The organism is Streptomyces sp. NPDC002144, assembly GCF_053593695.1.
In genome coordinates this window covers 1-52,541 of the sequence record NZ_JBSFDB010000054.1, presented here as the reverse complement: position 1 = coordinate 52,541, position 52,541 = coordinate 1, and the positions used below count along the sequence as shown (strand labels likewise).

General features: G+C 72.0%; 37 protein-coding genes, 2 pseudogenes and 1 riboswitch. Of the genes and pseudogenes, 16 read left to right on the top strand and 23 right to left on the bottom strand.

Annotated elements, in window-relative coordinates; translation table 11 throughout:
* Positions 1-1,413: DUF5691 domain-containing protein (locus ACWCQ1_RS43705; RefSeq protein WP_451029060.1), on the top strand; the 1,413-nt coding region annotated here is incomplete at its 5' end.
* A gap of 113 nt (positions 1,414-1,526) precedes the next feature.
* Here the strand turns inward: ACWCQ1_RS43705 and ACWCQ1_RS43700 are convergent.
* The gene (locus ACWCQ1_RS43700; protein ID WP_037886971.1) at positions 1,527-1,943 is read right to left on the bottom strand and encodes a cobalamin B12-binding domain-containing protein; all 417 of its coding nucleotides are present in this window, start codon (positions 1,941-1,943) and stop codon (positions 1,527-1,529) included.
* Between the two features lie 395 nt (positions 1,944-2,338).
* Here ACWCQ1_RS43700 and ACWCQ1_RS43695 point away from each other — a divergent pair, with 395 nt between their 5' ends.
* Together ACWCQ1_RS43695 and ACWCQ1_RS43690 are read left to right on the top strand one after the other, a co-directional pair.
* Positions 2,339-3,202 carry an esterase/lipase family protein gene (locus ACWCQ1_RS43695; protein WP_133043195.1) on the top strand — a complete coding sequence of 288 codons (864 nt, stop codon included), beginning with the start codon at positions 2,339-2,341 and terminating at the stop codon, positions 3,200-3,202.
* A 230-nt stretch (positions 3,203-3,432) separates the two neighbouring features.
* A complete protein-coding gene (locus ACWCQ1_RS43690; protein ID WP_451029059.1) occupies positions 3,433-4,890 on the top strand; it encodes a M23 family metallopeptidase in 1,458 nt (485 codons plus the stop codon).
* Between the two features lie 51 nt (positions 4,891-4,941).
* Here the strand turns inward: ACWCQ1_RS43690 and pcrA are convergent, their stop codons facing one another.
* A complete protein-coding gene (pcrA, locus tag ACWCQ1_RS43685) occupies positions 4,942-7,428 on the bottom strand; it encodes a DNA helicase PcrA (RefSeq protein WP_451029058.1) in 2,487 nt (828 codons plus the stop codon).
* Between the two features lie 241 nt (positions 7,429-7,669).
* Positions 7,670-7,841, top strand: a riboswitch (cyclic di-AMP (ydaO/yuaA leader).
* 8 nt (positions 7,842-7,849) lie between these two features.
* On the opposite strand from pcrA, the gene ACWCQ1_RS43680 reads away from it, so the two are divergent.
* Positions 7,850-9,004 carry an NlpC/P60 family protein gene (locus ACWCQ1_RS43680; RefSeq protein ID WP_451029057.1) on the top strand — a complete coding sequence of 385 codons (1,155 nt, stop codon included), beginning with the start codon at positions 7,850-7,852 and terminating at the stop codon, positions 9,002-9,004.
* A gap of 559 nt (positions 9,005-9,563) precedes the next feature.
* The gene (locus tag ACWCQ1_RS43675; RefSeq protein ID WP_451029056.1) at positions 9,564-10,559 is read left to right on the top strand and encodes a tellurite resistance/C4-dicarboxylate transporter family protein; all 996 of its coding nucleotides are present in this window, start codon (positions 9,564-9,566) and stop codon (positions 10,557-10,559) included.
* On the opposite strand, the gene ACWCQ1_RS43670 is transcribed toward ACWCQ1_RS43675, so the two are convergent.
* Positions 10,537-10,890: a hypothetical protein gene (locus ACWCQ1_RS43670; RefSeq protein WP_451029055.1), complete on the bottom strand. Its 354-nt coding sequence runs from the start codon at positions 10,888-10,890 to the stop codon at positions 10,537-10,539. The genes ACWCQ1_RS43675 and ACWCQ1_RS43670 overlap by 23 nt on opposite strands.
* A gap of 414 nt (positions 10,891-11,304) precedes the next feature.
* On the opposite strand from ACWCQ1_RS43670, the gene ACWCQ1_RS43665 reads away from it, so the two are divergent.
* Positions 11,305-12,369, top strand: coding sequence for a C40 family peptidase (locus ACWCQ1_RS43665; RefSeq protein ID WP_358593250.1), 1,065 nt, complete (start codon positions 11,305-11,307; stop codon positions 12,367-12,369).
* A gap of 18 nt (positions 12,370-12,387) precedes the next feature.
* Here the strand turns inward: ACWCQ1_RS43665 and ACWCQ1_RS43660 are convergent, their stop codons facing one another.
* Both ACWCQ1_RS43660 and ACWCQ1_RS43655 read right to left on the bottom strand, forming a co-directional pair.
* Positions 12,388-13,107: a response regulator transcription factor gene (locus ACWCQ1_RS43660; protein ID WP_356762399.1), complete on the bottom strand. Its 720-nt coding sequence runs from the start codon at positions 13,105-13,107 to the stop codon at positions 12,388-12,390.
* Entirely contained in the window at positions 13,104-14,396 is a 1,293-nt protein-coding gene (locus ACWCQ1_RS43655) for an ATP-binding protein (protein WP_356762398.1), read from the bottom strand. The genes ACWCQ1_RS43660 and ACWCQ1_RS43655 overlap by 4 nt, the downstream gene beginning before the upstream one ends.
* Positions 14,397-14,608: 212 nt before the next feature.
* On the opposite strand from ACWCQ1_RS43655, the gene ACWCQ1_RS43650 reads away from it, so the two are divergent.
* Both ACWCQ1_RS43650 and ACWCQ1_RS43645 read left to right on the top strand, forming a co-directional pair.
* Positions 14,609-16,276, top strand: coding sequence for a PspC domain-containing protein (locus tag ACWCQ1_RS43650; protein WP_451029054.1), 1,668 nt, complete (start codon positions 14,609-14,611; stop codon positions 16,274-16,276).
* Positions 16,263-16,508 (top strand): hypothetical protein, encoded by a 246-nt coding sequence (locus tag ACWCQ1_RS43645; RefSeq protein WP_133043204.1) that lies wholly within the window; start codon positions 16,263-16,265, stop codon positions 16,506-16,508. Before ACWCQ1_RS43650 ends, ACWCQ1_RS43645 begins: the two co-directional genes overlap by 14 nt.
* A gap of 60 nt (positions 16,509-16,568) precedes the next feature.
* Here the strand turns inward: ACWCQ1_RS43645 and ACWCQ1_RS43640 are convergent, their stop codons facing one another.
* Together ACWCQ1_RS43640 and ACWCQ1_RS43635 are read right to left on the bottom strand one after the other, a co-directional pair.
* Complete coding sequence (locus ACWCQ1_RS43640) at positions 16,569-17,096, bottom strand: DoxX family protein (RefSeq protein ID WP_133043205.1); 528 nt, start codon at positions 17,094-17,096, stop codon at positions 16,569-16,571.
* A gap of 160 nt (positions 17,097-17,256) precedes the next feature.
* The gene (locus tag ACWCQ1_RS43635) at positions 17,257-18,546 is read right to left on the bottom strand and encodes a hypothetical protein (protein ID WP_358593248.1); all 1,290 of its coding nucleotides are present in this window, start codon (positions 18,544-18,546) and stop codon (positions 17,257-17,259) included.
* Between the two features lie 187 nt (positions 18,547-18,733).
* On the opposite strand from ACWCQ1_RS43635, the gene ACWCQ1_RS43630 reads away from it, so the two are divergent.
* On the top strand, positions 18,734-19,615 hold the full coding sequence (locus ACWCQ1_RS43630) for a DUF4429 domain-containing protein (protein ID WP_133043207.1): 882 nt from the start codon (positions 18,734-18,736) through the stop codon (positions 19,613-19,615).
* Between the two features lie 18 nt (positions 19,616-19,633).
* Here ACWCQ1_RS43630 and ACWCQ1_RS43625 read toward each other — a convergent pair whose 3' ends face one another.
* A complete protein-coding gene (locus tag ACWCQ1_RS43625; RefSeq protein ID WP_133043208.1) occupies positions 19,634-20,428 on the bottom strand; it encodes a class II aldolase/adducin family protein in 795 nt (264 codons plus the stop codon).
* A gap of 140 nt (positions 20,429-20,568) precedes the next feature.
* On the opposite strand from ACWCQ1_RS43625, the gene ACWCQ1_RS43620 reads away from it, so the two are divergent.
* Positions 20,569-21,042 (top strand): pyridoxamine 5'-phosphate oxidase family protein, encoded by a 474-nt coding sequence (locus ACWCQ1_RS43620; protein ID WP_358593247.1) that lies wholly within the window; start codon positions 20,569-20,571, stop codon positions 21,040-21,042.
* A 17-nt stretch (positions 21,043-21,059) separates the two neighbouring features.
* Here the strand turns inward: ACWCQ1_RS43620 and guaA are convergent, their stop codons facing one another.
* A complete protein-coding gene (gene guaA / locus ACWCQ1_RS43615; RefSeq protein WP_358593246.1) occupies positions 21,060-22,634 on the bottom strand; it encodes a glutamine-hydrolyzing GMP synthase in 1,575 nt (524 codons plus the stop codon).
* 337 nt (positions 22,635-22,971) lie between these two features.
* Between guaA and ACWCQ1_RS43610 the strand changes: the two genes are divergently transcribed.
* Positions 22,972-23,226: a chorismate mutase gene (locus ACWCQ1_RS43610; protein WP_133043211.1), complete on the top strand. Its 255-nt coding sequence runs from the start codon at positions 22,972-22,974 to the stop codon at positions 23,224-23,226.
* Between the two features lie 597 nt (positions 23,227-23,823).
* Here ACWCQ1_RS43610 and ACWCQ1_RS43605 read toward each other — a convergent pair.
* On the bottom strand, positions 23,824-24,975 hold the full coding sequence (locus tag ACWCQ1_RS43605; protein ID WP_451029053.1) for a hypothetical protein: 1,152 nt from the start codon (positions 24,973-24,975) through the stop codon (positions 23,824-23,826).
* A gap of 206 nt (positions 24,976-25,181) precedes the next feature.
* Between ACWCQ1_RS43605 and ACWCQ1_RS43600 the strand changes: the two genes are divergently transcribed.
* Positions 25,182-26,201, top strand: a complete 1,020-nt coding sequence (locus tag ACWCQ1_RS43600) for a hypothetical protein (protein WP_358593244.1) — start codon at positions 25,182-25,184, stop codon at positions 26,199-26,201.
* A 120-nt stretch (positions 26,202-26,321) separates the two neighbouring features.
* Here ACWCQ1_RS43600 and ACWCQ1_RS43595 read toward each other — a convergent pair whose 3' ends face one another.
* From ACWCQ1_RS43595 to ACWCQ1_RS43580, 4 genes are all read right to left on the bottom strand, one after another.
* Positions 26,322-28,097, bottom strand: a complete 1,776-nt coding sequence (locus ACWCQ1_RS43595; RefSeq protein WP_451029052.1) for a GMC oxidoreductase — start codon at positions 28,095-28,097, stop codon at positions 26,322-26,324.
* 30 nt (positions 28,098-28,127) lie between these two features.
* Positions 28,128-29,741: a succinic semialdehyde dehydrogenase gene (locus tag ACWCQ1_RS43590; RefSeq protein WP_133043215.1), complete on the bottom strand. Its 1,614-nt coding sequence runs from the start codon at positions 29,739-29,741 to the stop codon at positions 28,128-28,130.
* 137 nt (positions 29,742-29,878) lie between these two features.
* Positions 29,879-31,582: a protein kinase domain-containing protein gene (locus ACWCQ1_RS43585; RefSeq protein ID WP_451029051.1), complete on the bottom strand. Its 1,704-nt coding sequence runs from the start codon at positions 31,580-31,582 to the stop codon at positions 29,879-29,881.
* Positions 31,583-31,630: 48 nt separating this feature from the next.
* Positions 31,631-32,536 carry an MBL fold metallo-hydrolase gene (locus ACWCQ1_RS43580; RefSeq protein WP_451029050.1) on the bottom strand — a complete coding sequence of 302 codons (906 nt, stop codon included), beginning with the start codon at positions 32,534-32,536 and terminating at the stop codon, positions 31,631-31,633.
* Between the two features lie 102 nt (positions 32,537-32,638).
* Here ACWCQ1_RS43580 and ACWCQ1_RS43575 point away from each other — a divergent pair.
* Positions 32,639-33,523: pseudogene (locus ACWCQ1_RS43575) on the top strand (AraC family transcriptional regulator); the annotation flags it as partial.
* Positions 33,524-33,543: 20 nt separating this feature from the next.
* Here ACWCQ1_RS43575 and ACWCQ1_RS43570 read toward each other — a convergent pair.
* From ACWCQ1_RS43570 to ACWCQ1_RS43555, 4 genes are all read right to left on the bottom strand, one after another.
* Entirely contained in the window at positions 33,544-35,181 is a 1,638-nt protein-coding gene (locus tag ACWCQ1_RS43570) for a serine/threonine-protein kinase (protein ID WP_358593239.1), read from the bottom strand.
* A gap of 67 nt (positions 35,182-35,248) precedes the next feature.
* The gene (locus ACWCQ1_RS43565; RefSeq protein ID WP_451029049.1) at positions 35,249-36,955 is read right to left on the bottom strand and encodes a serine/threonine-protein kinase; all 1,707 of its coding nucleotides are present in this window, start codon (positions 36,953-36,955) and stop codon (positions 35,249-35,251) included.
* A gap of 174 nt (positions 36,956-37,129) precedes the next feature.
* Positions 37,130-39,991, bottom strand: coding sequence for a protein kinase (locus ACWCQ1_RS43560; protein ID WP_451029048.1), 2,862 nt, complete (start codon positions 39,989-39,991; stop codon positions 37,130-37,132).
* Positions 39,992-40,154: 163 nt separating this feature from the next.
* On the bottom strand, positions 40,155-42,524 hold the full coding sequence (locus tag ACWCQ1_RS43555) for a serine/threonine-protein kinase (RefSeq protein ID WP_451029047.1): 2,370 nt from the start codon (positions 42,522-42,524) through the stop codon (positions 40,155-40,157).
* Positions 42,525-42,770: 246 nt separating this feature from the next.
* Here ACWCQ1_RS43555 and ACWCQ1_RS43550 point away from each other — a divergent pair, with 246 nt between their 5' ends.
* On the top strand, positions 42,771-43,814 hold the full coding sequence (locus tag ACWCQ1_RS43550) for a serine hydrolase domain-containing protein (protein ID WP_451029046.1): 1,044 nt from the start codon (positions 42,771-42,773) through the stop codon (positions 43,812-43,814).
* A 218-nt stretch (positions 43,815-44,032) separates the two neighbouring features.
* On the opposite strand, the gene ACWCQ1_RS43545 is transcribed toward ACWCQ1_RS43550, so the two are convergent.
* Entirely contained in the window at positions 44,033-45,739 is a 1,707-nt protein-coding gene (locus ACWCQ1_RS43545) for a glycerol-3-phosphate dehydrogenase/oxidase (protein WP_133043223.1), read from the bottom strand.
* Positions 45,740-46,010: 271 nt separating this feature from the next.
* Between ACWCQ1_RS43545 and ACWCQ1_RS43540 the strand changes: the two genes are divergently transcribed.
* Positions 46,011-47,219: a nucleotide sugar dehydrogenase gene (locus tag ACWCQ1_RS43540; protein ID WP_451029045.1), complete on the top strand. Its 1,209-nt coding sequence runs from the start codon at positions 46,011-46,013 to the stop codon at positions 47,217-47,219.
* 124 nt (positions 47,220-47,343) lie between these two features.
* Entirely contained in the window at positions 47,344-47,940 is a 597-nt protein-coding gene (locus ACWCQ1_RS43535; RefSeq protein WP_358593233.1) for a hypothetical protein, read from the top strand.
* 685 nt (positions 47,941-48,625) lie between these two features.
* Here ACWCQ1_RS43535 and ACWCQ1_RS43530 read toward each other — a convergent pair.
* The 4 genes and pseudogenes from ACWCQ1_RS43530 to ACWCQ1_RS43515 form a co-directional block, all read right to left on the bottom strand.
* On the bottom strand, positions 48,626-49,750 hold the full coding sequence (locus ACWCQ1_RS43530) for a GuaB3 family IMP dehydrogenase-related protein (protein WP_133043226.1): 1,125 nt from the start codon (positions 49,748-49,750) through the stop codon (positions 48,626-48,628).
* A 108-nt stretch (positions 49,751-49,858) separates the two neighbouring features.
* The gene (guaB, locus tag ACWCQ1_RS43525; protein ID WP_133043227.1) at positions 49,859-51,361 is read right to left on the bottom strand and encodes an IMP dehydrogenase; all 1,503 of its coding nucleotides are present in this window, start codon (positions 51,359-51,361) and stop codon (positions 49,859-49,861) included.
* A 172-nt stretch (positions 51,362-51,533) separates the two neighbouring features.
* Positions 51,534-52,121, bottom strand: coding sequence for a sigma-70 family RNA polymerase sigma factor (locus tag ACWCQ1_RS43520; protein WP_093724548.1), 588 nt, complete (start codon positions 52,119-52,121; stop codon positions 51,534-51,536).
* A 323-nt stretch (positions 52,122-52,444) separates the two neighbouring features.
* Positions 52,445-52,541: pseudogene (locus ACWCQ1_RS43515) on the bottom strand (response regulator transcription factor); the annotation flags it as partial.

Below are 52,541 nucleotides of genomic sequence, written 5' to 3'. Positions count from 1 at the left end.
CCCGCCCCCGAGGACCCTCGCCCCCCGCTGCCGCCCGCGGCGGCCCGCAGGCTCGCGCTGCTCCTGGCCGACCGCCCCGGGACCAGTACCGGTGGCCGCAGGGGCACCGCCCCGGACCTCATGGAGTTGCTCCCGCAGTGGCTGGCGGCGGCGAACGCGCGCGGTTTCGCCCCGCCCCCGCAGGTGCTGCCCGCCCTCCTGGACGCGGCCCGCGGCCGTACGGACCTGCGTCCGGCGGCGCTGACGTTCGCGGGGCCACGCGCGACCTGGCTGGCCCGGCTCAACCCGGACTGGCGCTTCGCCCTGCGCGCGACCCCGGGCGGCGGTGCGGCGCTGCCCCGGCCGGAGGACGAGGAGCAGACGCGCAGGCTGTGGCAGGAGGGCCTGTTCGCCGAGCGGGTCGCCTTCCTCGGTGCGCTGCGCTCGCGCGAGCCCGCCGCCGCCCGCGAGCTGCTGGCGACGACCTGGTCGACGGAGCGGGCCGAGGACCGGCTGATGTTCCTCGACTCGCTGCGCACCCGGCTGGGCCCCGAGGACGAGCCGTTCCTGGAGCAGGCGCTGGCGGACCGCAGCCGAAACGTGCGCGCGACGGCGGCCGAGCTGCTGTCGGCGCTGCCGGACTCGGCGCTCGGCGCGCGGATGGCGGTGCGAGCCTGCGCGTGCGTGGCCGTGGACCGCACCCGTGAGACACCCACGATCACCGTCGAGGCCCCGCACGAGTGCGACGCGAGCATGGAGCGTGACGGTGTCGTGCCGAAGGCACCGGCGGGACGGGGTGAACGGTCGTGGTGGTTCGGCCAGTTGGTGGAGGCGGCACCGCTGCGGACGTGGTCCGCACGGCTCGGCGGCCGGACGCCCCGCGAGATCGTGGCCCTGCCGGTCGCGGACGACTGGCAGAGCGAACTGCACGGGGCGTGGTGCCGGGCTGCCGTACGGCAGCGGGACGCGGAGTGGGCGCGGGCGCTGCTGGGCGTCCCCTCGGCCCCGGAGGCCGGCGGACCGGGGGCGGTGTCCCTGGCCGAGCGCGCCAAGCTGCTCGGCACGCTGGACGCCGCCGAACGGGCCGGCTGGGTTGCCGGGTTCATCGCGGCGCACGGGCTGTCGGAGGCGTTCCAGCTGCTCGGGGTGTGCGCGGTGCCCTGGGCGGAGCCGCTCGGCCGGGCGGTGGTCGACGCCCTCAACATCGCGCGGGACGCGGGGAGTTACCCATGGAGCTTCAGCGGAGTGATGGGCCTGGCCGAACGCTGCCTGGACCCGTCGGAGGCGAGCAGGCTCGACGGCCTGCTGGCGATACCGGACGAGCACGAGGACGCGTCGCCGGGAGCGGGCGGTTACTGGGCGGAGGCGTTCCAGCGCCTGGTCACGACGTTGCGCCTGCGTGCGGCGATGGCTCAGGAGCTGGGGGCGGCCTAGGGATTCCCGCGACCCTTCGGGCGGCCGAGGGCGCGGTTCTGCGGGCCGGCGAGGGGTCTGGGGGCAGGGCCCCCAGGTCCGCGCGCCCCCACGCACCGGTACCGCACCGGGGCTCAGGCTCCGGCCGGCTGCCTGACGTTGGCCCGGACCCAGTCCACGATCGACTGTGTCGTCGCCCCGGGCGTGAAGATCTCCGCGACACCCTTCTCCTTCAGCGGGGGGATGTCCGCCTCGGGAATGATCCCGCCGCCGAAGACCAGGATGTCCTCCGCGTCCCGCTCCTTGAGCAGGTCGATCACGGCGGCGAAGAGCGTGTTGTGCGCGCCGGAGAGGATGGACAGCCCGATCGCGTCGGCGTCCTCCTGGATCGCGGTGTCGACAATCTGTTCGGGCGTCTGGTGGAGCCCGGTGTAGATGACCTCCATACCGGCGTCGCGCAGCGCCCGCGCGATCACCTTGGCCCCTCGATCGTGGCCGTCGAGCCCCGGCTTGGCCACCACCACGCGGATCGGACCGGCTGCCACACCCATCACTGCCTCCATGAAGCGACTGCATCCATTCCTACCGACGAGTACAGGGGTACCCGAATCGGCCCGGAAAGTGAACGAACGTTATCGACAGCATCCCGCAACCGGCAGTTTCGCGGTGCGGACCGAGGGGGAAATCACACGGTGGGACACGTTCATCGCGCACCGTTCCGGCGGGAACAGGCGCAACGGGAGCCGCAACGAGGTCGCCGCACCACCGCGCCGCAGGCCGCGCGTCGCGGGGGTACGGCGTTTCGGCATCGACTGGAAGGGCACGCAGGGCTCGGCACCGACCCCACGCATCCCTCAGTCGCGCCGTCGACCGTCTTCGTCGAGGCTATCCACGAGGGCACACGGGGGACACAGGCGTCCTCCTGTGTGCCGACAGGAGGTCGGCCATGACGGTCACCAAGGCGGTGCAGCCCTTTCTCCCGTTCTGCCAGCGACTGCTCCCGAGCAGGCTGGCGGGGCTCTCCCTGGCCCTGCTGAAGGCCACCGCCCTGGAACTCGCGATCCTCGCGGGCCACCTCCTGCTCTATCCCTCCGGCATCACCCCGGAACGCCGGGGACCGGCCCCCCTCCCCTCGCCCGACGGCACGGCCCAGCTGCCGACCGAGGCGAAACCCCCGGTCGTCCTGCTGCACGGCTTCATCGACAACCGCTCGGTGTTCCTGCTGCTGCGCCGCAGCCTCATCCAGCACGGCCGGCAGCAGATCGAGTCGCTGAACTACTCGCCGCTGACCTGCGACATACGCACCGCGGCGGAGCTGCTGGGCCGCCACATAGAGGAGATCTGCGAGCGCACCGGCAGCACCCAGGTCGACGTCGTGGGGCACAGCCTCGGCGGGCTGATCGCGCGGTACTACGTGCAGCGGCTCGGCGGGGACCTGCGTGTGCGCACCCTCGTCACGCTCGGCACCCCGCACTCCGGCACCCGGGTGGCGCCGCTGGCCAACGCGCACCCGATCGTGCGCCAGATGCGCCCCGGCTCGGAGCTGCTGGAGGAGCTCACCCGGCCCGCGCCCGGGTGCCGTACGCACTTCGTGAGCTTCTGGAGCGACCTCGACCATCTGATGGACCCGCTGGAGAGCGCCTGCATCGACCATCCCGACCTGCTCGCGGAGAACGTACGGGTGAGCGGGATCGGCCATCTGGCACTGCCCGTGCACCCCGCCGTCGCGACGGGGATACGCCAGGCCCTCGACGCCACGGGGTCCGGCGCCGCGGCCGCTGCCTCCACCGGTGGTCTGACGGTGGCGTGAGACCCCCGAACAGCCGAGCCACAGCCGTCGGAAAACCGCTTCACACCGACCGGACATCGAACACTCTTCGAACACAAGGCCAAACCCGCGCCCGCACTCCCCCGAAACACGGCCGAATGCCCGTTTCCTGCGCGCCCGAAACCAGTTGAAGATTGTCGCGCCCGTATACCGCCGGGTACAGTCGCCGCACTGCTCTGGCAGCCCCTGTTGTCGAGGCGAAAGAGAAGTTGGTGAACGACCGTCACCCGTCGGGGACCATGACCACCCCGGCTCCGGCTTCCGACGCCGCCGCGGCGCACTACGCGTCGTACGGCACCGAGGAGGCCCAGTACGGCGACTTCACCACGTACGGCGCCTACGACGCCAACGGTTTTCAGACCGGCGCGCACACCACCACGACCTTCGCCGCCGACCCCCTGTTCGGCAGCCTCCCCGACGACGGCACCGGCTCCTACGACAGCACCCAGTGGGCGACGGGCCACCACCAGACGCCGCACTACGACGCCTACGCGGCCCAGCACCACGCCGCCTATGACACCGGCGTGTACGAGACGGCCGCCTGGACCGGCGAGCAGCAGCACCTGTCGATGATCCCGGCGCAGGCCACCGGCCACGACGTCTCCGGGCAGTGGGACGCGAGCGCCTGGCTCCAGCCCGACCAGTCCGGCGGCGCGGCCGACCAGACCCAGCACTGGGAATGGGGCACGCAGACCTTCGACACGGGCGCGTACGACGCCACGCAGTGGAACGCCGACGCCCCGGCCGATCAAGGCGAACCGTTCGAGCAGCAGGCGACCGCCCTCTTCGAACAGGTCGAGCACGGCTCCTACGAGGAACCCGCCGAGGACGAGGGGGAGTCGACCGCCACGGGTGAGCTGCCCGCGGTGACCCCCCTGCTCGACGACCAGGAAGAGGTCACTCCCGCCCCGGCCTCACGCGCCGCCGCCCGCAACGCGGCGCGCTCCCGCCGCCGTACGCCCGCCAGGCGCTCCGCGCTGCTGACCATCGCCGTGCCCTCGGCGTGTGTGATGGGGGTCGCGGGGATCGCCGCCGCCTCGGTCGGCACCTTCTCCGGCGACGACACCTCGACCAGCGCCTCCGACGCGCCCACCGTGAAATCGGCCGTCGCCAACAACAAGCTGGACTCCCAGCTCGAGAGCCTGTCCGCCGGAGCCGACGACTTCGCCGACCGGGCCAGCCGGACGCAGGAGCGCATCGACCTCAAGGCGCAGCAGGAGGCCGAGAAGAAGAAGGCGGCCGCGGAGGCGGCCCGCAAGGAGCGGCTGCGCCCCAAGTACGTCCTGCCGGTCACCCAGCGGGGGCTCAGCGCCTACTTCGGCCAGGCCGGCGTCAACTGGATGTCCGTGCACACCGGCATCGACTTCCCCGTCTCCTACGGCACCACGGTGATGGCCGCGACCGACGGCACCGTGCGCACGCAGTGGAACAGCGCCTACGGCAACATGATGATCGTGACCGCGAAGGACGGCACGGAGACGTGGTACTGCCACCTCTCCAGCTACCGCGTCGCCTCCGGTACGACGGTGAAGGCCGGCGAGCCGATCGCGTACTCCGGGAACTCGGGCAACTCGACCGGCCCGCACCTGCACTTCGAGGTGCGCCCGGGCGGCGGAGCGCCGATAAACCCCCTGCCGTGGCTGCGCAGCCACGGACTGGACCCGACGTAAGCCGCCCAACTCTCCGACGAGCCCCCGCCCTTGGGACGGGGGCTCAGTGCGTCACAGCTTCTCGACCGGCGCGTAGCGCAGCAGCAGCCGCTTCGGCTTGGCGTCGCCGAAGTCGATCGTCGCCTCCGCGTTGCCGCCCGTGCCCTTCACGGCCACGACCGTGCCGAGCCCGAACTGGTCGTGGGTGACCCGGTCCCCGACCGCCAGCGACACCACCGGCTTCTCGGAGGTCCGGCTGGTGGCGAACCCGGGTACCCCCGACGCCGACGAGCGCGAGCGGGAGGACGACAGGGAGGCCGCGACGCCGGACGCAGGTCCCGAGGAGACGGGGGACGTGGCGCCCGTCCGCTTCCAGTCGACGTGCTGCGCCGGGATCTCCTCCAGGAAGCGGGAGGGGGGGTTGTACGACGGCTGCCCCCAGGCGCTGCGCAGCGCGGAGCGGGTCAGATACAGCCGTTCACGCGCGCGCGTGATGCCGACGTAGGCGAGCCGCCGCTCCTCCTCCAGCTCCTTGGTCTGGCCGAGGGCGCGCATGTGCGGGAAGACGCCGTCCTCCATGCCGGTGAGGAAGACCACCGGGAACTCCAGGCCCTTGGCGGTGTGCAGGGTCATCAGGGTGATGACTCCGGAGCCGTCCTCCTCCTCGTCCGGGATCTGGTCGGAGTCGGCGACCAGCGCGACCCGCTCCAGGAAGTCGGCGAGCCCCGGGGACTCCTCGCCCTCACCGGACTCCTGCTCGAACTCCAGGGCCACGGCCGCGAGTTCCTGGAGGTTCTCGATACGGGTCTCGTCCTGCGGGTCGGTGGAGGCCTGCAACTCGGCGAGGTAGCCGGTGCGTTCGAGCACCGCCTCCAGGACGGTCGCCGGGCCCGCGCCGGACTCGACGATCGTACGGAGGTCCTCCATCAGCGTGTTGAACTTCTTGACCGCGTTGGCGGAGCGCGCGGCCATGCCGTACGCCTCGTCGACGCGGCGTAGCGCCTGCGGGAAGCTGATCTTCTCGCGCTGCGAGAGGGCGTCGATCATCGCCTCGGCGCGCTCGCCGATGCCGCGCTTGGGGACGTTCAGGATGCGGCGCAACGGCACCGAGTCCTCGGGGTTGGCCAGCACGCGCAGATAGGCCAGGACGTCCCGGACCTCCTTGCGCTCGTAGAAGCGGACACCGCCGACGACCTTGTAGGGCAGGCCGACGCGGATGAAGACCTCTTCGAAGACACGGGACTGTGCGTTCGTCCGGTAGAAGACGGCGACGTCCCCGGCCTTCGCGTCACCCGCGTCGGTGAGACGGTCTATCTCGTCGGCGACGAACTGGGCCTCGTCGTGCTCGGTGTCGGCGACATAGCCCGTGATGCGCGCGCCCGCGCCGGCGTTGGTCCACAGGTTCTTGGGGCGGCGGGACTCGTTGCGCTCGATGACCGCGTTGGCCGCGGACAGGATCGTCTGGGTGGAGCGGTAGTTCTGCTCCAAGAGGATCGTCGTCGCGTCCGGGTAGTCCTCCTCGAACTGGAGGATGTTGCGGATCGTCGCCCCGCGGAAGGCGTAGATCGACTGGTCCGCGTCACCCACCACGCACAGCTCGGCGGGCGGGACGTCGTACTCGTTCGGCGGGACGTCGACGGGGTGCTCGCTCGTCCCCACCAGCTCGCGCACGAGCGCGTACTGGGCGTGGTTGGTGTCCTGGTACTCGTCGACCAGGACGTGCCGGAAACGGCGGCGGTAGTGCTCGGCGACGTCCGGGAAGGCGCGGAGCAGGTTGACCGTCGTCATGATCAGGTCGTCGAAGTCGAGGGCGTTCGCCTCGCGCAGCCGTGACTGGTAGAGGGCGTAGGCCTGGGCGAGGGTCTTCTCGAAGCCGTCGGTGGCCTGGGCGGCGAAGTCCTCCTCGTCGATCAGCTCGTTCTTCAGGTTGGAGATCTTGGCGCTGAAGGACTTCGGCGGGTAGCGCTTGGGGTCGAGGTCCAGGTCGCGGCAGACCAGGGCCATCAGGCGCTTGGAGTCGGCGGCGTCGTAGATCGAGAAGGAGGAGGTGAAGCCGAGCTTCTTGCTCTCCCTGCGCAGGATGCGCACGCACGCGCTGTGGAAGGTCATCACCCACATCGCGTTCGCGCGCGGGCCGACGAGCTGCTCGACGCGCTCCTTCATCTCACCGGCGGCCTTGTTGGTGAAGGTGATCGCCAGGACCTGGCCCGGGTGCACGTTCCGCTCGGCCAGGAGGTGGGCGATGCGGTGGGTGAGGACACGGGTCTTGCCGGAGCCGGCGCCGGCCACGATGAGCAGGGGGGCGCCATGGTGCACGACGGCCGCGCGCTGGTTCTCGTTCAGCCCGTCCAGCAGCGCCGCCGGGTCGATCGCCGGGCGGGGGGCGCCGTCGCGGTAGTAGGCGTCCCGGTCCGGCGGCACGTCGAACTTCCCGCCGAACAGGTCGTCCGGAACGGGCTCCGGTACGTGATCGTCCTCGGGCGGCGGCGGGGGTTCCTCCGCGTGCCCGCGAGGGGCCTGGAGGTCCGCCAGGAAGCTGTCGTCAAAGAGGCTGCTCATCGCTCTCCGAGTCTAGGGCGCCCCACTGACAGCCCGCGGCCGCCCTGAGAACATCGCCGGATCCCGATGCCCCGTACACGCTGCGTGGCGCGCCATCACCGCACGTGGCCGGGTGGGTGGGGCCGGTCGAAGGTCACGGAAATGTATCGGACAAATCGAACATCAACCTTCACACGGACCACACCAGTTGGCTACCGTTCGGGCAGGCCGTACGACCCCCACCGGCGAACCTCGCCGGGCCGTGCGGCCTCCGCCGAGTCCGGGGCGCCGCCGCGCAGCCGGAGCCGGGGACCCACGAGGACCTTGGGGTGAATCGGCCGGCCCCCCTTCCGGGGCCCGGGCCGTAGGGCAACCCTTCCGAACCACCCGCCCGAACCCGACAGCTAACCCGGTAGGCGGACGATGGAAGGAGTCGCCGGTCTTGGCGTCGCACCGCAAGACACGTCCCGCCGTTACGCGCGTAGCAGGCATACGCACCCCCGCTCTCGCCACGGCCGCCCTCACCTCCGTGGCCCTGCTCTCCCAGTCGGCCAACGCCGCCCCCTCGGCCGACGGCGGCCCCAGCCTCGAGGAAGTCGAGAAGAAGGTCGACGACCTGTACCGCCAGGCGGAGTCGGCCACCGAGAAGTACAACGCGGCCAAGGAGAAGACCACCAAGCAGCGCAGACGGGTCGACTCCCTGCTCAACGACGTCGCCAAGCGCGCCCAGAAGCTCAACGAGGAGCGCGAGAGGCTCGGTTCCTTCGCCGCCGCCCAGTACCGGACGGGTGCCGCCGCGCCCGACACGGCGACCTTCCTGCTCGCCGACTCCCCGCAGGACTACTTCGACCAGACGCAGCTGATGGGCCGGCTGACCGCCCGCCAGAAGAGCGAGGTCGACGACTACTTCACCGAGCAGTCCGCGACGATGAAGAAGCGTGAGGAGGCCTCCCGGAGCCTCGAGACGCTCAGCACGTCGCAGAACGATCTACAGACCGCCAAGGCCACGGTGCAGAAGAAGCTCTCCGACGCGCGCGAGCTGCTGTCGAAGCTGACGGCCGAGGAGAAGGCGCGGCTCGCGGCGATCGAGAAGAAGCAGCGGGAGGAGGCCGCGCGCAAGGCCGCGGAGCTGGCCCAGCAGCAGGCGGCGGCGCGGAAGGCCCAGGAGGGGACGACGTCCCAGGACGGCACCTCCTCCTCGGACACCGGCTCCACGGACACCACGGACTCCTCGTACGCCGCCAAGGCCGCGAAGGCGCTCGCGTTCGCCCGCGCGCAGATCGGCAAGCCGTATGTCTGGGGCGCCACCGGTCCCGGCTCCTACGACTGCTCCGGCCTCACCCAGGCCGCGTGGAAGGCCGCGGGCGTGGACCTCCCGCGCACCACCTACGACCAGGTGAACGCGGGCACCACCGTCTCCCTCGCCGACGCCCGGCCCGGCGACCTGATCTTCTTCTACGACGACATCAGCCACGTCGGCGTCTACATCGGCAACGGCATGATGATCCACGCCCCCAAGCCGGGCGCGTACGTCCGCGAGGAGTCCATCTACTACGCCGGCGAATCAATCATCCACAGCGTGGTACGCCCCGCGTGAGGCGATGACCGCGACGCACGAACGTCCTCGCGCGCCCCGGTCGGAACCGCCGGGCACACGCGGCCCTTGGCACGCCACCCGACGGTGGGATGCGCGGCGCGCGACGGTCCCCGAGCGCCCGTCGACCGAGCGCGCGGCAGGCGTGTGAGGCCGCTGCTCGCGCCGCACGGCGGTGGGATGAGCGGCGCGCGACGCTCTCTGAGCGCCCGTCGACCGAGCGCGCGGCAGGCGTGTGAGGCCGCTTCGAGCGCCACCCGGCGTTGGCATGCGGGCGCGTGACGGTCCCTGCGCGCCCGTCGACCGAGCGCCCGGCAGGCGTGCGAGGCCGCTTCGAGCGCCGCCCGGCCGTGGGGTGCGGGAGCGCGCAAACGGATGCGGGCGGTCGCCTGCCGTTGCGGTAGGCGTGGGGCGTTGTTTGTGTGCCGGTGTGCACAACCGCGCCTCGGCGCGTAGGCGTCGGTCTGCGCCCCTCTTCCGCTCCGCGCGCCCGCGCGTATTTCCTTCTGCCCGCGCGCGTGCCCTTCTCGGACTCCTGGCTGGCCTCCCTACCATCGGCCGCATGCCCGGCAGCAGCAGCCCCGTGCCCGACCGCTCCGCTCTCCTCGTCTGGTGGGCGCAGCGGCCGCCCGCGGCCGGGGCCGCCGTCATGGCGACCGGGATCCTGTCGGTCGGGCTTCAGCTGACGGGACACGAGACGGTGTCGCGGATCGCCCTCGTGCTGACCTGCGTTGGCTGGCTGGGCCTGGCGGCGGACTTCGCCGCGCGGCTGCTGTGGGACCGGGAGAGATGGCTGGCGGAGGCCGGGACGCCCGGGTCGCTCGCCGCCGTCGCAGCGACCACCGTGCTCGGCACCCGCTTCTCGGTCCTGGGATGGCACACCCTCGCGGAGGCGCTGCTCGCGCTGGCGGCCGTGCTGTGGCCGGTGCTGCTCGTGGACGTCGTACGGCACTGGCGGCGGCGCATGCCCGGCGCGGTGTTCCTGTGCTGCGTGGCCACCCAGGGGCTCGCCGTGCTCGGCGCCGTGCTCGCCGCCGCGGAGTCGACGGCGTGGCTCGCGCACACCGCGCTCGTGCTGTTCTGGCTCGGCCTCGTCCTCTACGGTCTCGCCTTCGCCCGGTTCGACCTGCGGCAGGTCGTGGAGGGCGCCGGCGACCAGTGGGTCGCGGGTGGCGCGCTCTCCATCTCGGCGCTGGCCGGCGCGAGGCTCGTGGCCGCGGACAGCCCGCCCCCGTATCTGTGGAGCGGCGACGACCGCGGTGTCCTGCGCACCGTCACCTTCGCGCTGCTCGCGCTGGACGCGGCCTGGTACGCCGTACTGCTCGTCGCTGAGGTGACGCGGCCGCGGCCCGCCTACGACGTGCGCCGCTGGGCGACCGTGTTCCCGATGGGGATGACGGCGACGGCCGTCCTGTCGGTCGCCACCGCCCTGCACGTGCCGTGGCTCAAGGGGCCGGGGCAGGTGCTGCTGTGGATCGCGGTGGCGGCGTGGCTGGCGGTCGCCGCTCAGGCCCTCGCGGCCGCCCGCGCAGGCCTCAGGTCCACAGCACCGCGATGAAGACGTTCACCGTGGTGAGCGCGCCGACCAGCCCGAACAGGCTCTTGCCCACCTTCTCCTCGTCCCGCTTCACATAGACCAGCCCGAGGATCACGACCAGCAGCGCCAGCTTGACGCCGATCTTGATGTTGTTGACGTGATGGTCGTCGGCCTGGTTGAGCCCGACCAGGATCGCGCCGGTGACCAGCATCGTCAGCGCGCCGTGCAGCATCCCCGGGACGAAGCGGGCCTCACCGCGGCCCATCGCCTTCAGCTGGGTGAGGAAGCCGCCGAGGAGCGCGGCGATGCCGACGATGTGCAGGCCGACGAAGAGGTGGATGAGTACGTCCATGAGGCCGGAGCTTAAACAGGGGCACATGGGGCCTCCGACACCGCCCCGCCTCCCCCGACCCGATCCTGCATATATGCGGCCCATAGCACCATGCCGCCCGTACGTGTCCCGAAACCGTCACTTCGGTCAGCGTCCTGCGCGAAGTCGACGGTCCTGGATCGCCGTCACGGTCGTATACGGTCACCCGTCGGTCCGCTCGCGGCAGTTCCGCACAAGGCGTTACCCCGCCGACACCGTCAGGTTTAGCGTCCTCCCCCAGGTGACCGGCTCCCCACCGCCGCCCGGGCCAGGGGCGGCAGTCGGCCACCACCGCCGAGAAGGTCCGGCGGCGGGCCGTTCCCCCTGTGCGGGCCGTCGCCGGACGCGTAAGCCGCCTCGGTACGGGGCGGTCGTACGAAAGGACGTGCAGTCCACGTGGCAGCGCACCGCAAGCCCAGTCGGCGTTCGCTCGGCGGCAACACGGCCCGCACCGCCTTCACCATCGCCCTCGCGGGCGCGGCCACCGCCACGGCCTTCGACGGGACCGGACACGCCGAGCCGAAGCTGACACCGGCGCAGGTCAAGGCGAAGGTGGACAAGCTGTACCAGGAGGCGGAGACCGCCACCGAGAAGTACGACGGGGCGAAGGAGAAGGCGGACGCTGCCGAGAAGCGGCTGTCGACGCTGCGGGACCAGGCGGCGCGCAAGACGGACAAGCTCAACTCGGCCCGGGACGCGCTGGGTTCGATGGCCGCGGCGCAGTACCGGGCCGGCGGCATCGACCCGGCGGTGCAGCTCGCGCTGTCCGACGATCCCGACCGGTACCTCGACGGGGCCGAGTTCGTCGACCGGGCGGGAACCCGGCAGGCGGCGGCCGTCGCGGACGTCCGCAGACAGCTGCTGGACATCGAGCGGTTGCGCGGAGCCGCGCGCGTGGAACTGACCACGCTGAAGTCGCGCCAGGCGGAGCTGCGGCGCCAGAAGAAGACGATCACCGGGAAGCTGGCCGCGGCCCGGCGACTGCTGGACACGCTGCCGGCCGAGGAACGCGCCCGGATCGGGGCGGACGGGGGCACGCGCGCGTCACGGTCCGGTTCGGACGCGCGGGTCGGTCTGGAGGCTCCCGGTCCCGCGACCGCCCAGGCGCCCGACTCCCGGGCCGCGGCGGCCGTCTCGTACGCCTACTCCAAGCTCGGCAGCCCCTATGTGTGGGGCGCGACCGGCCCGGGCGCCTTCGACTGCTCGGGTCTCGTCCAGGCCGCCTACCGCTCCGCGGGCCTCTCCCTCCCCCGCACCACCTACGCCCAGATCGACGCGGGCCGCCGCGTCTCGCGCTCCGAACTCCTCCCGGGCGACCTGGTGTTCTTCTACTCCGGCATCAGCCATGTCGGCCTCTACATCGGCAACGGCCGGATGATCCACGCCCCGAACCCCTCGGAGCCGGTGAAGATCGCCCCGGTCGACGAGATGCCGTTCGCGGGCGCCACGCGCGTGGTGTGAGCGCGCGTGGTGTGAGGCTCACACCAGCCGGCGTGCCGTCGCCCATCGGGTCAGCTCGTGCCGGTTGGACAGCTGCAACTTCCTGAGGACCGCCGAGACATGGGACTCGACCGTCTTCACCGAGATGAACAGCTGCTTGGCGATCTCCTTGTAGGCGTACCCGCGGGCGATCAGGCGCAGCACCTCGCGCTCGCGCTGGGTGAGGCGGTCCAGGTCCTCGTCGACCGGCGGGGCGTCGGTGGAGGCGAAGGCGTCCAGGACGAAGCCGGCCAGACGCGGCGAGAAGACGGCATCGCCCTCCTGGACGCGGAAGATGGAGTTCACGAGATCGGTGCCGGTGATCGTCTTGGTGACGTAGCCGCGGGCACCGCCGCGGATCACCCCGATCACGTCCTCCGCCGCGTCCGACACGGACAGCGCGAGGAAACGTACCGGCTGCTCGGCGTCGGCCATCAACGCGGCGCAGCGGCGCAGCACTTCCACCCCGCCGCCGCCCGGCAGATGGACGTCGAGGAGGACCACCTCGGGCCGGGTCGCGGTGATGACGGTGACCGCCTGGTCGACGTCCGCGGCCTCGCCGACGACCTCGACGCCGGTCTCGTCGGTCCGGCCGATCTCGGCCTGCACACCGGTACGGAACATACGGTGGTCGTCGACGAGGACCACGCGCACGTGCCGCTCGCCGGCGCTCCCGCCGGTCGCCTCCACGGGCTCGTTCGCCTCGGTCGGGTCGCTCATGACGTCTTCTCCGCCCTCTCCATCTCCAGCTCGACCTCCGTGCCGCCGTCCGGCACCGCGCGCAGCCGCGCCGTGCCGCCGTGGCGCTCCATGCGGCCGATGATCGATTCTCTGACGCCCATGCGGTCGGCGGGTATCGAGTCGAGGTCGAAGCCGGGACCGCGGTCCCTGACCGACACGAAGACCGTCTTTCCCTCCACCTCGGCGTAGACCTGTACCGCGCCGCCCTCGCCACCGTACTTGGCGGCGTTGACCATCGCCTCGCGCGCGGCCTGCATCTGTGCGCCGATTCTCTCGTCGAGCGGGCAGTCGCCGACGACGACGACCTCTATGGGGACACCGTGCTTGTCCTCGACCTCGGCCGCGTTGCGCCGCACGGCGTCGGCGAGGTTGGCGGGTTCGTCGGCCTCGTCCTTGCCGGTGCCCTCCGGTTTGTAGAGCCAGGTGCGCAGGTCGCGCTCCTGGGCGCGGGCGAGGCGGCGCACCTCGCCGGCGTTCTCCGCGTTGCGCTGGATCAGGGTGAGGGTGTGCAGCACGGAGTCGTGGACGTGGGCGGCGACCTCGGCGCGCTCCTGGGCGCGGATGCGCATCAGGCGCTCCTCGGAGAGGTCCTGGGTCATACGGACGAGGTACGGCCCCGCGAGGAGCGTTATCCCGACCAGCACCGCGAGCGCGGCCTGGAGGACCGAGCCGAGATGGGCGGCGGAGCCCTGCAGCACGAAGACGCCGGAGACGCCCGCCGTGACGAGGAGGACACCGCCCGCCGCGCGGAGCAGGGTGAGGGTACGGCGGCGGCTGCCGACCTCGACCCAGCGGGCCCGGCGGGCGTTGTCCGCCTGGCGCCAGACGAGGGCGACGCCCGCGCCGACGAGGACGGCGGGCCACAGGTAGGCCTTGGCGCCGCCGCTCAGATTGACGTTGCCCACGAACACCAGGGCCACCACGACCATGAGGAGCAGGGCGACGATCTGACCCCGGTCCGGCTTGCGGGCGACGAGTCTGCGACGGCCGTCGGGCGAGGTCTCGGTGCCGACGAGCGACGGGGGCCGCTGCCCGCCGACACCGCCGACGCCGAGCGGTACGAAGAACCAGAACGCGGCGTACAGCAGCGCGCCGAGGCCGTCCGCCATGAACAGGCCGACGAAGACGAGCCGCACCCAGACCACGGGCAGCCCGAGATGCCCGGCGAGACCCCGCGCCACACCACCGAGCCAGCGTCCGTCACTGCTGCGGTAGAGCTTGCGCGGCGGCCGCGGTTCGACGAGGGGCGCTGCAGCGGCTTCCGGCATGGCATCGATACTCACACGGTCGGCGGAGCCGGGCATCAGGGTCGACCCCCGAGACTCCCCTGATCTTCGCCGACTCCCCCTGATCGATCTTCGCCGTCCTCACCGTCCCGGCCCGTCGAACGCTTCCCGGGCGCCGGCTCAGGGGCGATATCAGGGTCCGGCCAGGGTCGTCCCGACTCCCGTCGGGGGCGCCCGGCCGTCACCATGGACACATGACAGATCACCAGCACGCCGCGACGGGTCCGGGACCCGGCACCGGCCCGCGCCCCGCCCCGGGCGCCGGGCCGCGGGATGCCGCACCCGCCGCGCCCCCCGGCACCCCGCCCGACGCGGGCCCGCACGCACCCGCGGGCGCGCCCGGGCAGGCGGGCGCGGGAGCGGGTGCGCGGAAACAGGGGAGCGCGGGAGCGGCTGCTGGAGCACGGGAGACCGGGGACGCGGAGAGCACGGACGCCTGGACCGACACACGCGAGGCGGGGGTCGTGGGCGGGGAGGCTGGAGCTGTTGGCGGCGACGCGGGAGCCGTAGGTCGTGACGCGGGAGCCGTAGGCAGCGACCCCGGAGCCGTAGGCGGCAGCCCCGGTGCCGTCGGTGGCGACCAAGCCCCCGCCCCCGACAAGTTCCGCCGGGACCGGCAGTTCAAGATGCTTGCCGGGGTGTGCGCCGGGCTCGGGCGGCAGTGCGACATGGACCCGGTGATCTTCCGGATCACCCTCGCCGTGCTCTCCGCGACCGGCGGCATCGGTCTGATCTTCTACGGCTTCGTCTGGCTCCTCGTCCCGTTCGAGGACGACGAGGAGAACGAGGTCCGCAAGCTGCTGACCGGCCGCGTCGACGGACAGGCGCTGGCCGCCGTGCTGTTCGCGCTGGTCGGCTGCGGAGTGTTCCTGACCATGCTGAGGAACGGCGGGGTGCTGGCCTTCGCCGTGGTCCTCTCCCTGCTCCTCGCCGGCGCCGGGTACTGGTCGCGCCGGCGCGGCGCACCCGACCCCGACCCGCTGGCCGCCCAGGCCGTCGCGGACGCCCCGCCGGAGGCGAAGGCACCACCGGCTCCCGCCGCCTACCCCTCCTGGTGGCGCGACCCGATCGTCAAGGACGGGACGCACGTCGGCGGCACCGGCTACCTCTGGGGCCCCCGCGACTCCCGCGACCAGGACATCGCCGCGGCGGTCGACATCAGCCTCGGCACCCCCTGGACCGCCCACCCGAGCCCGCGGACCCCGCGCCCGGCGGCACCCAGGCCGCGCGGCCCCCGCTGGATCGGCGGCTGGATCTTCCTGCTCGCCCTCGTGGCCGGCGGCATCGGCACCGGCACGACCTGGCACGACCACGCCCTGGGCACCAGCCTGCAGACCGGCCTCGCCTGCGCGCTGCTCGTCTTCGGCCTGGGCATCGCGTTCAGCGCGTTCCTGGGACGCACCGGAGCCGGCTCGGTCTTCCTGGCCGTCGTGACGACGGCGCTGCTCGCCGCGTCGGCCGCCCTGCCCAAGGACATCAGTACGCACTGGACACGCACGACCTGGCAGCCGGCCGCGGTGGCCGACGTCGGGACGTCGTACCACCTCGGGAGCGGTGTCGGGACTCTGGATCTGAGCCGGCTGCGGGTGCCCGAGGGGCAGACGGTGACGACGGCGGCCGAGGTGGGGGCGGGCCAGTTGAAGGTCGTCGTGCCGAAGGACGCGACCGTGAGGCTGAGCATCGACGTGGGGGTGGGCGACATCCAGTTGCCGGGCGACGAGAAGAGGGACGTGGACGTGGAGCCGGGCAAGCACAAGGACGTCACCCTGGCACCGGCCCGGGGTGCCGGGAAGGGCGGCACGATCGACCTCGATCTCCGGGTCGACGTCGGACAGGCGGAGGTGGCCCGTGCTGCGTCATGAGTTCCAGCCGGGAAGGCTGGTCGCCGGTGTCTTCCTCACACTCGCGGGGACGATGTACGCCGGTGACGCGGGCGGGTTGTGGGAGACGCCGTGGTTCGCGGTGATACCCGTCGTCACCGTCGGACTGTTCCTCGCCGGTGTGGTGGGGATGGTCAGCCGCGGGATACGCCGGCGACGGGCGGTGACGGCTCGGCGGGACGGTGCCGACAGGGAGCCGGCCGCGCATGCCTGACGGAGCGTCAACCCCGTACGGGTCGGCGCTCCGCCACCGGTGGCCCCCGCCGACCAGGAGCTACCGGTAACCTCCCGCCCGTGTTCGCCGCGCTCGGAGTGCGGCATCCAGGGAGAACACGGGGGCCCCCGCCAGGACGAGGGGGAGCCAGGCCATCAGGTAGGCGAGGTCGTTGCCGTAGTAGTACGGGTCGGACGCCCAGCTCACCGTCAGCCACAGGCTGAGCGAGATCAGTGCTCCGCCGAGGGCGGCGAGGCGGGCGAACAGGCCGATCAGGGTGCCGATGCCGACGGCCAACTCGCCGAAGGCGATGGCGTAGCCGAAACCGGTCGGGTTCTTCAGCGCCAGGTCGACCAGGGCCGGAATGGCGGACGAGTCGCGAACGGACCGCATGGTGTCACCGATGGAACCCGCGCCGGAGGACTTCATGAAGGCGCTGTCGGTGATCTTGTCCAGGCCGGCGTAGATGAAGGTGACGCCGAGGAAGATCCGGAGTGGAAGGAGGGCGTAGCGGGTGGCGTTGTCGCGCCAGTTCCGGTCGCCGTCGAGATAGGGGGTGTGCGTGTCCGTGCGTATGCCGTGAGTCATCACTGTCGCCTCTCGCCCGTGTGCCGGGGCCCCTTGAAAGACGATACGTACGTCGGGGGCCGGGCGCTCAATGCGTTCGTGCCGATTTCTGACGGAGTGCGCGGGATCGAACAACGCGTCCGCCTCGAGAAGTGCCGTTCCCCTCACGGCGTCACACGAATCACTCGGTCACGTCGACCGCGTACCGGTTCGTCTCCACCCCCGCGGCCGTGACGACCTGCACCTCGACCCGGCCCGGTTCCACGTCCGCCGGTACCGGGACGGTGAGGACCGCGTCGGTCGGGTTGCTGAAGCCGCCGCTCACCGGGACGAGGGGGACGTGGACGTTGACCGGGCCGATGCGGACGACCATGCGGGAGAGGCGGTCGGCGCCCTGGGCGCCCGGGGGCACGAAACCGGCGCCGCGGATCTCGATGTCGTCGCCGGTGCGGATCGGGGCGTCCAGGTCACCCGCCTCCCGGGCGCGGACCACGGAGAGGATCACCGGGCGGCCGCCCTCGGCGTACTTGCCGGCCACGTAGGTCGCCGCCGAGACCAGCACCACCACGGCCAGTCCCCAGGGCAGGTCGGGCAGCTGGTCGGGGCGCCGGGCGAGCCGTACCGCGGCGAACAGTACGGCGACCGTGCTGATGACGACGTACTGGATGTCGGCGAAGCTGCCGCGGCCCGCGTCGTCGGTGAGCAGGTCGGCGGCCCTCGGCCGGTGCGCCCGTACCTTCTGCAGGCGTTGGGCGAGGACGCGCAGTCCGACCACGCGGCGCACCAGGACCGCGATCCCGCAGACCACCGCCAGCACGGTCACCACACCGGCGGCGCGGGCGAGTTCGAGGCCGGAGATCAGCGCGTCCCGTTCCGCGTGGTCGGAGGCGGCGGCCAGGCGGCCCACCAGCACCAGGACCGCGAAGGCGACGAGGAGGACCCAGGCCGCGGCCACCGTGCGGGAGGTGGAGAGACGGTTGTCCTCGCCGATGACCGGGGCCAGCGCGCCGCCCCGGGCGCGGTGGAACCAGGAGGCGGCCGTGAGCACACCGGCGGTCAGCAGCGCCGCCAGCAGTCCGGCCGTGCGCGCCGCCGTCCAGCCCGCGCCGATCGCCGTCAGAGCCTGTACCAGCAGCAACACCAGCACCAGGGCCCACAGGGTGATGGTCGTACGGAGCCACAGCCGGGTCAGCCAGGCCTCGCCCTCGGCGCGGCCGCGTTCGGCGACCAGTTCCGCGGACTGGCTGAGCTCCTCCGACACCCACTGGCGAGATGCCTGCGCGGAGTGGGCGACCGCGGCGGGCACCCCCTGTCCGGCCGCGAACCCGTCGCGCATCAGGAAGAACTCGGCGACCGCCCGCCGATGTCCCTCGCGCGCCCCGTGCGGGCAGTCCCCGCAGGTGCAGCCACCCGCGTGCGCCCCTCCCGGCGCGCCCGTGTCCGCCCCGCCTCTCGCCTCCTGCACCGCCACGCCCGACGCCCGCCTTCCGCACGATCCCATCGACCGGCGGCCCCCGTCCGGGGGTCGGCCGCCGTCCTGCAACTCCCCTGCGTTGCCAGCGAATTGTGCCCTACGCCACCCCCTCCCCGTCGGCCAGGTCTGGTCAGCGCGGGTGAAGCGGGGGCCGCCGTGTTGACCCTGCTGCGAGAATTTCCCTATGGCCGAGATCATCCAGCGCGACGGGACCTGGGCCTTCGACGGCACCACGGTCAGGATCACGCCGGGCCTGCACCGCTCCGTGCCGCTGTTCCGGCAGACGTACGGGGAGGTCGCCGTACCCCTCGAGGCGATCGCGGGTGTGGTCTTCGAGCCCGAGCGCAAGCGCGGGCGGCTGCGGATGCGGCTGCGCGAGGGGGCGGATCCGTTGCTGCAGGCGACCGGTGGGCGGCTGCCGGACGCGGCGGATCCGTACCGGCTGCTGGTGGACGTGGACCGTTCCGGGGTCGCGGAGTACGTGGCGGAGGAGATCCGGCAGGCGCTGATGCTGGAGCAGATCCCCAAGGAGCCGACCAAGGCGTATCTGCTGCCGGGTCCGCCGGTGCCGGTCTCGGTCCGGTCCTCCGACGGCACGGTCTCCTTCGACGGCACCCAGGTGCGCCTCGACTGGGCGGACACCTCGGACCGGGTCAAGCGGGCGACGGGACCGCGGATCATGGCGGTCGGCGATGTGGTGCAGGTGGAGTGGCTGCCCAACTCGGGTTACGAGGACGGCTTTCTGCGGTTCGTGACCCGGGAGACGGTGTTCTCCAAACTGCCGCCGGAGAAGGACCCGTACGCCCTGGACCTGTGGGGCAGCGCGCGGCGCGATCTGCTGACCGCGCTGGTCGCGACCGCGGTCACCGCGCGACTGCCGCATCCCTCGACCCGCAACGGCGGCGAGCTCGCCGGCCGCCGCCCCGTCGGCGCCGTCTCGCCGCCGGCCGACCACCACGACGTACTGCTGCGCAGACTGCGGGAGTTGGGCGAGCTGCACCGGGACGGGGTGCTCACGGACGAGGAGTTCGCGATGACCAAGGCGGCGGTGCTGCGCGGATTCTGAGCGCCCTGCGGCTGCCCCCTACGACAGCAGATCCGGTTCGCTGCGGCTGATGTCCTGCCACTGGGGCTGGTAGTTGATCCAGGCGACCAGGTCGCCGCCGAGTTGTTCGCGGGTCGCGACCGCGAGCCGGTGGTCGATGAGGAGGGGGCGGCCGGCCGCCTTGGCCGTCAGCTGGACCTGCGCGGAGCGCTCCATGGACAGGAACCACCAGGCCGCCGCGTCCACCGAGTCGCCGACCGTGAGCAGTCCGTGGTTGCGCAGCACGAGCGCCTTGCGGGTGCCGAGCGCGGAGGCGATACGGCGGCCCTCCTCGGCGTCGACGGCGACGCCGGTGTAGGCGTCGTAGAGGGCGTGGTCCTCGTAGAAGGCGCAGCTCTCCTGGGTGATCGGGTCCAGGAGCTCGCCGAGCGCGGACAGGGCGCGGCCGTGCACCGAGTGGCAGTGGGCGACGGCGACGACGTCCGGCCGGGCCGCGTGCACCTGGGCGTGCACGGTGAAGGCGGCCTGGTTGACGTGGTAGCGGCCCTCGATGACCTGCCCGTCGGAGTTGGCGAGGACCAGGTCGCTCACCGTGACGTGCTTGAACGGCATACCGAACGGATTGACCCAGAAGCAGTCGCTGTACTCCGGGTCGCGCGCGGTGATGTGGCCGGAGACGCCGTCCTCGAACCCGTACCGGCCGAAGAGCCGCAGCGCTCCCGCGAGCCGCTCCTTCCGGTGCCTGCGCTCGTCGTCGACCGAGTCGTGCATCGGCGGCATGGCGAAGCGCAGCCGATCGCTGGGCAGCGGAGTCGGTGGGGTCGGCCCGGGCATGTGGTCCTCCGGCACTGGGTTGCTTGACGAGGCGGAAGTTACCCTCGGTCAGCGCAGGAGAACAGAGCTGTTTTGTAAAGATGACGCACGCAGCCGATACACGACAGAAGATGTCCGGTATCGGCGGCACCCTGGGTCGTATGGCATGGAACTGGGCGGCTTTCAGCGCCGCCGAACCCGAGTTCGCGAAGACCGCCGAGGAGCGCTTCGGGGCCTTCACCCATCATGTCCTGGCCACACTCCGGCAGGACGGATCCCCGCGTACGACCGGTCTCGAGGTCCGCTTCCTCCAGGGTGAGCTGTGGCTCGGCATGATGCCGGACTCGCTCAAGGCCCTCGATCTGCGCCGCGACGCGCGGTTCGCGCTCCAGGCGAACCCCGGCGAGGGGCAGACCATGGGCGGGGGCGATGTGCGGATCGCCGGGCGGGCGGTCGAGGTCGAGGATCCCGTGGCGAAGGCCGCATACGGCGAAGAGGTGGAACCGCCGGAGCCGTTCCACCTCTTCCGCACCGAGCTGACGGAGGTCGTGCGGACCTACGTCGAGGACGACAAGTACCTGGTCGTCCAGGTCTGGAAGCCCGGTGAACCCCTGCGCACGGTCAAGCGCACCTGATCGTCCGCGTGCGGGGCCTACTCCCACTCGATGGTGCCCGGCGGCTTCGAGGTGACGTCCAGGACGACCCTGTTGACGTCGCGCACCTCGTTGGTGATCCGCGTCGAGATCTTCGCGAGGACGTCGTACGGCAGACGGGACCAGTCGGCCGTCATGGCGTCCTCGGAGGAGACCGGGCGCAGCACGATCGGGTGGCCGTAGGTGCGGCCGTCGCCCTGGACGCCGACCGAGCGGACGTCCGCGAGCAGCACCACCGGGCACTGCCAGATGTCCCGGTCGAGGCCGGCCGCGGTCAGTTCCTCGCGGGCGATGGCGTCGGCGTCCCGGAGCAGGTCGAGCCGCTCCTTGGTCACCTCGCCGACGATGCGGATGCCGAGGCCGGGGCCCGGGAAGGGCTGGCGCTGGACGATCTCATCCGGCAGGCCCAGCTCCTGGCCGACCATCCGGACCTCGTCCTTGAACAGCTTGCGCAGCGGCTCGATGAGCTGGAACTCGAGGTCCTCGGGCAGGCCGCCGACATTGTGGTGGGACTTGATGTTGGCGGTGCCGGTGCCGCCGCCGGACTCGACGACGTCCGGGTAGAGGGTGCCCTGGACCAGGAACTCCACCGCGGGGCCCTCGTCCGCGATGATCTCCGCCTGGGCCTGCTCGAAGACCCGGATGAACTCGCGGCCGATGATCTTCCGCTTCTCCTCGGGGTCGGAGACACCCTTGAGCGCGGTCAGGAAGCGCTCCTCCGCGTCGACGACGACCAGCTTGACGCCGGTCGCGGCCACGAAGTCCTTCTCGACCTGCTCGGTCTCGCCCTTGCGCATCAGGCCGTGGTCGACGTAGACGCAGGTCAGCTGGTCGCCGATGGCGCGCGCCACGAGGGCGGCAGCCACGGCGGAGTCCACGCCGCCGGACAGACCGCAGATGGCGCGCTTGTCGCCGACCTGCTCGCGGATGGCCGCGACCTGCTCCTCGATGACGTTCCCGGTGGTCCAGTCGGGGCTCAGGCCCGCGCCCCGGTACAGGAAGTGCTCCAGGACCTGCTGGCCGTGCGTGGAGTGCATGACCTCGGGGTGGTACTGGACGCCGTAGAGCTTCTTCTCGTCGTTCTCGAAGGCGGCGACCGGGACGACGTCCGTTGAGGCCGTGACGGCGAAGCCCTCGGGGGCGGCGGAGCAGGCGTCGCCGTGGGACATCCACACGTGCTGCTCGGCGGGGGTGCCCTCGAAGAGGGTGGAGGACGCCTTGGACACGTGCAGGTCGGTGCGGCCGTACTCGCGGGCGCCGGTGTTGTCGACCGTGCCGCCGAGGGCCTGGGCCATCAGCTGGAAGCCGTAGCACATGCCGAAGACGGGGACGCCGGCCTCGAAGAGCTCGCGGTCCAGGCGGGGGGCGCCCTCCTCGTACACGGACGAGGGGCCGCCGGAGAGGATGATCGCCGCCGGGTTCCTGGCGAGCATCTCCGCGACCGGCATGGTGCTCGGCACGATCTCGCTGTAGACCCGGGCCTCGCGGACGCGACGGGCGATGAGCTGGGCGTACTGCGCGCCGAAGTCGACGACCAGGACGGTGTCGGTGGCGGCTGGGGTCGCTGATGACACGGGGTGCCTTCCGGCGGTTGGGCGAGGGCTGTGGTACCGAGTCTAACTGGGTTGGCGTGGGTGACCTCGCCGCCTCTGGGGGCTGCCGCCCCCAGGCCCCCGCTTCGGCCCTGAACGGGGCTCGTCCTCAAACGCCGGACGGGCTGATGTATCGTCTCCGGCATGCTTCAGCACTCGACGTTTACCTATGGCACCCGGCCCACCGGCTGCCATGGTCGTGCTGCTTGAGCCACTGACAAGCGACTTCCCCAGGCGCCCCGGGCCGACAAGGTCCGGGGCGCCTGGGGTTTTCCGGATCCTGTCGCCTCGGGGCACCCCCTTCACCGAGGAGCCCGACATGACCACCACACCGGAAGCGACCATCGCGGAGGCCCGGGAGCGCATCGACGCGCTCGACGACCGGATCATCGGTCTCATCCAGGAACGGATGGCCGTCTCCGCCGTCGTGCAGCAGACCCGTATCGCCTCCGGCGGCCGGCGGGTGCACCTGTCCCGCGAGATGGAGATCCTCGACCGCTACCGCGAGGCGCTGGGCAAGCCGGGGACGCCGCTCGCGATGACGCTGCTCGAACTGTGCCGCGGTCGCTCTTGAGTTCGGGCCCTTCTCACCCGTACGGCGCGTGACCGCCCCGTGAACCGCCTCGTTGGTGGGGTGTCCGCGCCAGCCAGGGGCGGGCCCGAAAGAACCACGCGTGGCTTGCTGGAGCGATGAGACGCACGGGTCGTGCCGTGCGTCGTGGGACCTCGTTCCAGGGTCGTGACCGGACGGCAGGGGACAGCAGCCCGGTCACCCAAGTAAACGGTCGGCTCCGGGGACGCCCGGGGCCGACCGGCGGAAACTGCAAAAATGCACAACCCTGGGTCAAACGGTTGCGGAGGGCGCGTCCATCCAGCACGATGCCTAGAAAGCCCCCAAGTCCCACCGCGGACAACCGCATTGAAGTGTCCTTGCGGAGTGCCAGAGGTCCAGACCATTCGTGCGCCGCTTGTGTGCCCGGTCGGCGCCCCGGGGCACTCGGGACCACCAGGGCCCACTCAGGACCAGCGGCGCAACCCCCCGGCGCCGCTCCCCGGGCACCGGCGCTGCCCTGACGTCGGTGCTGACGGAGAAGGGCCCCGCGGCCTCAAGTCCCGCGGGGCCCTTCGCATGCCGGGTACGCCATGTGCCCGCCCTGCCGCGCGTCCGCCACTAGGTGCGGCTCACCGTTCCGCAGGAGTCCGCCTGGCCGATCGGGCGGCTGCGGTCGTACGGGTCGACGGACGGGCCGGTCGGGGTGGTGCCGTCGGTGGGCGTCCGGGACGGGAACCGCGGGTGCAGGTAACCGTCGTAGACGTCGCAGGAGGTGTTGCCGCCGTCCTCGTCGTAGCGCAGCAGGTTCAGCCGGCCGGGGGTGACCTGGTAGTGCGCGGGGTCGGGGAGTTCCGCGTCGATGACGCGGCGCACGATGGTGCGGGCGACCTCGTCGGAACCGTCGGCGGGGATCACCGGGTAGACGAACGTGTAGTCGGCGTGCACCGCGACCCCGGCGAAGTCGCCCTTCTTGAAGGTGATCCGGCCGCGGACCTTGATGACGTTCCCGGCGGGCTTCACCTCCTTCGGGTCGAACCGGCTGAACAGGGACAGCGGGTCGTGGTTCTTGCCGGGCGTGCGCAGGGCCGTGTCGAGGTCGTCCAGCAGCTTCGGCTGCTTGGGGTCGAGCACCGAGAGGGCCGCCTCGGGACGGCCGCCGGCCACCACCCTGGGGTTGAGGTTGGCGTCGACCAGCAGCTTCCTGGTCTGCTGGAGGGCCAGTTCGACCCGGTCCTTGGGGATCGAGCCCAGCGCGGTGGCCTTCGGCAGCACGATGCCGGCCTCGCCGTCGGCCCACTGCTGTGCCGGGGATCCCGCGAACGGACGGGCCAGGGTGGGCACTCGGGGGTCCGCGGCGGAGGGCGGCGCGGTGGGCCGCGCCGTCTCCTCGGGCAGCGCCGAGGCGGCCGCGTCCGACGTGCCGGAGCCGAAGGGGTCGCCGGGCAGCAGCGACGGCTTCATCGCGACGACGGCCACGGCGGCGGCGAGCAGCACGGCGAACACCGCGCCCACCCGGCGGCGCCCGCGTCCGCGCCCGTTCATCTCCTGCCAGGCCGGGCCGGTGCGCCAGCCCTCGGGCGACTTCCCCCGCGCGTCCTGCTCACGCAGCCGCTCGGTGACCATCCGGGCCCGCGCCGACGGCTCCTTGGGCCCGGACCTGATGTCACGTTCGCTGTCCTGGAGGAACTTCTCCCAGACGTCGTCGGGTATGGAGGGTTCCCCGCCGGAACCCGATCCGGATCTCGGCTCGTCGGACGGTCTGTCGGCCACGGGCGCGAACGCCTTTCTGTGAAGCGTGACATGGGAAGCGTGCAGCGGTGTCGAGCAGGAGAGCGTACGTGACGCAGGGCACATAAATAATCTGTGAAGGTGAACACAACCATTCACCCCGGTCACGGATCCAACCTGACGAACCAAGGGCCACAACCCGCGCCCCACACGCGGAGCCCTCCACACTGGACTCCCTTGAGGTCTTGATGAAGCTTCGCCGAGCCATGGGCGTGGCGGCCGCGACGGCCGTTCTGGCTCCCCTTGCCCTGCTGTCCGCTCCGGTCGCGTTCGCGGACGAGACCCCGGACACGTCGACCAGCAGCGCGGCGGCGCCGGAGAGCACTGCGCCGGAGACCACCCCCGCGGCGCCGGAAAGCACCCCGGCCGCCCCCGAGAGCACCCCGGCGGCGCCGGAGAGCACCCCCGCCGCCCCGGAGAGCACTCCCGCCGCCCCCGCGAGCTCCCCGGCCGCGTCGCAGAGCAGCTCCACCTCCCCGTCGCCGAGCCCCAGCGAGAGCTCCCCCGGCGGTGCCGAGCTCTGCGTCGACGAGAACGGCGACAGCACCGCCGAGCTCAGCGCCGACCTGAAGAGCGGTCTGTCCGGTCTGCCCGACACGATCGTCGCCGGAAGCGGCTGGGTGCCGTTCTCCTTCAACGTCACCAACCACGGCGACACCCAGATCAAGGACATCAAGCCGCTGATCGGCGTCGCCGCCGTCGGCTGGGAGGACGCGAAGGACTACTCGGGCCAGATCAAGGTCCAGGTCCTGGACAAGTCATCCGGCACCTGGAAGACGATCGCGGACGCCGCGGGCGAGGGCGGCACGTTCACCGCGTTCTCGCTGGACGCGGGCAAGTCGGTCTCGTACCAGCTGCGCCTCAGCGTCTCCGGCAAGGTGCCGGACTCCCTGGGGCTGACCGGCGGTCTCGCCGAGTACGCGGACGACCAGGGCTGCTGGGTCGCCGACGACCCGAACGGCTGGATCTACTTCTTCGACATCCTGGCCGCCGGCTCCGACGCCGGTAAGCCCGGGGACGCCAAGCCGCAGACGGGTGGCCGCAAGCCGCTGAAGGACGTCAGTGACGTGTCCGCCACCGGCAGCCTCGCCGAGACCGGCTCCAGCTCCGCGCTGCCCGTGATCGGCCTGGTCGGCGGTGTCGCGGTCGTCCTCGGCGCCGGCTCCGTCGTCGTCGCCCGGCGCCGCAGGGCCGGGTCGGACGCGTAAATCTCACCGGAACAACGACTCACCGCAACAAAGACTCACCGCAGGAAAAGTGAAGGACCCGCGCTCGGAGGGGAGCGCGGGTCCTTTCCTGTCCGACGCCGGAGCCGTACCGGCGTGGCCCTACGGCTTCGGCGGCACCGCCGGCATTCCCAGGAACGGCAGCCTCAGCGCGCCGAACGCCTCCGCGGGGACCGCCGGACTCTTCGGCTCGACCGGCTGGAGCCGCTCGTACGCCGCTCCCTGCGCCGGACGCGGGTCCGCCTCGCCCTTGTTGGGCCAGTACGACATCGCCCGCTCGGCCTGCGCGGTGATGGTGAGGGAAGGGTTCACGCCCAGGTTGGCGGAGACCGCGGCGCCGTCCACGACCGAGATGCCGGGATGGCCGTACAGGCGGTGGTAGGGGTCGATGACACCGGTCTCGCGGGAGGAGCCGATGGGGCAGCCGCCGAGGAAGTGGGCGGTGAGGGGGGTGCCCATGAGCTCGCCGACGTTGGAGCCGGCGAAGCCGTTGATGTCGGCGGCGATCGCGGACGCGGCCTCGGAAGCCGCCTTGATCTGCTTGGGGTTGGGGGCGCCGTGGCCCTGCCGGGCGGTGAGCAGTCCCTTGCCGACGCCGTCCGGCTTCAGGTACGTCGTCAGGGAGTTGTCCAGCGACTGCATCACCAGGCCGATGATGGTCCGTTCCGACCAGCGGCGGTTGGAGAGGGAGCGCAGGACCAGCAGCGGGTGGCGGGCGGCGCTCCTGAGCCAGGCCAGCACCCTCGACGAGCCTTCCGCGTACGGCACTTGGAGGATCGAGAGGCCGCCCATCGAGTTGGAGCCCTTGCCGTAGCGGACCGGCTCGATGTGGGTGTTCTCGTCCGGGTGGACAGACGAGGTGATGGCCACGCCGCGGGTGAAGTCGACCTGCGGGGCTCCGGTGGCCTTGCGGTAGCGCCGGTTGTCGGTCTGCGCGCCGACCAGGGCCTCGGAATTGGTGCGGGTCAGCTCCCCCAGCCTGTCCGAGATGTACGGCAGTTGCCCGCCGGCCCTCATACGGTGCAGCAGGGTCTGGGTGCCGTAGGTGCCGGCGGCGATGACGACCTGGCGGGCCCGGAAGGTACGGCCCTCGGCGCTGCGGTCGTCGGTCGGCAGGGTGGCGACCGCGTAGCCGCCCCGCGAGTCGTCCGTGACCGACACGACCGTCGTCATCGGGTGCACGACCGCGCCCGCCTTCTCGGCGAGGTAGAGGTAGTTCTCGTTGAGGGTGTTCTTCGCGCCGTGCCGGCAGCCGGTCATGCACTCGCCGCACTCGATGCAGGCGGTGCGGGCCGGGCCCGCTCCGCCGAAGTAGGGGTCGTCGACCTGCTGTCCGGGCGCCGCTTTCACCCTGCCCTCGGCGTCCTCGCCGTCGCCGAAGAACACGCCGACCGGCGCCAGGTGGAAGGTGTCGCCGACGCCCATCCGCTCCGCCGCCGCCTTCAGATGGACGTCGGAGGGGGTCATCGTCGGGTTGAGCCGTACGCCGAGCATGCGCCGGGCCTGGTCGTAGTACGGCTTCAGCTCCTCCTGCCAGTCGGTGATGTCCCGCCACTGCGGGTCCTCGAAGAACGGCTTCGGCGGAACGTAGAGGGTGTTGGCGTAGTTCAGGGAGCCGCCGCCGACACCCGCACCGGCGAGGACCATGACGTTGCCGAGCAGGTGGATGCGCTGGATGCCGTACATGCCGAGCTTCGGCGCCCAGAGGTAGTTCTTCAGGTCCCAGGAGTTCCTGGGCAGGGTCTCGCGGGTGAAGCGGCGGCCGGCTTCCAGGACACCTACGCGGTAGCCCTTCTCGGTGAGGCGCAGGGCGGTGACGCTGCCGCCGAAGCCGGAGCCGACGACGATGACGTCGTAGTCGTGGGTGTCCTGGGGCACGTGCTCTCCTCGTTGAGAACCGAAGCGTTCCTACTTGAAGCGCAGAGCCTTCATCAGCCGCAGGCTCCGGCTCATGAACTGCGCGTACTGCTCGTCGTCCATCCCCAGCGACGGAGCCATCGGCAGCAGCCTCTGCTGGGCTACCGTCTGGGCCTCGGTGTACTTGAGGATGCCCTCGGAGCCGTGGCGCCGGCCGAGCCCGGAGTCCTTCATGCCGCCCATCGGGGACTGGACGCTGCCGTAGGCGGGGGCGTAGCCCTCGTTGACGTTGACCGTGCCGGTGCGCAGCCGGGCGGCGACCTGGCGGCCGCGGGCGCCGTTCTTCGTCCAGACCGAGGAATTGAGGCCGTACGGCGTGGAGTTGGCGTGCTCGACGGCCTCGTCGTCGGTCGTGAAGCGGTAGACGGAGACGACCGGACCGAAGGTCTCCTCCGTGCACACCGCCATCGGCTCGGTCACGCCGTCGAGGATCGTCGGCTCGAAGAAGTACGGGCCGATGTCCGGGCGTGCGACACCGCCGGCGACGACCTTGGCGCCCTTCGCCACGGCCTCCTCGACGTGCCGGGTGACCGTCTCCAGCTGCCGCTCCCCCACCAGCGAGCCCATGTCGGCGCCGTAGGCGAGGGACGTGCCGAGGCGCATGGCCCTGGTGCGGGCGGCGAAGCGCTCCAGGAAGGCGTCGGCGATCGACTCGTGGACGTACAACCGCTCGATGGAGATGCACAGTTGGCCGGCGGAGGAGAAGCAGGCGCGGACCGCGCCCGCGGCCGCCTTCTCGATGTCGGCGTCCTCGAGGACCAGCATGGCGTTCTTGCCGCCGAGTTCGAGGGAGACGCCGACCAGCCGGGCGGCGGCGCCCTGGGCGACCTCGCGGCCGGTGCGCGTGGACCCGGTGAAGGAGACGTAGTCGGCGTGCCGGACGACCTCGGGGCCGACGACCGGGCCCTCGCCGATCACGACCTGGAAGACATCGGCGGGCAGCCCCGCCTCGATGAGCAGGTCGCGGGCCCACAGGGCGGTGAGGCAGGTCTCGGTGTCCGGCTTCATGACGACGGCGTTGCCCGCGACGAAGGCTGGCAGCGCGTCGCCGACGGAGAGTTCGAGGGGGTAGTTCCAGGGGGCGATCTGGCCGACGACCCCGCGCGGGTGGCGCAGCTCGGTGACCTTGGTGAGGGTCGGTACGGCGCCCGTGTGCCGCTTCGGCCTCAGATACGCGGGTGCCTTGCGGCCGTAGTGGCGGGCGGCGACCGCGACGGCCTGCACCTCCTCGTGGGCGTGCAGCCGGGCCTTGCCCGTCTCCAGCTGGATCAGGTCCAGGACCTCGGCCTGACGCTCCAGGACCAGGTCGTGGAAGCGCAGCAGGACGGCCGCGCGCTGCCGTACCGGCGTCTGCGCCCACACGGCCTGGGCCTTGCGGGCCGCCTGGAAGGCCTTCTCCACGTCCTCGGGCGTGGACTCCGGCAGGTCGGCCAGCTTCTCGCCGGTGAACGGCGTGTGGTTGGCGGTGCGTCCGGAGCCGACCACGCCCTTGGTGAGCTGGGCGACCAGCTCCGGGGTGACCACGTCGGAGGCGGTACGGGCGCCCTCGGGCGCGGGGGCGAGGGGGTTCGTGCCGGCCTTGGCCGGGGCTTGCGCGTCCGTCATGAGCCGCAGGGTATTCCGGTACCGAAACTTTGGGTACCCGTCGGTAACGCGGCTTCACCGAGTGCACACACACCGCCAGTGGTCACTGGCAAGGTTTGCGCTGATCAGGGCGTTGGGCGGGGGCGACGGGCGATGGTTCAGCCTTCTCCGATCCGCAGGCGCTCCCGCGCTCCCTTGAAGACGGCGGTGCCCCGCTTCTCGTCCGGGGTGCCCTTGGGCATCTGCACCTGGAGCTGGTACATCCGGTCGTCGGCGGTGCGGACGACGAGCTGGAGCACCCGGACCGGTCTGCGGTCCTGATCGTAGGTGACGTCGGAGAGGGCGGCCTGGTCGCCGTGGAAGGTGGTGGCGGTGTACTGGCCGGCGGTGCGCTGGTGCCCCTCCATGCCGTTCATGGTCTTCCTCGCCTCGGTCATCGGGGCGGCGGGGGCCTTCTTCCACTCGGAGAGGCGGACCGCGACGGTTTCGACGGCGCCGTCGGTGTAGACGCTCAACCGGGCCGAGTCGGCCTCGTCCGTCCAGTAGATCCGCCGGTACCGCTCGGGCAGATAGAGGACGGCGTCCATGGCGGTCTCCCGGTGCGCGGTCCAGACCGCCGCACTGGGCGTCGCGCGGGCGGGTGTCTCGGTGAGGGTGGCGGTCTGCTCGGAGACGCCCGCGCCCTCGTCGGATCCGGCGAGGTACGAAGTGCCCCACCAGGTCCCGCCGACGAGGAGCGCGGCGACCGCGGCGAGCGGGACGGGACGGACGCGGAGGGCCCGCTTCGGGGCGCGCGGGACGCTCGCGGTGTCCGGCTCTTCCGCGCCGCCGGACGCGTTCATCGTCCCGGGCGGCGGCCCGGCGGACGGTTCGGCATCCGTGTCAGGCCCCGGGTGCGACCCGGGGTCCGGCCCCGGGTCCGCGGGCTTCGCCCCCAGCCGTACGGTCCCCACGTCGTCCGCGAACTCCCGCAACCGCCCGCCGTCCTGAGCCTCCGTCACCCGTTCTTCGACCCGCGGCACCGGCCGCCCCTCCGCCACCGCCTCCAGCACCGCACCGGTCTCCTCCGGGCCCGGCCGCTGCTCGGGGTCCTTCGACAGGAGCCGGGCGATCAACGGGCCCAGCGGGCCGGCCCGGCGGGGCTCGGGCGGATCGGTGGTGATGACGGCGGCCAGCGTCGACTCCACCGCCGTACGCCTGAAGGGGGACGCGCCCTCGACGGCCGCGTACAGCAGCACGCCCAGAGACCACAGGTCGGAGGACGGCCCGGCTCCGCGCCCCGACATGCGTTCCGGCGCGACGAACTCCAGTGAGCCGACGAACTCCCCGCTGACGGTGAGGGATTCCTCGCCCTGGACATGGGCGATGCCGAAGTCGGTGAGGACGACCCGGCCCCGGGGACCGAGCAGGACGTTCGCGGGCTTCACGTCCCGGTGGACGATCCCGACCAAGTGCGCGGCACGCAGCGCGCCGAGGACGGCGAGGCCGATCCGGGCGGCCTCGACGGCGTCGACCGGGCCGCGCCGGAGCACCTCGTGCAGGGACTCGCCGCGCACCAACTCCATGACGATCCAGGGCAGTCCGTCGTCCTCGACCACGACGTCGAGAATGGAGACGGCGGACGGATGGTCGACGCGGGCGGCGGCGCGGGCCTCGCGGTAGAGGCGGTGGGCGGCCCGCTGGTGCCGCTCGTCCTCCGGGTCGCCCGGCAGCCGCGGCTGCTTCACGGCGACGTCCCGGTCCACGAGTTCGTCGTGCGCCTCCCACACGGTGCCCATGCCGCCGGAGCCGATGCGCCGGGTCAGCCGGTAGCGCCCGCCAAGTACCCGGCCCACGCGCGTCTGTTCGCCGCCTGCACTCATGTCCCATGAGTACCGTGCGCAGCGGCGACTTGTCGACGCGGGTCCGGGTCAGGGCGTCCAGGGTGCGAAGGCGAGGGCCTCGCCACGGCGTCGTACCTCCGCGATCCCCGAGCCGCCGAAGTGCGCCGGGATCACCAACTCGCCCTGATCGGCGGCCCGTTCGAGCACCCGGCGACGACTGGCGGCGGCGCTCGCGGGGTCCAGGCAGAGGCGGCTGCTGCACTCGGGGTGCGGGATCTGGACGGGGTTGTGCAGCAGGTCACCGACGAACGCGGCCCGTTCACCTCGGGAGGCGACCCGCAGGACGGACGAGCCCGGGGTGTGGCCGGGCGCGGACTCCAGGGTCAGATGTTCGTCGACGCGGTGCTCGCCGTCCCAGAGCACGGCCTGCCCGCACCGGTGGACCGGCGCGATGCTGTCCTCGTACATCAGCCGGTCGTCGGGGCGCACCGGGCCGCCGTACGCGCCCTCGGGCCCGAAGTGGCGGTCGTCGGCGGCGGGGAGCAGATAGGTGGCGTTGGGGAAGGTAGGCGTCCAGGTGCCGTCCACGTCATGGGTGTTCCAGCCGACGTGGTCGCCGTGGATGTGGGTGTTGACGACGAGGTCGACGTCCTCGACCCGCACCCCGGCCTGCTCCAGGCGCTTCGGCAGTCCGACACCGTGCCGCTGGTGGAAGAGCGGGTTGCTCGGCCGCTCCCGCCCGTGCCCGATCCCCGTGTCCACCAGCACGGTCCGCCCGGCGCTGCGCAGCACCCAGGTCTGCACCGCCGCCACGGCCCGGTCGCTCTCCGGCTCCCAGTGGTCCGGGACCAGCACCTCCCGGTTCTCCCGCCACACCTCGGGCCCCACGCCCGGTATCAGCTCCCGGGCCGGCGCGAAGGGCGCCTCCCACTCGACGACCCGGACGACCTCGACGTCCCCGATCATGAAACGCTGTGCGCGGTCTTCAGTCATGTCCTCGACGGTAGGCGGCCTGATTGAGCATTCCAATGCCTGACTGACTCCATCGAGTACGCGTACGTCTCACTCACGATCCGACCGGCATACACTCAATCCATGGACGTGGTGAGCGACGCGATCTCCGCCGTGCGGATCGGGCAGCCCTCCTCGAACCGGCTGCGGGTGGGCGGCAGCTGGCGCACGCGGCTCGCGCCGTACGAGGGGGCGGGGTTCCATGTGGTCCTCGCGGGCGGTTGCTGGCTGCGGCCCGACGGGGACGGCGAGCCGGTGACCCTGGGCGCCGGGGATGTCGTACTGCTGCCGCGCGGGGCCGGGCATGTGCTGGCGGACTCCCCGGGGGACACGGCGGGGGCGGTGCCCTTCGAGGAGATGCGGACGCCGCCGCGCGGGCCGGACGGGCGTGAGGTGGAGCTGCTGTGCGGGAAGTACCGCCTGGACCACAGCCGGGTGCATCCTCTGCTGGCGGAGCTGCCCGATGTCGTCCATCTGCCCAACCGGGTCGGCGCGCACCCGGAACTCCGTTCCGCCGTCGACCTGTTGGCCCGTGAGCTGGACGAGCGGCGCCCGGGAGCCTGTCTCGCCCTGCCGAGCCTGCTCGACCTGCTGCTGGTCTACATGGTCCGGGCGTGGATGACCGACGCCTCGGCGGGGGTGTGGCCGGCGGTGCTGAGCGACCCGGTCACCACCGCGGCCCTGCGCGCCCTGCACTCCGATCCGGCGGCCCCCTGGACCAACGACCGGCTGGCGGCGGAGGCGGGCGTGTCCCGGGCGACGCTGGCCCGCCGCTTCACGGCGCTCGTGGGGCGCCCTCCGATGGCGTACCTGACCTGGTGGCGGCTGACCCTGGCGGCGACCCGGCTGCGGGACACCGACGCTCCCCTGGCGGCGGTGGCGCGGGAGGCCGGGTACGGCACGCCGTACGCCCTGTCGCACGCCTTCAGCCGGGAGTTCGGGGTGACGCCGGGGCGGTTCCGGGCCGCCCGGTCCCAGGGTCGGGCGGGTCAGCCCCCGGGCCGTGCCACGAACGTGTCCACCGCCACGTCGAAGTACTCCTTGGCCTCCCGCACCTTGCCGACCGGTGCCGACACCCAGACGTCGTACATCCGCCCGCCCTCGTCCCAGCACAGGTCGTAGGTGTGCCGGGGGCCCTCCGCCGAGCTGAAGCCGTTCCAGGTGAACTGCCAGAGGGCGGCGGGGTGTCCGTCGTGCTCGGTCGACGTGACCTGCCCGTCGTGGTAACCGGGGTTGGTGTCGGGCCCCTCGGCCGCCGAGCGCTTCATCACCGCGAGCGGACCGTCCGCGTCCGGGGCGGCGACCTTGATGCCGAGACGGAAGGTCTCCCCCGGCGACAGGTAGAAGACCCGCTCCCCCTGCGGCGAACGCGTGAAGTCCTCCGGCACGGCGAGCGAGAAGCCGCCCGGATCGTCGGCGACGCGGTAGCCGGAGGGGGCGGAGGGACGGGTCGCGGCGGAGCTGGGGCTGGAACGGGCCGTGGGACTGGAGCTGGGACTGGGACTGGCGCCGGCGCCGCTCGACCTACTCGGTGACGGCGAGTGCGAGGCGCTCACCGATGTCCTCGGCCCCGAACCGGTGGGCGTACGGCCCGCTTCGTCGTCCCGGTTCATCAGCAACGCGGCCGCCGACACCCCCGCGCCCGCCATCGCGGCGACCAGCAGGGCGGCCACCAGCACGCCCCGGGTGGAACGCCGGGTCTCCACCGTGGGCGGCGACGGGGGCACGGGGGCGGGCGGCGGCGGGCGGGGCACGTTCCGCTGGGTCGGCGTGTAGAGGGACGGCTGCGGGGTGCGGCCGAGGTCGCGGAAGGCGCGCAGCATGTGTTCGGCCTGCGCGGCGCCGAGCCTGCGCTCCGGGTCGCGCTCCAACAGGCCCCGTACGACGGGCAGCAGCGGCTCCGCCTGCGCGGGCGGGCGGATCTCGTCGAAGACGACGGCGTGCAGGATGCCGCCCAAGGAGTCCCGCCGGAACGGGGATTCACCGCTGAGAACCGTGCACAGCAGCGCGCCCAGCGACCACAGGTCGGACTCCGGGCCGGTCCTCGCCCCGGACATCCGCTCCGGCGCCGTGTACTCGGGCGACCCGACGAAGGAACCGGTCTCGGTGAGGGTGGTGGCGCCCGCGACCTGCGCGATGCCGAAGTCGGTGAGCACGACCCGGTCGGAGCCGGCCTCCATCAGCACGTTGGCGGGTTTGATGTCCCGGTGCAGCACACCGGCGGCGTGCGCGGTGCGCAGCGCGCTCAGCAGGCCGATGCCGATCCGCGCGGCCTCGTCGGCGTCGACCGGGCCGCGCGCGGAGATCCGGTCGGCGAGCGAGCCGCCGTCGATCAACTCCATGACGATGTACGGGCGTCCGTCGTCCTCGACCACGTCGTGCACGACGATGATGTGCGGGTGCCGCAGCTGGGCCACCGCCCGCGCCTCGCGCAGGGTGCGGTCGCGCCGTTGCCGGGCCTCCTCGTCGGAGAGCGTGTCGTCGAAGGGGAGTTCCTTGACCGCCACCTGCCGGCCGAGCAACTCGTCGGTCGCCCGCCACACCACGCCCATGCCGCCGCGTCCGAGCCGCGTCTCCAGCCGGTACCGGCCCGCGACGACACGGACGCCTTCCCCCTCGGTCCCCATGCGCCCCATCATGCCCCACCGGAGGAACCGGCTCCGGGACACCGACCGGCCAACTCCCGCGCACCCCCTACGGGGAGGTCTTCTCCTGCCAGCCCCGCAGCACCGCCTTGAACTGCTTTTCCGTCGTCGCCCAGTCGGCGGCCGGCGAGGACATGTAGATCGCGTACTCGGTGCCCTCGCGGGACATGTACGTCTCCTCGATGGCGCGCCGCGGCCCGGGGAACTTGGTGTCCTTGGCCTGCGCGGTCCACGTGTACTCCCACACCGAGCCGTCGCGGTCGCGGTAGAGGTTGCGCTGCAGCTGGACGCGCTGGTAGGCGACGAGCCGCTGGAGCTGCTGCTCCAGGTCCTTCTGGTGCTCGTAGGCGCTGTTGAAGTCCGGCGAGGTGTCGATGGCGATGCGGACGAAGTGCTTGCCGCCGTCGGGGGTGTAGTCGACCTGCCGCAGGGGCCCGGAAACGCCGACGACCTGCCGCTTCCAGCCGTCGGGCAGGGAGACGGTGAAGCCCCAGGGATCGTTGTACGGCTTCCAGTTGGCGGGATCGGTCCCCCCCGTGCCCCCGGTCGGCGAACCCGTGGGCGACGGGGCCTGCGAGGACGACGAGCCGCCGCTGTCGGAGCCCTGCCACTCGTCCCACTTCGCCAGGCCGAATGCCACGCCGTTGGCGAGGATCGCGGCGAGTGCTATGACGAGGACGACGGCGCGCAGTTTCCGCCGTTTGGGCCGAGCGGCGGGAGCGGTCGGCCCCATGCCGTTGGGGCTCATACCGTTGGGACCCATGCCGTTGGGACCCATACCGGTCGGCCCGATCGCCGTGACTCCCGTCATGGGTGGGTAGGGCGTCGCGGAGCCCGTGGGCGGTGTCGCACCGTTGTGGATGTGCGAACCAGTGCCGGGCTGGGTCTCGTAGGGGTTGCCCACATGTTGGGTCGGCACATAGACCTGCGCCGTGCTGGGGCGCCGCCCCTCCGCCGCCTCCGCGAGCATCTGCTCCGCCTCGGCCGCACCGGGCCGGGCAGCCGGGTCCTTGTGCAGGAGGGCCGCCATGACGGGCCCGAGCGGGCCGGCGTACTGCGGCTCCGTGGCCTCCTCCTCGACGACCGCCTGCATCGTGGACAGCGGCGAGGTGCGGCGGAACGGCGAGCGGCCCTCGACCGCCGTGTAGAGCGTGGCGCCCAGCGCCCACAGGTCGGAGGCGGGGCCCGGGTCGTGGCCGCGGACCCGCTCGGGGGCGAGGTAGTCGACCGAGCCGACGACCTCGCCGGTGCGGGTGATGGTCGAGTCGCCCTCGATCTGGGCGATGCCGAAGTCGGTGAGCAGCACCCGGCCGTCGTGCCCGATGAGCACGTTGCCGGGTTTGACGTCACGGTGCAGCACGCCGGCGGAGTGCGCGGCGCGCAGCGCCCGCAGCACCCACAGTCCGATCCGCGCGGCCTCGGCGGGCTCGACGCGCCCGCGCTCCTTGACCGCGTCGGCCAGCGAGTAGCCCTCGACGAGCTCCATCACGATCCACGGCCGCCCGTCGTGCTCCAGCACGTCGTGCACGGTGACGACCGCGGAATGGTTGATCCGCGCCGCGGCACGCGCCTCCGCGCGCGTGCGCGCCAGCAACCGCTCCCGGTCGCCCTCGGAGACGTAGAGCGCGGCGGTCAACTCCTTGATCGCGACGGCCCGGTGCAGCACCTCGTCGTGTGCCCGCCACACGCGGCCCATGCCGCCGCTGCCGATGGAGTCGGCGAGCCGGTAGCGGCCCGCGACAAGCTGGCCCTGCATCTGATTCACGTTGCCCCGCAATGGTCTTGACAGGGTCAGACTAAGGACCGGCCCGCTCGCAGGGAACCACGGGGGTGCCAAGGTGACACCACTGTGACGGTTGTCGCTTCGGCCGCGAGAAGTGAACCTCAGGGCGTCCGGCACGTTACGAGGCCGTGGATCACGGAAAGTGACTCACTTGGTGTACGCGTAGGTGGAGTACGCCTGCTCGTACAGCTTGGTCACCTCGTCGCGCTGGGACTCCGGGCCGCGCACCTGCACGACGTGGTACCGCCCGTCGATCAGGATCGCGAGATTGCGGACGTACAGATCGTGTCCGCCGCCGTCGGTCCAGGTGAACTGCCCCTCGGCCATGACCCGTGTGCCCACGGTGATGGTTCTCAGCCCGGTCGCGGTGGCCCAGCTGGAACTGCGGTACGGCTGCAGCTCGTGCTCCTCGTCGCGCTGGTACGCCATCGGATCGCTGCCGTACGTCACCGCGCCGTCCCGCCCCGGCACGACGATCAGCTGGAAGTCGCCCTTGGAGTAGACGACCTGGTTCCAGGCGTTCTTGTCCGCCCGGCTCCACCCCTTGGCCACGGCGACCTGGAACCCCTCGGGGTCCTTGCGCAGGGTGAACCCGGCGGCGACGTCGGGGTCGGTGGTCTGGGTCCCGGTGGCCCCGGCGGAGCTCGAGGGACTCTTCTCGGGCGTGGGCGAGGACTTCGGGGACGGGGACCGACCGCCGGTGCTCTTTCCGGACGGCTGCGGTGCGGGACTGACGTCCCCGGCCGCGCCGGTCCGCTGCCCGCCCGCGGCGCCGTCGTCGCCGGCCTTGGGCAGGAACAGCATGGCGTAGGCGACCGCGCCCGCGAGCAACAGCAGTATCAACAGCAGCAGGGTCCTGCCGAGCCGTCGGGGGGAGTGCGCCTGCTCCTTGGCCCGCTTGTGCCGGCCGTGCGGGGAGGTCGCGGGCAGCCCGGCACGCCGCCTGCGCACCAGTTCGCCGCGCCGCCGGATGATCGGCAGCCGGTTCGGGTCGGTGGGCGGCGCGGGGACGACATGCGTACCGGCGTCCGGTTCGGGAGCCGACCGCACCAGCGAACGCAGCCAGCCCCTGAGTTCCTCGAACTCCAGCCGCTCGGTCGGGTCCTGTCGCAGCAACGACTCCACGACCGGCCTGAGCGGCCCGCACTCCTCGGCGAAGGCGGGCGGCTCGGCACAGACCATCTGCACCAGCTCGGCCGTCGACTCCTCGGGGTAGGGCGCGTGTCCCTGTACGGCCCTGAAGAGCAGCGCTCCGAGCGCCCACAGGTCGGTCGCCGGCCCGATGGGCGCCGCCAGTTGCCAGTTCTCGTGCACGGGGCCGGCCTGCTCCGGCGCCCACCGTTCGGTGACGGGCCCCACGACGGCCATCCGAGCCTGCCGCGCCCGCTCCGCCTCGAGAGCCGTGGTGGGCCCACGGGACGGCACGGGGGTCTTCGCCAGCAAGTCGTCCCAGTGGGCGGGCGGTCGGGGAGCGCCGGTGTCCGACGACGGGAGGCCGGGGGCGGAGGGGCGGGGGGTGCCGTGCTCCGGCGTCGGGATGCCCGGTGCCTGGGGGCGAGGTACCGAGGGACGGGACTCGCCGAACTCCGAGGCCGGGAGGCCGGTCGCGGGGGCCGCGCCCAGGTCATGGGCCGAGGTGCCGGGCGCGCCGAAGGGGTCACCGGTGCCGGGAACGCCGCTGTGTGCGCCGTTTTCCGCATACGTGCCGCGGCCGTTGTCACCCCCGGAGGGCAACGCCGCCGGACCGTCCTGCCCCGAGGTGCCGTTGCCCGGTCCCCCCGGCGCCGGTGTTGCCCCGGCTCCGGGACGACGGGAGGCGCCGTGCCAGGGCGCTCCGCCCACCCCGTACGGGTCGGCTATCTGCCCCGGCGGCACCTGGGGCGCATGCTCGACACCCTCACCCGAGGGGTACGGCTGTGCCGTGCCGTTGGTCTGCGTCGCGGGGTCCGCCTCAGGGGCCGGGCGGGCGCCGGGCAGGGCCGTGCGGCCGTTCTGCGCCTCCTGGACGCGGGCCGCGGCACGGGCGCCCGCCCGGTAGGCGGCGATCGCCCCGGCCCGCGCCGCCCTGATGTCCCCGCCGGTCTCCAGGGCCTTGGGCACCACGGCCCCCGACCCACCGCTCCCGTGGGCGGTGTCCGCCTCGGCACTCGGCAGCCCGCCGGCTGTACGCGCCCTGATCGCGGCACTCCGGGCGGCCACGGGATCGACGTCACCGAGCCCGCCCGGGGAAGTCCGCGCAGCCTGTCCGCCGCGCCCGCCGGGACCGGCCTGTCCGCCGAGCACCCCGAAGGCCCCCGTACCGCCGGAGGCCTCAACTCCGCTGTATCCTCCGGCGTCTCCCCGGCCGTCAGCCGGTGCGCTGCCCGGCGGGTCGTCGTCGTCCGGGGCCGGTACCGGGTCGTAGCCGCACAGGGCCTCCTCCGCGGCGCCGACCGCGAGGCCCGTCAGCATCACGCGGCCGTCGTCGCAGACGAGGACCGTGCGGGCGGTGATGTTCCGGTGCACCCAGCCGTGCGCGTGCAGGACCCGCAGCGCCATCAGGACGTCGGAGGCCACCTCGGCCGCCCGGTACGGAGGCAGCGGCTTCTCGGCGAGCAGCGCCGCCAGCGGCCGCGCGGCCACCAACTCGCTGACGATCCACAGCGACCCGCCCTCGGCGAACACGTCGAAGACCTGGTCGAGCCGCGGATGATCGGGTATGCGCGCCGCCGCCTGGGCCGCCTCGACCGCCCGCCGCACCGCGGGGTCCGTGGGCCTGCGGACGCCACCGCGCGCCGACGGGCGCCGACTCCCCCGGTCCCAGGGGTCACGCGCCGTGAACCCGTCCGGCAGCCCCTCCGCGTCGAGCACCTCCGCCTCGACGACCTCCGGCAACGGCACCTGCCGGACCAGGACTTCCTGCCCGCTGTAGGTGTCGAAGGCCCGGGTCTCGGTGAGTTCGTACTCGTCGGACGGCGGCAACGGCAGGCGGTAGCGGTCGGCGAGCACCCGACCCGCATAGTCCTCCACGCTGCCTCCCTCGGCCGCCCGGTCGGTCAATTCCGTTCGCCCTGTGCCCTGTTCCGGACACATACCTGGATGCGTACGGTCCGCAAGCCTTCACGATACGTGCCGGAGGCAATCCGTAGAGAGGGGATACCAGATCTGACGCTTCAAACTCGGACCAGTCGCTTTACGACTTCGGTTCGAACGTCTTCGCGAGCGTGTGCCAGGTGTCCTTACGGAGGTCACTGTCCCAGTTCGCGGCTTTCGCCGTGTACATCAGGGCGTACCCGAGATGGCCGTTCACGACGAATCCCCGGTCGATCGTCCGGTACTGCGTCCCGCCCTCCACATAGGTGAACTCCCAGTCCGCCGCGTTCCAGCCGCGGTAGTCCACCTGCTCTATTCGGATCTTCTGGTACTGCGAGCGCACCATGTAGCGCTCCTGGTTCTTCCAGTCCCCCACCGGGTCGCTCTTCGGCGTGGACGTCCAGGCGATGAGCAGCTTCTGTCCGTCCGGCCCGGTGAACCGGTCTCCCGCGGCACTCGTCGACTGGTACTTCCAGCCCTCGGGCAGACCGATCGAGTACCCCTGACTCCCCTGGTACGTCGACGCCACCGCGCCGTCGCCTCCGGAGGAACCGCCCGCCTGCGTCCCGCTGCCGCCGGACGCGCTCGGGCTGTTGCCCGGAGTGCCGCCCCCGGTCGATGTCCCCGGGGACTTCGTCGAGCCGCCGTCCGCCTTGCCTCCGGCGCCCGTGTCCTCCTTGGTGCGGGGGCTGGCGGACGCGCTCGCGACGGTCTTTCCGCCGCTCTTCTTCGCCCCGTTGTCGGAACTGTCGTCGCCCCCGCCCAGCGTGAGGGCCAGCACGGTCCCGATCACGGCGAGCGCGACGACCACCGCGATGATCACCAGCGTGCGCCGGGGCACCACGTCGGTGATCGGCGCCCTCGGCACGGGCCGCGGCGGCAGATCGGGCGGCGTCATCACCGGCCACCCCGAACTCCGGCCACCGGCCGCCCCGCTCGCCCCCTGCCCCGCACCCTTCGAACCCCCAGAGGCTCCCCCCGAAGACGCCGAGGAGGCGGAGGACGCCGAGGAGGCGGAAGGCCCCGCAGACCCGGCAGACCCCGCAGAGGCACTGGAAGCCGAAGCAGCTCCGGAAGCCGCCGACCCGACGGAGGCGGACCCGGCGGAAGTGGGCGCGGGAGATGAAGACCTGGCAGAAGAGGCCGACGACTGCGACGGAACGGACGGCGCCGAAGACGCCTTCCCGCCCGCCGGCGCCGCAGCACCGCGCGACGCCGAGGGAGTACCCGGGACCCCGGGTGCCCCCGGAGCCGCGGGAGGTACCCCCGGCGGCGGCGGAACCGCGGCTCCCTTCGCCCCCGCTCCGGCGGTCCCGCCGGCCACGGTCCCGCCCGACGCGGCACCCCCGGCGCCCGAACCCGCCGTACCACCGCCCGACTTGCCGCGGGACGTGGCCGCCGAACCGGCCGCGGCCGCCACGGCGGCCTTGCGCATGGAGCGCAGCGCCCCGCGCAGCTTCTCCCCGGCCTCCTCGCCCCGCTTGCTGCCGGAGCCACCCGAACCGCCCTTGCCCGCGGGCCGGTCCGGCTGCGCCGGGATCGGCACGACCTTGGTCGCGTCCGCCGGCGGCTCCGGCTCGGCCCTGCGCTCGGGCGCGTGGATGACGGCGTTGAGCATGGCCCGCGCCCGGGCGTCGTCGAGCCGCTGCGCCGGGTCCTTGGTGAGCAGCCCGTAGATGACGTCCTTCAGCGGACCCGCGTTCTTCGGCTCCTCCAGCGGCTCGGTCATCACCGCGGTCAGGGTCGCGATCGCGGAGCCCTTGTCGTAGGGCGGCACGCCCTCGACCGCCGCGTACAGCAGTCCGCCGAGCGACCACAGGTCGGCAGCGGGACCCGGCTTGTGTCCGCGGGCCCGCTCCGGGGAGATGTAGGAGGGCGCGCCGACGAGCATGCCGGTGGACGTGATGGACGGATCGCCCTCGACCTGGGCGATGCCGAAGTCGGTGAGCACCACCCGGTCGGTGTCGGACTCCAACAGCACGTTCGACGGCTTCACGTCGCGGTGCAGGATGCCCTCGCGGTGCGCCGAGCGCAGCACGTCCAGGATGGCGAGCCCGACCTCGGCGGCCCGCTTGGGCTCCAGCAGGCCGTCCTCCCGGATGACCTCGGCCAGCGACTTGCCCTCAACGAGCTCCATCACGATCCACGGCCGGTCGTCCTCGTCGACCACGTCGAAGACCGTCACCGCGCTGTTGTTGCGGATCCGCGCGATCGCCTTGGCCTCGCGCAGCGTCCGCGTGATCAGCCGGCGCTTCTCGTCGTCGTCGATGTTCGACGGGAACCGCAACTCCTTGACGGCGACCGTCCTGCCCAGGGTCTCGTCCTCGGCCCGCCACACCGTGCCCATGCCGCCCCGGCCGAGCACGTCGTGCAGCCGGTACCGCCCGGCGAGAAGACGCTCGCTCTTGTCCTGACGAGAGTCCTGACGAGTGTCCTGACGAGATGTACCCGCCCGCTCCGCCTCCGACATGCGTCCCCTCATACAACCCGCCCTGACAGAGCCTCCATTGTCCCTCACCCGACAAGTGCCCGACGCCCAGGGTGCCTCTGGCCCGACGACGGCCCGCGCACACCGGTCCGACGGCCGACCGACCTCTCTCAGTTCCCTTACAGGACCATCACAACCACCACAAAGCCACCTCCTGACCACCAGACCCGGACCAAGTCCGCGTCTCGCCACCCGGGATGATGGGCCGTGACAAGGGAGGAGTCCGCGATGCCGTCGCTTCGAGCGCTGCTGGTCCTGCCCGTGTCCCTGGCACTGCTCGCCCTGGCCCCGGCCGACTCCACCGCGCCCCGGCCACCGACCACGGACACGGTCCTCCCGCTGCTGGTCACGCGCGGCGGCGCCCCGGCCGCGGCGCTGCTGGTCCGCGACGGAGCCGGCAGCCACTACGCCCGGGCCGGTACCGGCATCGCCCGCGACGACCACTTCCGCGCCGGGAGCATGACGAAGACGCTCATCGCGACGCTCGTCCTGCAACTTGCCGAAGAACACCGGCTGAAGCTGTCCGACACCGTGGAGCAGCACCTGCCCGGCCTGGTGCGCGGGGCCGGCAACGACGGCCGCACGATCACCCTGCGCGCCCTGCTCACCCACACCAGCGGTCTGCACGACTTCACCGCCGACACCAAGGGCCTGGTCCCCCTCTCCCCTCGTCAGGCCGTACGCATGGCCCTCACCCACCCTCCGGCCCACCCCGGCCGTTTCTCCTACTCGAACACCAACTACGTCCTGCTCGGCATGGTCGTCCGGCAGGTGACCGGCCACTCCTACGCCGCCGAGGCCGAGCGTCGCATCATCGCTCCGCTGGGTCTGACCGGCACCTCCTTCCCTGGCTCCCGCATGTCGCTTCCCTCCCCGCACGGCCGCGCCTATGCCGCCGACGGAACCGACGTCACCGAGCTCGACCCGCGGGTGGCCGGGGCCGCGGGCGAGCTGGTGACCACGCTCACCGATCTGGACCGCTTCTACGCGGCCCTGCTCGGCGGGCGTCTGCTGCCCCCGCGCCGGCTGCGCGAGATGCGCGACACCCGCGCCGCACACGGCTTGTACGGCATGGGCCTGTATCCGGAGAAGCTGCCGTGCGGCACCACGGTGTGGGGACACAACGGCCGCATCCTCGGCAGCTACGTGCGCACCGCGGCCACCGTCGACGGCCGTCGCGTCCTCACCTACCGGGTGAACACGACGGCGATCACAGACCCCGACCTCGAACCGGCCCTGATCGCCGCCGAGTTCTGCCCTCGCACCTCGTAGAACGACCCGGTTCCGAACGAAGATCCCGGTTCACGACACTCGTTCGAGTGAACCGAGCGGGGCTTCCCGGGACAGCGGCTGCGGGGTACCCCGAGAACGGCACCCTGCAGCGGCACAGTGTCCGGCACCCCACAGCGGCGCCCTACAGCGGCACAGTGCCCGGCACCCCACAGCGGCGCCCTACAGCGCCACAGTGTCCGGTGCCCTTCAGCGGCGCCCTACAGCGGCACGATGTCCGGCGCCCCCAGCCGCGCCGCGTCCGCCGTCAGGTCGTCCGGCTGCCGCTGGGACTCCCGCTCGGCCTCCACCCGCTTCTCGTAGTGCTCGACCTCGCGCTCGATCTGGTCCTTGTCCCAGCCCAGCACCGGAGCCATCAGCTCGGCGGCTTCATGGGCGCTGCGCGTCCCCCGGTCGAAGGTCTCTATGGAGATACGGGTGCGCCGGGTCATGACGTCGTCCAGATGCCGCGCCCCCTCGTGCGAGGCGGCGTACACGATCTCGGCGCGCAGATAGTCGTCGGCGGCCGGCATCGGCTCGCCCAGCGAGGAGTCGGAGGCGATGAGGTCGAGGAGCTCCTCGGCCATCGAGCCGTAACGGTTCAGCAGATGCTCCACCCGCACCACGTGCAGTCCCGTCCGGGCCGCGATCCGCGCTCGCGCGTTCCACAGCGCCCGGTAGCCCTCTGCGCCCAGCAGCGGCACGTCCTCCGTGACGCACTCGGCGACCCGCATGTCGAGCCCGTGCACCGCCTCGTCGACGGCGTCCTTGGCCATCACCCGGTAGGTCGTGTACTTGCCGCCCGCCACGACCACCAGCCCCGGCACCGGGTGGGCCACGGTGTGCTCGCGCGACAGCTTGCTGGTGGCGTCGGACTCGCCGGCAAGGAGCGGGCGCAGCCCCGCGTACACGCCCTGGACGTCGTCGCGGGTGAGTGGCACCGCGAGCACCGAGTTCACATGTTCCAGCAGATAGTCGATGTCCGCGCTGGAGGCGGCCGGGTGCGCCTTGTCGAGGTCCCAGTCGGTGTCGGTCGTGCCGACGATCCAGTGCCGGCCCCAGGGGATGACGAAGAGGACGGACTTCTCCGTGCGCAGGATCAGGCCGGTCGAGGAGTTGATGCGGTCCTTCGGCACGACCAGGTGGATGCCCTTGGAGGCACGGACGTGGAACTGTCCGCGCTCGCCGACCATCGCCTGGGTGTCGTCGGTCCACACCCCGGTCGCGTTGACGACCTGCTTGGCGCGGATCTCGTACTCGCCGCCCGCCTCGACGTCCTGCACGCGCGCGCCCACGACCCGCTCGCCCTCACGCAGGAAACCCGTCACCCGGGCGCGGTTGGCGCACTTGGCGCCGTAGGCGGCCGCCGTGCGCACCAGGGTGGCCACATAACGCGCGTCGTCCATCTGGGCGTCGTAGTACTGCAGGGCGCCGACCAGTGCGTCCTTCTTCAAGGCGGGCGCGACGCGCAGGGCGTGACGGCGGGTCAGGTGACGGTGGGCCGGCAGACCGCGCCCGTGTCCGCGGGCCATCGACATCGCGTCGTAGAGCGCGACGCCCGAGCCGGCGTACAGCCGCTCCCAGCCCTGGTGCTGCAACGGGTACAGGAACGGCACCGGCTTCACGAGATGCGGGGCGAGGCGCTCCAGCAGCAGCCCGCGCTCCTTCAGGGCCTCCCGTACGAGGGCGAAGTCCAGCATCTCCAGATAGCGCAGTCCGCCATGGATCAGCTTGCTGGACCTGCTGGAGGTGCCCGACGCCCAGTCACGCGCCTCGACGAGCCCGGTGGACAGGCCGCGGGTCACGGCGTCGAGGGCGGTGCCGGCACCGACCACACCGCCGCCCACCACCAGGATGTCCAGTTCGCGCTCGGCCATCGCCGCCAGTGACTCGGCGCGCTGTCCCGGCCCGAGTGTCGCTGTCCTCACTGCTGCCTCCCGCTATCGATAGCGCCGGCCGCACCCGTCGGGCGAAGCCCGTGTCGTACCCCCCATGCCCAAATTCTGACCGTCTTGCCCGACTTCAGCCACCACTGCTCCCCACCCTGTGGACAACTTTCCCGGGACGACCGGAAAACACAGGCGACCAATCCCGCATAACGGTCATATTTACTCCTAGTCTGACATTGCGCTCGCCCATCCTGTCCACCGGGCTTGCGCACCTGTCCCGCTTCGGTTATTGGGAAGGACGGCCCACGCCATGCCCGCAGATCTCGCCGTCATCGGACTCGGCCCGTTCGGCCTGCCCCTGGCCCAGGCCGCCGTGGCCGCGGGCATCCCCACGCTCGGTTACCGCACCGGGCCGGAGCCCGGCTCGCTCAGCCCCGCCGAACTGCGCCGGATGCTCTCGGGGGGCTTCCGGCACGCCACCAGCCCCGCCGAGCTGGGCCGCGTCCGCACCGCGGTCATCTGCGCGCCGACCCCGCCCGGCCCGGACGGCGGTCTCGACCTCACCCAGGTGGAGGCGGCGGCCCGCACCCTGGCCGCGCACCTGCGCCCGCACACCACGGTCATCCTGGAGTCGGCGGTCCCCCCGGGCACCACGCAGGACGTGCTGCGCCCGATCCTCGAAGAGGGTTCCCGGCTACGCGCGGGGCGCGATTTCCACCTCGCCTACTCCCCCAGCCGGGTGGACCCCGGCAACCGCGACGTCACGCCCGCCGGCACCCCCAAGGTCATCGGCGGCCTCACCCCCGCCTGCACCGAGTCGGCCGCGGCCTTCTACGGCCGCCTCACCGACAAGGTGGTACGCGCGCGTGGCCTGCGCGAAGCGGAGACGGTCCAGCTCCTGGAGACGAATTTCCGGCACGTCAACATCGCCCTCGTCAACGAGATGGCCGTCCTCTGCCACGATCTCGGCGTCGACCTCTGGGACGTGATCCGCTGCGCGGAGACCAAGCCGTTCGGCTTCCACGCCTTCCGTCCCGGCCCCGGCGTCGGCGGCCACGCCGTCCCCCAGGACCTGAGCGTCCCCGCCGGCCGCACCCTGCGCATGGTCGAACTGGCCCAGCAGGTCAACAGCCAGATGCCGCGTTACGTCGTCCAGCGCGCGGCGACGCTCCTGAACGAACACGGCAAGTCCGCGCGCGGCGCCCGTGTCCTCCTGCTCGGCGTCACCTACAAACCCGACCTCGCCGACCAACAGGCCACTCCCGCGCGCGAGATCGCCGTCCGCCTGATGGAACTGGGCGCCTCCGTCAGCTACCACGACCCGCACGTCCCGTCCTGGAACGTCCTCGACCGTCCGGTCCCGCGCGCCGACTCCCTCTACGAGGCCGCCGCCGACGCCGACCTGACGATCCTGCTCCAGCACCACCGCACGTACGACCTCCAGGGCCTGTCGGTGAAGGCCCAGCTGCTTCTGGACACACGCGGGGCGACACCGACGGGAGCGGCGCACCGGCTCTGACGGCAAATTCACTGGTGGTCGTGTCAGTCCTGCCTGTTAGTCTCCCCTCACTCGTCGCACAGTCGTGCGCACGTTTCTCTGCTTCACCATTCCGCTCGTTCCATCCCGTGGGGGGATTTCTGTCATGAGCCAGTCAGCTCCACCGCCGCAGCAGCCGTCGGCGCAGCCGGAGGCCCAGCCGCAGCCGCAGCCGGTCGACGGCAACCCGTACGCCCAGCAGCCCGCCGACGCCGCGCCGTACGCCCCGCAGCCGGGCGCCGTACCGCCGCCTCCGGCACCGGGAGTCCCGTACGGGGCGGTTCCCGCACCCGCTTCGGTGCGGAACAACATCGGCGTCGGTCTGCTGGCCGCCTTCGCCGCCGCCGTGGTCGCCGCCGGCGTCTACGGGGCGATCATCGGCCTGACCAAGCACGAGATCGGCTGGGCGGCGGTCGGCGTCGGCTTCCTGGTGGGCCTCGCCGCGGGCCGTCTCGGCGGCCGCAACCCCGTGCTGCCGGTCGCGAGCGCGGCGCTGTCCCTGGGCTCCGTCTACATCGGCCAGCTGGTGGGCGAGGCGATGATCGGCGCCAAGGAGACGGGGCTCAGCTTCAGCGAACTGTTCTTCCAGCACTTCGACGTCGTCCAGGAGGCATGGAAAGCGGACGCCGACCCGCTGACCTTCCTGTTCTTCGCGATCGCCGCGTACGTCGCCTTCACGGGGGCCAAGAAGGCGGCGCTCTGACGCTGCCGGTACGCGGCGGAGGGGCGGCGCGTCGGTGGTGAAGGGGGGCGCGCGGGTGTGACGGGCTCTGGGGCCGGTGGCATGAGGGGCGCGCCGCGGGTACCTTACGGAGGCAGGTGGGGCCGGTCGCAGAGGGCACTGCGGCAGGCTCCTGGATGGATCACGGAGTGTCCGCCCCTAGCTTGCGTGGGGACGGCCGCTCACCAACACACCCACTGGGTGGAGCCCACCGCAGCGGCTACTGCGGCAGGCTCCTGGATGGTTCACGGAGTGTCCGCCCCTAAGTTGTCTGGGGGCGGCCGCTCACCATCCGAAAATCCGCAAGATCCACCTCCTCCGGCACTTCACCATCCACAGACGGATCCGATCCCAGCGAGTGGGCTTGCGGTGACGTCCCATGGACGCCCCCTTCCACGACACCGCCCAGTAGCCCGGTGAGACGGTCCGTCGGAAATCGGGCCGGGCCCCGAGGAGCGGGGTCCGGAACCAAGTCCTTGGAAGGGGGCGCTCCAGCAACTTGGGGCGCCGATACGGACGTTATCGCCCCCGACCCGGCTGACCAGCCCGTATCTGCCCCGAACGCAACCGCACGCCCCCACACCACCCCACGCGCCCCGCGCAAGCCCCGGGCACACGAAAGGGGCCGGTCACCCCTCAGGTGACCGGCCCCTTCTCGCCGTAACCCCTACCGCTTGTGCTGAGAGTCCGCCACCGTCACCTCGACGCGCTGGAACTCCTTCAGCTCGCTGTAGCCGGTCGTGGCCATCGCCCGGCGCAGCGCGCCGAAGAAGTTCATGGAGCCGTCGGGGGTGTGCGAGGGGCCCGTCAGGACTTCCTCGATCGTGCCGACCGTGCCGAGGTCGACCTTCTTGCCGCGCGGCAGCTCCTCGTTGACGGCCTCCATGCCCCAGTGGTGGCCGCGGCCCGGCGCGTCCGTCGCGCGGGCGAGCGGGGAACCCATCATCACCGAGTCCGCGCCGCAGGCGATCGCCTTGGGGAGGTCGCCGGACCAGCCCACGCCACCGTCGGCGATCACGTGCACGTACCGGCCGCCGGACTCGTCCATGTAGTCACGGCGGGCCGCCGCCACGTCCGCGACCGCCGTCGCCATGGGCACCTGGATGCCCAGCACGTTCCTCGTGGTGTGCGCCGCGCCGCCGCCGAAGCCGACCAGGACGCCCGCCGCGCCCGTGCGCATCAGGTGCAGGGCCGCCGTGTACGTGGCGCAGCCGCCGACGATCACCGGGACGTCGAGCTCGTAGATGAACTGCTTCAGGTTCAGCGGCTCGTGCGAGCCGGAGACGTGCTCCGCGGAGACCGTCGTACCGCGGATGACGAAGATGTCGACGCCCGCGTCCACGACCGCCTTGGAGAACTGCGCCGTGCGCTGCGGGGAGAGCGCGGCGGCCGTGACCACGCCGGAGTCGCGCACCTCCTTGATGCGCGCGCCGATCAGCTCCTCCTTGATGGGAGCCGCGTAGATCTCCTGGAGACGGCGGGTGGCCGTGTCGGCGTCCAGCTCGACGATCTCGTCGAGCAGTGGCTGCGGGTCCTCGTGCCGCGTCCACAGACCTTCGAGGTTCAGGACGCCGAGGCCGCCGAGCTCGCCGATGCGGATGGCGGTGGCCGGGGAGACGACCGAGTCCATGGGGGCGGCCAGGAAGGGCAGCTCGAAGCGGTAGGCGTCGATCTGCCAGGCGATCGAGACCTCCTTCGGGTCCCGCGTACGGCGGCTGGGGACGACGGCGATGTCGTCGAAGGCGTACGCCCGGCGGCCGCGCTTGCCGCGCCCGATCTCGATCTCAGTCACGTCTGTGGCCTTTCCCTGATGCGTTTCAGCGTCTTCCAGTATCGCCGACGGGTACGACAAGGGCGGCCCCGGATGCTTCCGCGGGGCCGCCCCTCGTACGCCTGAGGCCTACTTGCTGCTGTAGTTCGGCGCCTCGACCGTCATCTGGATGTCGTGCGGGTGGCTCTCCTTCAGGCCCGCGGAGGTGATCCGCACGAAGCGGCCCTTGGACTCCATCTCGTCGATGGTGGCCGCGCCCACGTAACCCATGGTCTGGCGCAGACCGCCGACGAGCTGGTGCAGGACGCTGGAGAGCGGGCCGCGGTAGGGCACCTGGCCCTCGATGCCCTCGGGCACGAGCTTGTCGTCGGAGGCGACCTCGGCCTGGAAGTAGCGGTCCTTCGAGTACGACTTGCCCTGGCCGCGGGACTGCATGGCGCCGAGCGAGCCCATGCCGCGGTAGGACTTGAACTGCTTGCCGTTGATGAACTGCAGCTCGCCGGGCGACTCCTCGCAGCCCGCGAGCAGCGAGCCCAGCATCACCGTGTCGGCGCCGGCGGCGAGCGCCTTGCCGATGTCGCCGGAGTACTGCAGGCCGCCGTCGCCGATGAGCGGGATGCCGGCCGGGCGGGCGGCGAGGGAGGCCTCGTAGATGGCGGTGACCTGCGGGACGCCGATACCGGCGACCACGCGCGTGGTGCAGATGGAGCCGGGGCCCACGCCGACCTTGATGCCGTCGACGCCGGCGTCGATCAGCGCCTGGGCGCCGTCGCGGGTGGCGACGTTGCCGCCGATCACGTCGACGCTCACGCTGGACTTGATCTTCGACATCCAGCTGAGCGCGTTGCTGTTGTGGCCGTGCGAGGTGTCGACGACCAGGAAGTCCACGCCCGCCTCGGCCAGCGCCTGGGCCCGCTCCAGCGCCTCGGGGCTCGCGCCCACCGCGGCGCCGACGAGCAGCCGGCCCTCGGAGTCCTTGGCGGCGTTCGGGTACTTCTCGGCCTTGACGAAGTCCTTGACGGTGATCAGGCCCTTGAGGACGCCCGCCTCGTCGACCAGCGGAAGCTTCTCGATCTTGTGGCGGCGCAGCAGCTCCATGGCGTCCACGCCGGAGATGCCGACCTTGCCGGTGACCAGCGGCATCGGCGTCATGACCTCGCGTACCTGGCGGCTGCGGTCGCTCTCGAAGGCCATGTCACGGTTGGTGACGATGCCCAGGAGCTTGCCGGCCGGGTCGGTGACGGGGACACCGCTGATGCGGAACTTGGCGCACAGCGCGTCCGCGTCGGCGAGGGTGGCCTCGGGGTGCACGGTGATGGGGTCGGTGACCATGCCGGACTCGGACCGCTTGACCAGGTCGACCTGGTTGACCTGGTCCTCGACCGAGAGGTTGCGGTGCAGCACGCCGACGCCGCCGAGGCGGGCCATCGCGATGGCCATGCGGGACTCGGTCACCTTGTCCATCGCCGCCGAGAGCAGCGGGATGTTGACCCGGACGTTGCGCGAGATGCGGGACGAGGTGTCGACCGCGTTGGGGAGGACCTCGGAGGCTCCCGGCAGCAGCAGCACGTCGTCGTAGGTCAGCCCGAGTGTCGCGAATTTACCGGGCACTCCGTCGACGTTTGCAGTCATGACACCTTCCCCAAATGGCCTTGATCGGTGCGGATGTCCATGCTAACGGGAAGCAGGGCCGTCGAATTCCACGGTTCCGCGTGACCTCGGGCTTCGTATGTTCGTACGGAATCCCCGAGCGGCCTGTTCAAGAAAGGCGCCGGCTTCGGGAAAGCCGCCGACCGCCCAGGAATTACTGTTCCGCCAGTGCCCTGAGCCGGCTCAGGGCCCGGTGCTGCGCCACCCGGACCGCGCCGGGTGACATTCCCAACATCTGACCTGTCTCCTCGGCCGTGAGCCCCACCGCGATGCGCAGCAGCAACAGCTCCCGCTGGTTCTCCGGCAGGTTGGCCAGCAGTTTCTTGGCCCATTCGGCGTCGCTGCTGAGCAGCGCGCGCTCCTCCGGGCCCAGCGAGTCGTCCGGCCGCTCCGGCATCTCGTCGGACGGGACCGCCGTCGAACCCGGGTGCCGCATCGCCGCCCGCTGCAGGTCGGCGACCTTGTGCGCGGCGATGGCGAAGACGAACGCCTCGAAAGGACGGCCGGTGTCCCGGTAGCGCGGCAGCGCGAGCAGGACGGCCACGCAGACCTCCTGCGCGAGGTCCTCCACGAAGTGCCGGGCGTCGCCCGGCAGCCGGGACAACCTGGTGCGGCAGTACCGCAGCGCCAGCGGGTGGACATGGGCGAGCAGATCGTGCGTGGCCTGCTCGTCCCCGTCCACCGCGCGATGGACGAGTGCACCGATCGCCCCTGCGGCGTTCGCCGCCTCGTCGTCGCGCATCGGTCCATGGTGCCTTGCGGCCGTGTCGTCCGTGGCACCGCGTCCGATGTTGTGCACCGAAGCGTTATGAGCAGGTGCGCCGGAACTCATCCCCTGCGCCCTCCCCTTCCGCTCGACCGACTCGTCCCCGAGAGACTCCACATCTCCAAGGATGCGGCATCCGCGCCGAAACGAGCAGCGGGTACCGACGGAGCCATTTGACCTGCGTCGCAAACCGCGCCCTGAACGGGCGCGGGGCTGCGTCAATCTGCGGCTACCGCCGCGTGGGCGCGACCGGCCACGAACGGCCCGCACCAGTAACGACAGCCTTTACGACCGAGCTCTCAGCGAACCAGACCCCACCGGAAGCCGAGTGCCACGGCATGCGCCCGGTCCGACGCGCCCAGCTTCTTGAACAGCCGCCGAGCGTGCGTCTTCACG

Coding starts and splice junctions, on each gene's coding strand:
- pcrA (WP_451029058.1), bottom strand. CDS start 7,428: ATGAGCAGCCTCTTTGACGACAGCTTCCTGGCGGACCTCCAGGCCCCT.
- ACWCQ1_RS43625 (WP_133043208.1), bottom strand. CDS start 20,428: ATGCCCGGGCCGACCCCACCGACTCCGCTGCCCAGCGATCGGCTGCGC.
- ACWCQ1_RS43670 (WP_451029055.1), bottom strand. CDS start 10,890: ATGGACGTACTCATCCACCTCTTCGTCGGCCTGCACATCGTCGGCATC.
- ACWCQ1_RS43580 (WP_451029050.1), bottom strand. CDS start 32,536: ATGACTGAAGACCGCGCACAGCGTTTCATGATCGGGGACGTCGAGGTC.
- ACWCQ1_RS43640 (WP_133043205.1), bottom strand. CDS start 17,096: ATGACTCACGGCATACGCACGGACACGCACACCCCCTATCTCGACGGC.
- ACWCQ1_RS43695 (WP_133043195.1), top strand. CDS start 2,339: ATGACGGTCACCAAGGCGGTGCAGCCCTTTCTCCCGTTCTGCCAGCGA.
- ACWCQ1_RS43610 (WP_133043211.1), top strand. CDS start 22,972: ATGACCACCACACCGGAAGCGACCATCGCGGAGGCCCGGGAGCGCATC.
- ACWCQ1_RS43565 (WP_451029049.1), bottom strand. CDS start 36,955: ATGCAGGGCCAGCTTGTCGCGGGCCGCTACCGGCTCGCCGACTCCATC.
- ACWCQ1_RS43570 (WP_358593239.1), bottom strand. CDS start 35,181: ATGGGGACCGAGGGGGAAGGCGTCCGTGTCGTCGCGGGCCGGTACCGG.
- ACWCQ1_RS43600 (WP_358593244.1), top strand. CDS start 25,182: ATGAAGCTTCGCCGAGCCATGGGCGTGGCGGCCGCGACGGCCGTTCTG.
- ACWCQ1_RS43655 (WP_356762398.1), bottom strand. CDS start 14,396: ATGCCGGAAGCCGCTGCAGCGCCCCTCGTCGAACCGCGGCCGCCGCGC.
- ACWCQ1_RS43550 (WP_451029046.1), top strand. CDS start 42,771: ATGCCGTCGCTTCGAGCGCTGCTGGTCCTGCCCGTGTCCCTGGCACTG.
- ACWCQ1_RS43650 (WP_451029054.1), top strand. CDS start 14,609: ATGACAGATCACCAGCACGCCGCGACGGGTCCGGGACCCGGCACCGGC.
- ACWCQ1_RS43660 (WP_356762399.1), bottom strand. CDS start 13,107: ATGAGCGACCCGACCGAGGCGAACGAGCCCGTGGAGGCGACCGGCGGG.
- ACWCQ1_RS43535 (WP_358593233.1), top strand. CDS start 47,344: ATGAGCCAGTCAGCTCCACCGCCGCAGCAGCCGTCGGCGCAGCCGGAG.
- ACWCQ1_RS43675 (WP_451029056.1), top strand. CDS start 9,564: ATGCCCGGCAGCAGCAGCCCCGTGCCCGACCGCTCCGCTCTCCTCGTC.
- ACWCQ1_RS43585 (WP_451029051.1), bottom strand. CDS start 31,582: ATGAGTGCAGGCGGCGAACAGACGCGCGTGGGCCGGGTACTTGGCGGG.
- ACWCQ1_RS43540 (WP_451029045.1), top strand. CDS start 46,011: ATGCCCGCAGATCTCGCCGTCATCGGACTCGGCCCGTTCGGCCTGCCC.
- ACWCQ1_RS43590 (WP_133043215.1), bottom strand. CDS start 29,741: ATGACGGACGCGCAAGCCCCGGCCAAGGCCGGCACGAACCCCCTCGCC.
- ACWCQ1_RS43520 (WP_093724548.1), bottom strand. CDS start 52,121: ATGCGCGACGACGAGGCGGCGAACGCCGCAGGGGCGATCGGTGCACTC.
- ACWCQ1_RS43555 (WP_451029047.1), bottom strand. CDS start 42,524: ATGTCGGAGGCGGAGCGGGCGGGTACATCTCGTCAGGACACTCGTCAG.
- ACWCQ1_RS43630 (WP_133043207.1), top strand. CDS start 18,734: ATGGCCGAGATCATCCAGCGCGACGGGACCTGGGCCTTCGACGGCACC.
- ACWCQ1_RS43700 (WP_037886971.1), bottom strand. CDS start 1,943: ATGGGTGTGGCAGCCGGTCCGATCCGCGTGGTGGTGGCCAAGCCGGGG.
- ACWCQ1_RS43620 (WP_358593247.1), top strand. CDS start 20,569: ATGGCATGGAACTGGGCGGCTTTCAGCGCCGCCGAACCCGAGTTCGCG.
- guaB (WP_133043227.1), bottom strand. CDS start 51,361: ATGACTGCAAACGTCGACGGAGTGCCCGGTAAATTCGCGACACTCGGG.